48 protein-coding genes and 2 pseudogenes (2 of these 50 cut by a window edge) are annotated in these 57,671 nt (G+C 70.9%); 29 read left to right on the top strand and 21 right to left on the bottom strand.

The window, feature by feature from the left end; translation table 11 throughout:
• Positions 1–303: the end of a cytochrome P450 gene (locus ACWC1K_RS01160; protein WP_450827709.1), read on the top strand. Its footprint begins 903 nt before the window's first position; only the last 303 of its 1,206 coding nucleotides appear in the window; its start codon lies beyond the left edge, outside the window; its stop codon occupies positions 301–303.
• Between the two features lie 88 nt (positions 304–391).
• Positions 392–988 (top strand): Uma2 family endonuclease, encoded by a 597-nt coding sequence (locus ACWC1K_RS01165; RefSeq protein ID WP_450828076.1) that lies wholly within the window; start codon positions 392–394, stop codon positions 986–988.
• Between the two features lie 5 nt (positions 989–993).
• Here ACWC1K_RS01165 and ACWC1K_RS01170 read toward each other — a convergent pair whose 3' ends face one another.
• Positions 994–2,562: an ABC transporter permease gene (locus ACWC1K_RS01170; protein WP_450827711.1), complete on the bottom strand. Its 1,569-nt coding sequence runs from the start codon at positions 2,560–2,562 to the stop codon at positions 994–996.
• Entirely contained in the window at positions 2,559–3,458 is a 900-nt protein-coding gene (locus tag ACWC1K_RS01175) for an ABC transporter ATP-binding protein (protein WP_450827713.1), read from the bottom strand. Before ACWC1K_RS01175 ends, ACWC1K_RS01170 begins: the two co-directional genes overlap by 4 nt.
• A gap of 82 nt (positions 3,459–3,540) precedes the next feature.
• On the opposite strand from ACWC1K_RS01175, the gene ACWC1K_RS01180 reads away from it, so the two are divergent.
• A complete protein-coding gene (locus tag ACWC1K_RS01180) occupies positions 3,541–4,035 on the top strand; it encodes a GbsR/MarR family transcriptional regulator (protein WP_450827715.1) in 495 nt (164 codons plus the stop codon).
• 3 nt (positions 4,036–4,038) lie between these two features.
• Here the strand turns inward: ACWC1K_RS01180 and ACWC1K_RS01185 are convergent, their stop codons facing one another.
• A complete protein-coding gene (locus ACWC1K_RS01185) occupies positions 4,039–5,550 on the bottom strand; it encodes an APC family permease (RefSeq protein ID WP_450827717.1) in 1,512 nt (503 codons plus the stop codon).
• A gap of 191 nt (positions 5,551–5,741) precedes the next feature.
• Here ACWC1K_RS01185 and ACWC1K_RS01190 point away from each other — a divergent pair, with 191 nt between their 5' ends.
• Genes ACWC1K_RS01190 through ACWC1K_RS01200 form a run of 3 tightly spaced genes read left to right on the top strand, consistent with a single transcriptional unit; the run spans position 5,742 to position 8,532 of the window.
• On the top strand, positions 5,742–7,124 hold the full coding sequence (locus ACWC1K_RS01190; protein ID WP_450827719.1) for an ethanolamine ammonia-lyase subunit EutB: 1,383 nt from the start codon (positions 5,742–5,744) through the stop codon (positions 7,122–7,124).
• A complete protein-coding gene (gene eutC, locus ACWC1K_RS01195; protein WP_450827721.1) occupies positions 7,121–7,885 on the top strand; it encodes an ethanolamine ammonia-lyase subunit EutC in 765 nt (254 codons plus the stop codon). The genes ACWC1K_RS01190 and eutC overlap by 4 nt, the downstream gene beginning before the upstream one ends.
• A 35-nt stretch (positions 7,886–7,920) precedes the next feature.
• Complete coding sequence (locus tag ACWC1K_RS01200; protein ID WP_450827723.1) at positions 7,921–8,532, top strand: Uma2 family endonuclease; 612 nt, start codon at positions 7,921–7,923, stop codon at positions 8,530–8,532.
• Here ACWC1K_RS01200 and ACWC1K_RS01205 read toward each other — a convergent pair.
• The gene (locus ACWC1K_RS01205) at positions 8,510–9,340 is read right to left on the bottom strand and encodes a diacylglycerol kinase family protein (RefSeq protein WP_450827725.1); all 831 of its coding nucleotides are present in this window, start codon (positions 9,338–9,340) and stop codon (positions 8,510–8,512) included. The two genes, ACWC1K_RS01200 and ACWC1K_RS01205, sit on opposite strands and share 23 nt — an antisense overlap.
• 195 nt (positions 9,341–9,535) lie before the next feature.
• Here ACWC1K_RS01205 and ACWC1K_RS01210 point away from each other — a divergent pair, with 195 nt between their 5' ends.
• Complete coding sequence (locus tag ACWC1K_RS01210) at positions 9,536–10,819, top strand: adenylosuccinate synthase (protein ID WP_450827727.1); 1,284 nt, start codon at positions 9,536–9,538, stop codon at positions 10,817–10,819.
• A 157-nt stretch (positions 10,820–10,976) separates the two neighbouring features.
• Entirely contained in the window at positions 10,977–12,803 is a 1,827-nt protein-coding gene (locus ACWC1K_RS01215; RefSeq protein WP_450827729.1) for a bifunctional metallophosphatase/5'-nucleotidase, read from the top strand.
• 16 nt (positions 12,804–12,819) lie between these two features.
• On the opposite strand, the gene ACWC1K_RS01220 is transcribed toward ACWC1K_RS01215, so the two are convergent.
• Positions 12,820–13,026 carry a hypothetical protein gene (locus tag ACWC1K_RS01220; RefSeq protein ID WP_450827731.1) on the bottom strand — a complete coding sequence of 69 codons (207 nt, stop codon included), beginning with the start codon at positions 13,024–13,026 and terminating at the stop codon, positions 12,820–12,822.
• A gap of 3 nt (positions 13,027–13,029) precedes the next feature.
• On the bottom strand, positions 13,030–13,464 hold the full coding sequence (locus ACWC1K_RS01225; protein WP_450827733.1) for a hypothetical protein: 435 nt from the start codon (positions 13,462–13,464) through the stop codon (positions 13,030–13,032).
• A gap of 75 nt (positions 13,465–13,539) precedes the next feature.
• Here ACWC1K_RS01225 and ACWC1K_RS01230 point away from each other — a divergent pair, with 75 nt between their 5' ends.
• Positions 13,540–13,830 carry a hypothetical protein gene (locus tag ACWC1K_RS01230; protein WP_450827735.1) on the top strand — a complete coding sequence of 97 codons (291 nt, stop codon included), beginning with the start codon at positions 13,540–13,542 and terminating at the stop codon, positions 13,828–13,830.
• On the opposite strand, the gene ACWC1K_RS01235 is transcribed toward ACWC1K_RS01230, so the two are convergent.
• The 4 genes from ACWC1K_RS01235 to ACWC1K_RS01250 all read right to left on the bottom strand — a co-directional run bounded on the left by ACWC1K_RS01235 (position 13,827) and on the right by ACWC1K_RS01250 (position 19,248).
• Positions 13,827–14,477, bottom strand: a complete 651-nt coding sequence (locus ACWC1K_RS01235) for a hypothetical protein (protein ID WP_351472506.1) — start codon at positions 14,475–14,477, stop codon at positions 13,827–13,829. The genes ACWC1K_RS01230 and ACWC1K_RS01235 overlap by 4 nt on opposite strands.
• 145 nt (positions 14,478–14,622) lie before the next feature.
• On the bottom strand, positions 14,623–17,055 hold the full coding sequence (locus ACWC1K_RS01240) for a dolichyl-phosphate beta-glucosyltransferase (RefSeq protein ID WP_450827737.1): 2,433 nt from the start codon (positions 17,053–17,055) through the stop codon (positions 14,623–14,625).
• Positions 17,052–17,753, bottom strand: coding sequence for a GntR family transcriptional regulator (locus ACWC1K_RS01245; RefSeq protein WP_450827739.1), 702 nt, complete (start codon positions 17,751–17,753; stop codon positions 17,052–17,054). The genes ACWC1K_RS01240 and ACWC1K_RS01245 overlap by 4 nt, the downstream gene beginning before the upstream one ends.
• A gap of 139 nt (positions 17,754–17,892) precedes the next feature.
• Entirely contained in the window at positions 17,893–19,248 is a 1,356-nt protein-coding gene (locus tag ACWC1K_RS01250; RefSeq protein WP_450827741.1) for an aminotransferase class III-fold pyridoxal phosphate-dependent enzyme, read from the bottom strand.
• Positions 19,249–19,456: 208 nt separating this feature from the next.
• On the opposite strand from ACWC1K_RS01250, the gene ACWC1K_RS01255 reads away from it, so the two are divergent.
• Positions 19,457–21,343: a protein kinase domain-containing protein gene (locus ACWC1K_RS01255; protein ID WP_450827743.1), complete on the top strand. Its 1,887-nt coding sequence runs from the start codon at positions 19,457–19,459 to the stop codon at positions 21,341–21,343.
• A gap of 93 nt (positions 21,344–21,436) precedes the next feature.
• On the top strand, positions 21,437–22,840 hold the full coding sequence (locus ACWC1K_RS01260) for a M20/M25/M40 family metallo-hydrolase (protein WP_450827745.1): 1,404 nt from the start codon (positions 21,437–21,439) through the stop codon (positions 22,838–22,840).
• 24 nt (positions 22,841–22,864) lie between these two features.
• On the opposite strand, the gene ACWC1K_RS01265 is transcribed toward ACWC1K_RS01260, so the two are convergent.
• Together ACWC1K_RS01265 and ACWC1K_RS01270 are read right to left on the bottom strand one after the other, a co-directional pair.
• A complete protein-coding gene (locus ACWC1K_RS01265) occupies positions 22,865–25,624 on the bottom strand; it encodes an ABC transporter substrate-binding protein (RefSeq protein ID WP_450827747.1) in 2,760 nt (919 codons plus the stop codon).
• A gap of 235 nt (positions 25,625–25,859) precedes the next feature.
• Positions 25,860–26,612 (bottom strand): SLATT domain-containing protein, encoded by a 753-nt coding sequence (locus tag ACWC1K_RS01270; protein ID WP_450827749.1) that lies wholly within the window; start codon positions 26,610–26,612, stop codon positions 25,860–25,862.
• 292 nt (positions 26,613–26,904) lie between these two features.
• Between ACWC1K_RS01270 and ACWC1K_RS01275 the strand changes: the two genes are divergently transcribed.
• The 6 genes and pseudogenes from ACWC1K_RS01275 to ACWC1K_RS01300 all read left to right on the top strand — a co-directional run.
• Positions 26,905–27,249: a YbaB/EbfC family nucleoid-associated protein gene (locus ACWC1K_RS01275; protein ID WP_450827751.1), complete on the top strand. Its 345-nt coding sequence runs from the start codon at positions 26,905–26,907 to the stop codon at positions 27,247–27,249.
• An 80-nt stretch (positions 27,250–27,329) separates the two neighbouring features.
• Complete coding sequence (gene recR / locus ACWC1K_RS01280; RefSeq protein ID WP_030942251.1) at positions 27,330–27,929, top strand: recombination mediator RecR; 600 nt, start codon at positions 27,330–27,332, stop codon at positions 27,927–27,929.
• The gene (locus tag ACWC1K_RS01285) at positions 27,922–28,584 is read left to right on the top strand and encodes a DUF5063 domain-containing protein (RefSeq protein WP_450827754.1); all 663 of its coding nucleotides are present in this window, start codon (positions 27,922–27,924) and stop codon (positions 28,582–28,584) included. The genes recR and ACWC1K_RS01285 overlap by 8 nt, the downstream gene beginning before the upstream one ends.
• Positions 28,585–28,710: 126 nt before the next feature.
• On the top strand, positions 28,711–28,956 hold the full coding sequence (locus ACWC1K_RS01290) for a hypothetical protein (protein ID WP_450827756.1): 246 nt from the start codon (positions 28,711–28,713) through the stop codon (positions 28,954–28,956).
• Positions 28,953–29,570, top strand: a complete 618-nt coding sequence (locus ACWC1K_RS01295) for an RNA polymerase sigma factor (RefSeq protein WP_450827758.1) — start codon at positions 28,953–28,955, stop codon at positions 29,568–29,570. Before ACWC1K_RS01290 ends, ACWC1K_RS01295 begins: the two co-directional genes overlap by 4 nt.
• Positions 29,571–29,590: 20 nt before the next feature.
• A pseudogene (locus ACWC1K_RS01300) lies at positions 29,591–29,926 on the top strand (DUF742 domain-containing protein); the annotation flags it as partial.
• A gap of 257 nt (positions 29,927–30,183) precedes the next feature.
• Here ACWC1K_RS01300 and ACWC1K_RS01305 read toward each other — a convergent pair.
• From ACWC1K_RS01305 to ACWC1K_RS01315, 3 genes and pseudogenes are all read right to left on the bottom strand, one after another.
• Positions 30,184–30,255 (bottom strand): annotated as a pseudogene (locus ACWC1K_RS01305) (response regulator transcription factor); the annotation flags it as partial.
• A 55-nt stretch (positions 30,256–30,310) separates the two neighbouring features.
• Entirely contained in the window at positions 30,311–31,513 is a 1,203-nt protein-coding gene (locus ACWC1K_RS01310) for a cytochrome P450 (RefSeq protein WP_450827760.1), read from the bottom strand.
• Positions 31,503–32,231, bottom strand: a complete 729-nt coding sequence (locus ACWC1K_RS01315; protein ID WP_450827762.1) for a tRNA-dependent cyclodipeptide synthase — start codon at positions 32,229–32,231, stop codon at positions 31,503–31,505. Before ACWC1K_RS01315 ends, ACWC1K_RS01310 begins: the two co-directional genes overlap by 11 nt.
• Before the next feature lie 250 nt (positions 32,232–32,481).
• Here ACWC1K_RS01315 and ACWC1K_RS01320 point away from each other — a divergent pair, with 250 nt between their 5' ends.
• From ACWC1K_RS01320 to ACWC1K_RS01335, 4 genes are all read left to right on the top strand, one after another.
• Positions 32,482–33,759, top strand: coding sequence for an aspartate kinase (locus tag ACWC1K_RS01320; protein WP_450827764.1), 1,278 nt, complete (start codon positions 32,482–32,484; stop codon positions 33,757–33,759).
• Positions 33,756–34,808, top strand: coding sequence for an aspartate-semialdehyde dehydrogenase (locus ACWC1K_RS01325; RefSeq protein ID WP_450827766.1), 1,053 nt, complete (start codon positions 33,756–33,758; stop codon positions 34,806–34,808). Before ACWC1K_RS01320 ends, ACWC1K_RS01325 begins: the two co-directional genes overlap by 4 nt.
• A 517-nt stretch (positions 34,809–35,325) precedes the next feature.
• Positions 35,326–35,931 (top strand): SigE family RNA polymerase sigma factor, encoded by a 606-nt coding sequence (locus ACWC1K_RS01330; RefSeq protein ID WP_123966511.1) that lies wholly within the window; start codon positions 35,326–35,328, stop codon positions 35,929–35,931.
• Between the two features lie 113 nt (positions 35,932–36,044).
• Positions 36,045–37,091 carry a hypothetical protein gene (locus ACWC1K_RS01335; RefSeq protein ID WP_450827768.1) on the top strand — a complete coding sequence of 349 codons (1,047 nt, stop codon included), beginning with the start codon at positions 36,045–36,047 and terminating at the stop codon, positions 37,089–37,091.
• A gap of 237 nt (positions 37,092–37,328) precedes the next feature.
• Here the strand turns inward: ACWC1K_RS01335 and ACWC1K_RS01340 are convergent, their stop codons facing one another.
• Together ACWC1K_RS01340 and ACWC1K_RS01345 are read right to left on the bottom strand one after the other, a co-directional pair.
• Complete coding sequence (locus ACWC1K_RS01340; protein WP_450827770.1) at positions 37,329–38,108, bottom strand: SURF1 family protein; 780 nt, start codon at positions 38,106–38,108, stop codon at positions 37,329–37,331.
• Between the two features lie 53 nt (positions 38,109–38,161).
• Entirely contained in the window at positions 38,162–39,019 is an 858-nt protein-coding gene (locus ACWC1K_RS01345; protein WP_450827772.1) for a class I SAM-dependent methyltransferase, read from the bottom strand.
• A gap of 114 nt (positions 39,020–39,133) precedes the next feature.
• On the opposite strand from ACWC1K_RS01345, the gene ACWC1K_RS01350 reads away from it, so the two are divergent.
• Positions 39,134–40,948, top strand: coding sequence for a prolyl oligopeptidase family serine peptidase (locus ACWC1K_RS01350; RefSeq protein ID WP_450827774.1), 1,815 nt, complete (start codon positions 39,134–39,136; stop codon positions 40,946–40,948).
• Positions 40,949–41,092: 144 nt separating this feature from the next.
• Here ACWC1K_RS01350 and ACWC1K_RS01355 read toward each other — a convergent pair whose 3' ends face one another.
• Positions 41,093–42,976: an NAD-binding protein gene (locus ACWC1K_RS01355; protein WP_450828078.1), complete on the bottom strand. Its 1,884-nt coding sequence runs from the start codon at positions 42,974–42,976 to the stop codon at positions 41,093–41,095.
• Positions 42,977–43,211: 235 nt separating this feature from the next.
• On the opposite strand from ACWC1K_RS01355, the gene ACWC1K_RS01360 reads away from it, so the two are divergent.
• The 3 genes from ACWC1K_RS01360 to ACWC1K_RS01370 all read left to right on the top strand — a co-directional run bounded on the left by ACWC1K_RS01360 (position 43,212) and on the right by ACWC1K_RS01370 (position 45,584).
• Complete coding sequence (locus tag ACWC1K_RS01360; RefSeq protein ID WP_450828080.1) at positions 43,212–44,261, top strand: permease; 1,050 nt, start codon at positions 43,212–43,214, stop codon at positions 44,259–44,261.
• On the top strand, positions 44,258–45,022 hold the full coding sequence (locus tag ACWC1K_RS01365) for a TIGR03943 family putative permease subunit (protein WP_450827776.1): 765 nt from the start codon (positions 44,258–44,260) through the stop codon (positions 45,020–45,022). The genes ACWC1K_RS01360 and ACWC1K_RS01365 overlap by 4 nt, the downstream gene beginning before the upstream one ends.
• Positions 45,023–45,113: 91 nt before the next feature.
• Positions 45,114–45,584: a hypothetical protein gene (locus ACWC1K_RS01370; protein ID WP_450827778.1), complete on the top strand. Its 471-nt coding sequence runs from the start codon at positions 45,114–45,116 to the stop codon at positions 45,582–45,584.
• 175 nt (positions 45,585–45,759) lie between these two features.
• Here the strand turns inward: ACWC1K_RS01370 and ACWC1K_RS01375 are convergent, their stop codons facing one another.
• Positions 45,760–49,773, bottom strand: coding sequence for an nSTAND1 domain-containing NTPase (locus ACWC1K_RS01375; RefSeq protein WP_450827780.1), 4,014 nt, complete (start codon positions 49,771–49,773; stop codon positions 45,760–45,762).
• A 501-nt stretch (positions 49,774–50,274) separates the two neighbouring features.
• Between ACWC1K_RS01375 and ACWC1K_RS01380 the strand changes: the two genes are divergently transcribed.
• From ACWC1K_RS01380 to ACWC1K_RS01395, 4 genes are all read left to right on the top strand, one after another.
• Entirely contained in the window at positions 50,275–52,275 is a 2,001-nt protein-coding gene (locus ACWC1K_RS01380; RefSeq protein WP_450827782.1) for a YncE family protein, read from the top strand.
• Between the two features lie 46 nt (positions 52,276–52,321).
• Complete coding sequence (locus ACWC1K_RS01385) at positions 52,322–54,169, top strand: FG-GAP-like repeat-containing protein (protein WP_450827784.1); 1,848 nt, start codon at positions 52,322–52,324, stop codon at positions 54,167–54,169.
• 29 nt (positions 54,170–54,198) lie between these two features.
• The gene (locus ACWC1K_RS01390; RefSeq protein ID WP_450827786.1) at positions 54,199–54,741 is read left to right on the top strand and encodes a hypothetical protein; all 543 of its coding nucleotides are present in this window, start codon (positions 54,199–54,201) and stop codon (positions 54,739–54,741) included.
• Positions 54,742–54,930: 189 nt separating this feature from the next.
• Positions 54,931–56,622, top strand: a complete 1,692-nt coding sequence (locus tag ACWC1K_RS01395) for a hypothetical protein (RefSeq protein ID WP_450827788.1) — start codon at positions 54,931–54,933, stop codon at positions 56,620–56,622.
• A 176-nt stretch (positions 56,623–56,798) separates the two neighbouring features.
• Here ACWC1K_RS01395 and ACWC1K_RS01400 read toward each other — a convergent pair whose 3' ends face one another.
• Positions 56,799–57,431 (bottom strand): DUF2461 family protein, encoded by a 633-nt coding sequence (locus ACWC1K_RS01400; protein ID WP_450827790.1) that lies wholly within the window; start codon positions 57,429–57,431, stop codon positions 56,799–56,801.
• Between the two features lie 234 nt (positions 57,432–57,665).
• A protein-coding gene (locus tag ACWC1K_RS01405; protein ID WP_450827792.1) for a hypothetical protein crosses the window boundary here: on the bottom strand, positions 57,666–57,671 show its final stretch. 657 nt of this gene lie beyond the right edge of the window; only the last 6 of its 663 coding nucleotides appear in the window; the start codon falls outside the window, past its right edge — the gene reads right to left on this strand; the stop codon is at positions 57,666–57,668.

The following is a 57,671-nucleotide window of genomic DNA, read 5'->3' on the forward strand; positions in this document are numbered from 1 at the left end:
ATCGACGGGACCGTCATCCCGCGCGGCGCCGAGATCGCCATGCTCTTCGGCTCCGCCAACCACGACCCGGAGGTGTTCCGCGACCCCGAGCGTCTCGACCTCACCCGCCGGGACAACCCGCACATCTCCTTCAGCGCAGGCATCCACTACTGCATCGGCGCCCCGCTGGCCCGGATCGAACTGGCGGCATCGATGACGGCGTTGCTGGAGAAGGCCCCCGGGCTGCGGCTGGCGGCGGAGCCGGAGCGGAAGCCGAACTTTGTGATCCGGGGGTTGGAGGGGCTGAGCGTCGACGTGGGGTGATCACTCGTTTGGATGATCGCTGAGCGAATCCCGATCGATGGTCGTCGCGGGCTCGTCAAGCTGGTGCCTGCCTGCGAAGGGAGGCACCATGACGGTTATGGCAGAGCGTGCCTCAGATCAGATGTCGGTGGACCTGTTCGAGCGGATCGCCCAATTCGCTGCCCGTGAGGACGAGACCGTCAGCTTCGAGTTCATCGGCGGACGGATCGAGGTCAAGAAAGTGGCGGACGCCAGGCATGGCGAGATCGCGATGTGGCTGGTCTTCGAGTGCAAGCGGGCACGGCCCGAACTCACCCTCTATGTGGCGAACCAAGGGCTGAAGGTGGAGGCATGCCGGAAGGGGCGCGCGTTGCCTGACGCCGTGCTTGCACCTGTGGGTTACTTCAACCGCGAAGGCGACTGGACTGATCCCGACGGCGTGCTGATGGCCGTAGAGATCACGTCGTACGACTCGGACACCCGCAAACGCGACCGGGTGGACAAACCCCGGGCGTACGCCGAGGCGGGCATCCCGGTCCATCTGCTGATCGACCGGGACAACCTCTCGGTTCTCGTGCACAGCAATCCGCACCCGTCGTTCGGCTACCAGGACATCCACGTGGCCGGGCTCGGCGACAAGTTTGCTCTCCCCGATCCGGTCGGCATCGAACTCGACACCGAAGAATTGAAGCAGTACGTCGACTGAACCGGTCAGGTCGTCATGTCCCGGCGGCGCAGGCCGGTCAGCCCCACCGCGACCAATGCCGCCGCCAGTGCCAACAGGACCAGCACCGACCCCCACTCCATCCCCCCACCCGGCAGCTTCGGCAGATGCCCGAACGGCGACAGATCCAGCACCACCCGCGGAGCGTCCAGCGCCGGACCCACCCAGCCGATCAGCAGCACCGCCCCCGCGACACCCCACGCCGCCATCGCCGCCCGCGGGAACAAGCCGTAGATCAGGACCGCCACCCCGCCGATCACCCACACCGCGGCCACCTGCACCAGGCACGCCCCGAGGATCGGGCCGACTTCCTTGCCGTAGCCGACGACGAATCCGAGCCCCGCGAGCAGCATGATCAGGACCGATCCGCCGAAGGCCACAGCCAGATGGCCCGCGGCCCAGCGCAGCCGCCCCACCGCGTTCGCCAGTACCGGTTCCGCCCGGCCCGAGGTCTCCTCGCCGTTCAACCGCAGCACGGACGCCACCACGTACAGCGCGGCGATCAGGCCCAGCATGCCGACCATCGAGGACAGGAAGGCGTTCGTCAGCCCGCTGTGGCCGCCCATCCGCTCGAAGATCTCGCGGGCGTTCTTGTTGTCGCCGACCAGGTCGGCCACTCCGTCCGTGAGGCCGCCGTAGACGACACCGGCCAGGAAGAAGCCGATCGACCAGCCCAGTACGCTGCCCCGCTGCAACCGCCAGGCCAGGGAGCCCGCCGTGCCGAGGCGGCCGGCCGCCGGTCCGGGGCGGGTCGGCAGGAAGCTCATGCCGACGTCCCGGCGGCCCGCCAACTCGTAGGCGACGAAAGCCTGCAGTCCCACCGCCGCCGCGAACAGCAGCAGCACCCACCAGCGTTCGCGGGCGTACGGGCGCAGGGTCTCCAGCCAGCCGAGCGGGGACAGCCAGGTCAACACCGACGAACCGTCGTCCCTCGCCGCGTCGCCCGCCGCGCGCAGCACGAAGGCCGCGCCCAGGACGCCCGCCGTCAGCCCGCGGGCCAGCCGTGCGCTCTCCGTCAGCTGGGCGACGATCGCCGCCATCGTGGCGAAGACCATGCCTTCGGCCCCGAGCCCGAGGCCGAAGGCGAGCGCGCCCACAGCCCCCTGGCCCGCGAGCCCGGCAGCAATCAGCAGTGCCAGTACGGCGTTGGCGACCGCCGCCGCGAGCAGTGCCGCGGTCAGGGAGGCCCGGCGGCCCACCATTCCGGACGCCACCAGCTCGTGCCGCCCGCTCTCCTCCTCGTCCCGGGTGTGCCGTACGACGATCACCAGGCTCATGGCCGCGGCGAGCGCACCCGCGTACACACCGACGCGCCAGGCCGTCAGCGCGCCGATCGACGTGTCGAAGACCGGGCCGATCAGCGCGCGGAAGGAGGCGTTGGTCGCCACCTGGTGGATCAGGTCGGCGCGTTCGGCCGGGGTGCCGTAGAGGTTCTTCAGGGTGTTCGGCATGGAGAGGACCATCAGCGTGTTCACGCCGACCCAGACCGGGATCATCAGCCGGTCCCGGCGGAGCGAGAAGCGCAGCAGCACACCCGTGCCCGCGAACGACGTCATCGCGCCGCCACCTCCTCGTCCTGGTAGTGGCGGAGGAACAGCTCCTCCAGCGTGGGCGGGGTCGAGGTCAGCGACCGCACTCCGGACTCGCTCAACTGCCGTAGCACCGCGTCGAGTTTGTCCGTGTCGACCTGCAACCGCACCCGCTTTCCCCGTACGTCGAGGTCGTGCACGCCGGGCAGGTGCGCCAACCCGTTGGGCGGCCCGGCGAGTTCGGCCGTCACGCTGGTCCGGGTGAGGTGGCGCAGGTCGGCCAGGGAGCCGGACTCGACCGTCCGGCCCTTGCGGATGATGCTCACCCGGTCGCAGAGCTCTTCGACCTCGCTGAGGATGTGCGACGACAGCAACACCGTACGACCGCGATCCCGCTCCTCCTCCACGCAGCGCTGGAAGACCTCCTCCATCAGCGGGTCCAGGCCCGACGTCGGCTCGTCCAGGATCAGCAGGTCCACGTCCGAGGCGAACGCGGCCACCAGGGCGACCTTCTGCCGGTTGCCCTTGGAGTACGTGCGGCCCTTCTTGGTGGGGTCCAGCTCGAAGCGCTCGATCAGCTCGGCCCGGCGGGACGGATCCAGCCCGCCGCGCAGCCGGCCGTACAGGTCGATGACCTCGCCGCCCGACAGGTTCCGCCACAGGGTCACGTCCCCGGGGACGTACGCGATCCGGCGGTGCACCTCCACCGCGTCCCGCCACGGGTCACGGCCCAGCAGCTGCGCGGCGCCGGAGTCCGCGCGCAGCAGGCCGAGCAGGACGCGGATGGCGGTGGACTTGCCGGCGCCGTTCGGGCCGAGGAAGCCGTGGACCTCGCCGGACTCCACCTCCAGGTCGAGACCGTCCAGAGCGCGGGTGCGGCCGAAGGACTTGTGGAGGCCGGAGACGCTGATTGCCTTCGTCATGCTCAGAACGTACGCTTCTTTCAGAAATTTGTGAAGTTAAGGAATCATATAAAGCCTATGAAGCCCGGTTAGGGTGGTGACCATGACGGAGTCGAAGGCGGTGGAGCGGGACCCGGAGGCGGTCTCCAAGTTCGTGGAGAGCTTCGCGGCTCAGCTGGTCGAGGCCGGGATGCAGCGGATGCCCGCCCGGGTCTTCGCCGCCCTGCTCTCCTCCGACGAAGGCTCGATGACCTCCGCCGACCTGGGGGAGCAGCTCCGGATCAGCCCCGCCGCCGTCTCCGGGGCGGTGCGCTATCTGACCATGACGCACATGGTCTCTCGGGAGCGTGAGCCGGGCTCCCGCCGCGAGCGCTACCGGGTGCACGGCGACCAGTGGTACGAGGCCCTGACCAATCGCGAGGCCGTCATCAAGCGCTGGGAGGTCGCCCTGCGGGAAGGCGTCAGCAGCCTGGGCGCCGACACTCCCGCAGGACGCCGCATGGCCGAGACGCTCGCCTTCTTCGAGTTCGTCGAGGGCGAGGTCGCGGCCATGATGGAGCGGTGGCGGGTGCACCGCCAACGGATCTTCGGGAGCTAGCGGTTACCGCTCCTTCGTCTCCTCCAGCACCGTCCGCCCCAGCAGCTGGTACCGCTCCGGCGACCGCCGCTTGAGGTACTGGGCGTAGCCGATGCCCGTCGCCGCGACCAGGGCCACCAGCCACGGCGTCGCCTTCAGCAGCAGCGAGCCGGACTCCGAGCCGGCCGCGACGCTCATGTTGGACACCAGGAGCAGGACCACTGCGAGCATCGCGATGCCGCCGACGAGCGGGGCGGTGAAGGTCTTGAACCAGTGCCGGCTCTCGGGGTGGTTCTTGCGGAAGTAGACGAGGACCGCGAAGGAGCAGACCGCCTGCACGATCAGGATCGCCATCGTGCCGAGGATGGCGAGCAGGACGTAGAGGGCGTTCGCCGGATCCTTGCTCGTGGCCCAGAACGCGAGGATCAGTACGGCGCTCACCACCGTCTGCACCAGGCCCGCGATGTGCGGGGAGCCGTGCCGGGGGTGGGTGCGGCCGATGGTGTTCTTCAGGGAGGGGAGGACGCCCTCGCGGCCCAGCGCGTACATGTAGCGGGCGGCGCAGTTGTGGAAGGCCATGCCGCAGGCGAGCGAGCCGGTGATCATCAGCCACTGCATGAGGTCGACCGCCCAGTGGCCGACGTAGTGCTCGGTCGGGTTGAAGAACAGGGCGAGGGGGTTCGCCGACGAGGCGACCTTGACGGCCTCGGTCTCGCCGTTGCCGATGATGGCCATCCAGGAGACGAAGACGTAGAAGACGCCGACGCCCAGGACGCTGATCATCGTGGCCTTGGGGATGATCCGCTTCGGGTCGCGGGACTCCTCGCCGTACATCGCCGTCGACTCGAAGCCGACCCAGGACCAGAAGGCGAAGAAGAGGCCGAGGCCGGCGGACGTGCCCTTGAAGGCGTTGACGGGGTTGACCGGGCCGAAGGTGAAGCCGTGCGGGCCGCCGCCGTGCAGGGCGACCGAGATCGCCATCGCCGCGAGGACGGTCACCTCGGTGCCGAGCAGGACCACCAGGAGCTTCTCGGCGACCGAGACGCCGAACCAGGTGCCCGTCGCGTTGACGGCGAGCATCAGCAGCGCGAAGGCCCACCACGGGATGTCGAGTCCCGTCTGGTCCTTGAGGGTCCCGGTGGCGAAGGTCGAGAAGATGCCGATCAGCGCGGGCTCGAACACGGCGTACGCGAAGGTCGCGAGGAGGCCCGACGCGAGACCCGCGGTGCGTCCCAGGCCGTAGGAGATGAAGCCGTAGAAGGCGCCGGTGGACGTGATGTGCTTCGCCATCGAGGTGAAGCCGATGGAAAAGATTGCCAGGACGACCATTGCGACGAGATAGCTCGCCGGGGCGCCGATGCCATTGCCGGACGACACCATGAAGGGCACGTTGCCCGTCATCGCGGTGATCGGGGCCGCGGTGGCGACGGCCATGAAGACCACCCCCAGCAGGCCCACGGCGTTGGGCTTGAGCCGGTGGACCGTGCCCTCGCCGTCCGTCTTCGTCGCCGGGGCGACGCCCTCATCCACTGCCATCGGGGTTGGCCCCTCTCCTGGTGATCCGCTGTGATGCGCCCTGATCTGTTGGTGCACTGGACCGGAACTCTGTAGCCCGAATGAGTCGGTCAAGGGTGTCGGGGCGTTAAATGTTTGTCAACCAGACCTTTAGAACTCCGACGCAATCTGATGCAATCTGTCGGCAACACGCGGCTCGTACGGTCGCCTCCATGAGCTCGTACTCCTCCACCCTCGGCGGCCACCGGTACCGCTTCGACTCCCTCGCGCGCCTGCTTGCCGCCGCGAGCCCCGAACGCTCCGGCGACCGGCTGGCGGGCCTCGCCGCCGCCAGTTCCCAGGAGCGGGTCGCGGCGCGCTGGGCCCTCGCGGAGGTGCCGCTGGCGACCTTCCTGACCGAGCCGGTGATCCCGTACGAGAGCGACGACGTGACCCGGCTGATCCTCGACACGCATGACGCGGCCGCCTTCGCGCCGGTGGCCGGGCTGACGGTCGGAGAGCTGCGGGAGTGGCTGCTGGCGGCGGACGGCCAGGCCCTGACGGCGCTGGCCCCCGGGCTGACGCCGGAGATGGTCGCGGCGGTGTCCAAGCTGATGGGGAACGCGGATCTGGTGGCCGTGGCCCGGAAGGTACGGGTGGTCACCGCCTTCCGGTCGACCATCGGGCTGCCGGGGCGGCTCGCGACGCGGTTGCAGCCGAACCACCCGACCGACGACCCGGCGGGTGTGGCGGCCGCGCTCCTCGACGGTCTGCTGCTGGGCTCCGGTGACGCGGTGATCGGCATCAACCCGGCGACGGACAGCCCGAAGGCGGTACGGGACCTGCTGGAGCTGCTGGACGGAGTGATCGACCGCTACTCCATCCCCACCCAGTCCTGCGTCCTGTGCCATGTCACGACGAGCGTGGACCTGATGGAGCGGGGCGCACCGGTGGACCTGGTCTTCCAGTCCATCGCGGGCACCCAGGCGGCGAACGCGTCCTTCGGTGTGACGCTGGGCCTGCTCGACGAGGCGTACGAGGCGGCGCGCGGACTGGGCCGGGGGACGGTCGGCGACAACGTCATGTACTTCGAGACCGGCCAGGGCAGCGCCCTGTCGGCGGACGCACACCACGGGGTGGACCAGCAGACGGTGGAGGCACGGGCGTACGCGGTGGCGCGCCGCTACGACCCCCTGCTGGTGAACACCGTGGTCGGCTTCATCGGCCCGGAGTACCTCTACGACGGCCGCCAGATCCTCCGCGCCGCCCTGGAGGACCACTTCTGCGGCAAGCTGCTCGGCCTGCCCATGGGCCTGGACATCTGCTACACGAACCACGCGGACGCCGATGACGACGACGTCGCGACCATGCTGACGATGCTCGGCGTCGCGGGCGCGTCCTTCGTGATCTGCACGCCGGGCGGCGACGACATCATGCTGAACTACCAGTCGGCCTCGTACCACGACGCGTTGTACCTCCGCGAGGTCCTCGGGCTGCGCCCTGCACCGGAGTTCGAGGCCTGGCTGGAGTCGAGCGGGCTGCTGGACGAGCGGGGCGGGATCCGCGAGGTGGCGTCCCATCCGCTGACCGCGATCGGAAGGGAGCTGGCGGCATGACGGAGACTCAAATAGCTGCACCGGCAGGTGACTTGTGGGTTGCCATGCGCCGGCACACCCAGGCCCGGATCGGCCTCGGCCGCGCGGGCTCGGCCCTCCCGACCCGCCACCGCCTGGAACTCCAGACCGCGCACGCGGCCGCCCGCGACGCGGTGCACTCGCCGTTCGAGCCGGACGCGGTCGCGGCCGGGCTGGGCGGGATGCCGACGGTGCGGGTCCGCAGCGCCGCCGGTGACCGGCTCACATACCTCCAGCGCCCCGACCTGGGCCGCCGGCTGCATCCGACGGACCGCGCGCACCTCCCGGCCGGCGACTGGGACGTGGTGTTCGTGGTCGCGGACGGGCTGTCCAGCCGGGCGGTGCACGAGCATGCGGCGGCGGTGGTGCGGGAGACGGTGGCGCGGCTGGCGGGGTGGAGCGTCGCACCCGTGGTGCTGGCGGAACAGGCGCGGGTGGCCCTCGGCGACGACATCGCGTCCACGATGGGCGCGACGATGGTGGTGGTCCTGGTCGGGGAGCGCCCGGGCATGTCGGCGGCGGACTCACTGGGGGCGTACCTGACGTACCGGCCGGTCCCGGGCGTGACGACGGACGCCGACCGCAACTGCCTGAGCAACATCCGGCCGCCGCTGGGGCTGTCGTACGAGGTGGCGGCGGGGAAGTTGGCGGGGTTGATGGGGAGGGGGCGGGAGCTGGGGGTCACCGGGGTGGGGCTGAAGGACGAGAGCGATCACGAAACTGTGCCCGACCGGCTACTCTGAGTGGTGGCTGGTCTGCATCACGGGGAGGGCGCATCATGACGTTGATGACTGAGCGACCGACGATAAGCGGCACCGAGCCCCACAGCTTCGAGGACCTTCTGAGCGCCCTCGACAAGCTGATCGTGCCCGACGGCTACAAGGCCGAGATCATCAGGGGGAGCATCGTCTTGTCGCCGTTCTCGAAGGCGTACTACACCCGCGTCATGCGCCTGGTGTGCCAGCAATTGGAGAGTTACCTTCCCAAGGGCCACACGATGGAGCGGGCGCCTAATCTGTTCGTCTTCCCTGAAGGCGAGCGTGCCTATGGGCCGGACGTCTACGCGGCGGACGATCGGGTTTTTGATGCGGACAGCAACCACCTGGACGGCGCAGCACTCTCGTTTGTCGCCGAGCTGACATCCTCGTCCACGCGGGACAACGATCTGACCGACAAAGTCCTCGTCTATGGGAAGGCGGGCGTGCCTGTCTACCTTCTGCTCGACATGCAGGAGAAGCAGGCCACTGTCTTCTCGACCCCCTCTGCCAAGGGGTACGAGTCACGTTGCACGGTGCCGTTCGGCGAGAAGCTCGCCATCCCTGCACCTTTCGACTGCACCCTCGACACCGGCGGCTTCCTGACCGCCATTACGAAGAACCCGGCACCGTAAGCCTCCAAGCCCCCTCCCAAACCGTCCACGTCCGCCGCCGTACCGGCCCCCACACGCCCGCATCCGCCCGGTAGCGGAAGTCCGCCCCGGACACGCTCACCGTCCGGCCCTGGGCCCGTACCGGCGAGGCCTCCGCGCCCACCGACAGTGGCCGTACCTCCACCTCGGCCAGACCGCTGTCAGCCGGTGTCACCGTCACCGCCTCCACGGGCTGGTCCAGGTCCAGCAGGGTGACGCCGTCGACCTCCACCCGCAGCCGGGCGGCCCGGGGTGCCGGGACCGTCGTCTCGCGGGCGGGGACCAGGGTGCGTACGAAGGACTGGGCCGTGCGCAGCCAGGGGCGGCCCGCCTCCACCGACGGGGTGTGCCCGGTCACCGGAGGGATGTGCAGGGCGCCGAGGACCACGCCGTCGCTGTCGTCCACCAGCAGGTCCAGTCGCCGCTCGGCCCCGTCCAGGACCGCCCGGGCCGCCGCCACCGTCCCGGTGGGCACCCCCAGGGAACGGGCCACCGACAGCAGGCTGCCCACCGGCACCACCGACAGGGCACATCCGGCCAGCTCCCGCCGCCGGTGCAAAACGGACACCGCGCGGACCAGCGCACGGTCGTCGCCCACCACCACCGGCCGACGCGACCCCCGGCGGGCCAGCGCCCTGGCGAACTCCTCCGGACCCTCCGGCAGGCACACCTTGGTGTGCGCACCGGCGCTGAGCACGTCTTTTGCGATGCGTACCGACTCCCCGTCCGTCCGCCGGGCGACCGGATCGATGACCACCAACAGCTGATCGGAAGTCGCGGAAGTCACCACCTCGGTCCTGCCTCGCTTCCTCGGGTAGCATCTTTGTGCAAGAGCCCCTTGCGCTATTGCGCCAGGGGCTTCGTCTATTCCGGGGCATCCGGTCCGACGGTTTGCGGCCAACGACGGTCGCGGTGCACGCGGCGGTGAACCTTACGCGTACGCCCCTGACCTTGGACATGCCCCGCCCGGAAGGGGTGTACGCGCGTGCCCGCACTTGTGCTGCTCGGTGCTCAGTGGGGTGACGAAGGCAAGGGAAAGGCGACGGACCTGCTAGGCGGATCCGTCGACTATGTGGTGCGCTACCAGGGCGGCAACAACGCCGGCCACACGGTAGTCGTGGGCGACCAGAAGTACGCCCTTCACCTGCTCCCTTCCGGGATTCTCTCCCCCGGCTGCACGCCGGTCATCGGCAACGGTGTCGTCGTCGACCCGTCGGTCCTGTTCTCCGAGCTGAACGGGCTGAACGAGCGCGGCGTCGACACGTCCAAGCTCCTGATCAGCGGTAATGCTCACATCATCACGCCGTACAACGTGACGGTGGACAAGGTCACCGAGCGCTTCCTCGGAAAGCGCAAGATCGGGACCACCGGGCGCGGCATCGGCCCGACCTACGCGGACAAGATCAACCGCGTCGGCATCCGTGTACAGGACCTCTACGACGAGTCCATCCTCACCCAGAAGGTGGAGGCGGCCCTCGACGTCAAGAACCAGATCCTCACCAAGCTCTACAACCGCCGCGCGATCGCCATCGACCAGGTGGTCGAGGAGCTGCTGGGCTACGCCGACAAGCTCGCCCCGTACGTCGCCGACACGGTCCTCGTCCTCAACCAGGCGCTGGAGCAGGACAAGGTGGTCCTCTTCGAGGGCGGCCAGGGCACGCTGCTCGACATCGACCACGGCACGTATCCGTTCGTGACCTCCTCGAACCCCACTGCGGGCGGCGCCTGCACCGGTGCGGGCGTGGGCCCCACGAAGATCGGCCGGGTCATCGGCATCCTCAAGGCCTACACGACCCGCGTCGGCTCCGGTCCGTTCCCGACCGAGCTCTTCGACGAGGACGGCGAGGCGCTGCGCCGCATCGGCGGCGAGCGGGGCGTGACCACCGGCCGTGACCGCCGCTGCGGCTGGTTCGATGCCGTCATCGCCCGCTACGCGACCCGGGTGAACGGCCTGACCGACTTCTTCCTCACCAAGCTGGACGTCCTGACCGGCTGGGAGGAGATCCCGGTCTGCGTGGCGTACGAGATCGACGGCAAGCGCGTCGAGGAGCTCCCGTACTCCCAGTCGGACTTCCACCACGCGAAGCCGGTCTACGAGACGCTGCCCGGCTGGTCCGAGGACATCACCAAGGCGAAGTCCTTCTCCGACCTGCCGAAGAACGCGCAGAACTACGTCAAGGCGCTCGAGGAGATGTCGGGCGCACCGATCTCCGCGATCGGCGTGGGCCCCGGCCGGGACGAGACGATCGAGATCAACTCGTTCCTGTAAATCCCCTATGTCCGCAAGCTGTTGGGCCGGTCATGGACTTCCTTGACCGGTCCATGGCTTGTTCCTGGTTCCGGATGTAACTAGTGGGGCGCAACTATCTACGCGGGTAGTCCCGCCGCGCCCTCCTCCAGTTCCTCTCCATGACCAGGAGCCCCGTATGCCCGTCAGCCCGTTGAACCGCCGGGAATTCGTCAAGAAGTCGGCCGTCACCGGGGCGGCCGTCGCCGTGGCCGGGACCGTCGCGGCAGGCCCTGCGCAGGCCGCCGACCGTGCGCCCGAGAAGGCCGGCAAGGCCCCCAGGACGTGGACGTTCTCCATCCTGGGCACCACCGACCTGCACAGCCACGTCTTCGACTGGGACTACTACAAGGACGCCGCCTACAGCGACAAGGCCGGCAACTCCGTCGGGGTCGCGCGGGTCGCCACCCTCATCAAGCAGCAGCGCGAGGCCAAGGGCGAGGAGCACGTCCTGCTCGTCGACGCCGGTGACATCATCCAGGGCACCTCGCTCGCGTACTACTTCGCGCGGGTCGACCCGATCACCGGCAAGGACGGCAAGAAGGGGCCCAAGCACCCCATGGCCGTCGCCATGAACCACATGCGCTACGACGCCGCCGCCCTCGGCAACCACGAGTTCAACTACGGCATAGAGACGCTGCGCAAGTTCGAGAAGCAGTGTCACTTCCCGCTGCTCGGCGCGAACGCCCTCGACGCGAAGACCCTGCGCCCGGCCTTCCAGCCGTACACCGTCAAGCGCATCCGCGTCCCCGGCGCCCCGGACATCAAGGTCGGCATCCTCGGCCTGACCAACCCCGGTATCGCCCTGTGGGACAAGGACAACGTCAGCGGGAAGATGGTCTTCCCGGGGCTGGTCGAGCAGGCGAAGAAGTACGTGCCGCGGCTGCGCGCGCTGGGGTGCGACGTGGTCTTCCTGACCGACCACTCCGGTCTCGACGGCTCCACGTCGTGGGGCGACTCCCTGCCGTACGTCGAGAACGCCTCCAACCTCGTCGCCGAGCAGGTCCCCGGCATCGACGCGATCCTGGTCGGCCACACCCACAAGGAGGTCTCCTCGTACACCGTCAAGAACGCGGAGACCGGCGAGGACGTCCTGCTCTCCGAGCCGTACTGCTGGGGCTACCGTCTCACCGTCTTCGACTTCGAGCTCGAACTGCACTGCGGGCAGTGGAAGGTGACGAAGAAGACGGCTCAGACCCTCGACCCGAAGGGCGTCGAGGAGGACCCGGAGATCACCAAGCTCCTCAAGGCCGACCACGACCTCGTGGTGAAGTACGTCAACACGGCCGTGGGCTCCTGTACCCAGGACCTCTCGGCGGCGGAGTCCTGCTGGAAGGACGTCCCGATCATGGACTTCATCCACGAGGTCCAGATGCAGTCGGTGAAGGCGGGCCTGTCGGCGAGCGATGCCGCGCTGCCCCTGATCTCGGTCGCCGCGCCGTTCAGCCGCACCGCCGACATCCCCGCCGGCAGCGTGACCATCAAGGACGTCGCCGGCCTCTACATCTACGACAACACGCTCTACGGCAAGAAGCTCACGGGCGCCCAGCTCAAGGACTACCTGGAGTTCGCGGCGAAGTACTACCACCAGGTCCCGTCGGGCACGAAGGTCGACACCGCCACGCTGACCAACGCCAACAACTTCTGGGACTACATGTACGACACGGCCGCCGGCGTCTCGTACGACATCGACATCGCGCAGGCGGAGGGTTCGCGGATCAAGAACCTCACGTACAACGGCAAGACGGTCGCGGACGACCAGGTCTTCGTCGTCGCGGTCAACAACTACCGTGCGAACGGCGGTTCCGGCTACCCGCACATCGCCACCGCCGACATCGCCTACAGCTCGACCAACGAGATCCGCCAGCTGATGATCGACTACGTGACGGCCAAGGGCACGCTGAACCCCGCGGACTTCGCGGTCACCAACTGGAAGCTGACGCAGGACGGGACGGCGGTCTTCTAGACGGCGGTCTTCCAGGTCAGCGGCTGAAGGCCGCCACATGGGCGCCGGCCCACTCCGTGAACCTCCGCGGCCGGCGCCCCAGCACCTTCTCCACCGTCGGCAGGACCTCCGCGCCGGTGCGCGCCGTGTCGTCCGGGACCGGATGCAGACGCAGGTCGCGGCCCGGCGTCCTGCCCAGGATGGCCAGTTCGTCCGCCGGAGTGAGGGACTCGGGGCCGCTCAACTCTTAGGCGGCGTCCGCGTGTTCGTCGCCGGTCAGGGCCAGTGCCGCGATGTCCGCCGGGTCCGCCGGGTCGATGCTCGCCGCCGGGCGGTCCGCGAAGGGGACGGCCACCTCGTCGCCCGCGCGGAGCCCGGCCGCCCACCGCAGGGCGTTCGACATGAAGCGGCCGGGGCGGAGCAGGGTCCACGCCCAGTCCCGGGAGGGGTCCGTCACCGCGGCCTCCGCCTCGGCGAGGGCCAGGTCGTGGGTCGGGCCGGGGGCCGTGCCGACGCCCTGCCCCGACATCAGGAAGGCCCCGCTCGCCCCCGCGAACGCCGCGTCCAGGCTCGCCGGGTCGTCCGCGTCGCCGTACACCGTCTCGACGCCGGCCGTCAGCCGTGCCTCGGCCGGGCGGCTGGTCTGCTCCCGGGGGAGTACGGGAGAGCACTTAGGGTGCATAACAGGGCATGACACGCAAGTCGGGCATACGGTGGATCTGTACACGTATGCGTCGACCAGAAGAAGGTGAGAGCTATGCGTGTACTGCTCAGGGCGCACTTCGACACGGAGAAGTCGAACGAGGCCATCCGAAACGGCACGCTCGGCAAGATGATCCAGTCCTCGGTGGAGCAGATCAAGCCCGAAGCGGCCTACTTCACCGCCGACGAGGGCGAACGCACCGCCTTCCTGGTCTTCGACCTGCAGGACGTCTCCCAGATGCCGGTCATCAGCGAGCCGTTCTTCCTCAACCTGGGTGCCAGGGTCGACTACACGCCCTTGATGAACCTCGAGGACGTGGAGAAGGGCCTCTCCCAGGTGCACTAGCTGAAGACGATCATCGACCCCTGCGCCAGGCTCCGCGTCGCCGCCGCGTGCAGGCCCAGCCACACATGGCGTTCGCGGGCGAAGGGGCTGGGGTCGTACGGCGCGGGGACGGCGGGCTCCTCCAGCTCCGTCGGCGCGCGCGGTGGTTCCGGTGCCGCCGGAGGGTTGGCCGGATCTATCCCGATCGACGGGGCGACGTACTCGAGTTCGCGCAGCAGCGCCTGGGCGGAGCCCAGCGGCCCGCCGCCGGCGAGGAGTTCGTCGTTGGACAGGGGCTGGGGGAAGTCCACGGGGACGTAGGCGCCCGCGTGGTCGTAGTGCCAGACGAGGTGCGACTGCTGGGCCGTCGCCTCGAACATCTCCAGCAACTGCTCGTAGTCGCCGCCCAGCTCGTCGACCGGGGTCACCGGCAGCCCGCACACCTGGAGCAGGTAGACACGGCGCAGGAAGTGCAGCGCGTCGTAGTCGAAGCCGGCCACCGGGGCGACCTCGCCGGACAGGCCCGGCATGTACTGGTACACCGGCACCGGAGGCAGCCCGGCGGCGGCGAGCACGTTGTTGTACTGCGCGAGTTCCTCGGCGAACGGATTGTCGGGGGTGTGGCACAACACGTCGACAAGCGGTACCAGCCACAGGTCACAGGCCAAAGAGGGCTCCTCACACGGCAAGTCGGTCAAGGCAGGGTAATCGGTACGGCTGCGGCAGCGCTCCGTGCGTGCGGAACAGGCACCAAGCGGCCCTCGCGAAGCCGCAGACAACCGACGGCCCGTCGCGGCGCACCCGGCGGAACACCTAGTGCAGGTCCCATACCCATACCCCGGCCACCCACTTACCGTCCCGGCCCACAAGTTCGGCAACGGTCCTGCGCAGGGCCTCGTCGTGCGGTCCGGGGGCCACCACCAGGGCTCCTGCCTTCCAGTACGCGAAGTCGCGCCGGGCCTGTGCCCGCCAGGTCGCGTCCAGCTTGGGGACGACGCCCGTGTCGCGGACGTCACTCAGCAGGCCGGAGGTGTACCGGGGGGAGGCGCCGTAGATGCCGACGCGGTCGTCGCCGTAGGGGCCGTTGAAGTAGCCGCCGGGGAGTTCGAAGCCGAGGCCGGCCCGCTGCTGCCAGTGCAGCGCCTCCGCGTCGCCGGCGTCGGGCAGCGGCACCGTGACGAGCGACTCGCCCTCGCGGACGTACGGCTGCCACGCCCCGGAGGTGAAGAAGGCGGGCGTCGCGGGGCGTTCGACGGTCTTCAGCGGGGCCGGTACCAGCGGGAGCAGGGCCAGGCAGGCGCCGAGCAGGCCGAGGTACTGGGTGCCCAGGGTGCGGGTCGCCGTCAGCCGGTCCAGGGCGAGGGCGAGCAGCATGCCGAGCGCGGGGGCGCAGATCATCGCGACCCGGCCCTCGATGACCGACTCGAACAGCGGCAGCCTGGCGAGGAGCGCCCAGGGGCCCGGGTAGACCTTGTCCGTCGTCGGGATGCGGAACTCGGGGCCGAGCGACAGCAGCGCCGCGCCGACCGCGGTGACCGCCAGCGCCTTGACCAGGGCCTGCTCCCACAGCCGTACGACGATCGCGAAGGCGAGCAGGACCAGCGGCCAGCCGTAGAAGGCGTTCTGCTCGGTGGGGTTGGGGGAGAGGGCGTTCGCGCGCCGGGCGTTGCCCGCGACCAGGGAGCGTTCGGCGAAGGACAGCAGCGCGCGGGGGCTGTTGCCCGAGTTGTCGCCGTGCGGCATGTGCGCATAGCTCTGCGGGCCGGCGAACTGCCAGACCAGCGGATACGCGACGAGCGGAAGACAGACCGCGGCCGCGATCCCGAGCCCCTTGAGGAGCGGCCGCCAGGCCTGCTGCGCCACATCCCTGCGGACCACGCCGTAGGCACCGGCGAACAGCACCAGGCCGATCGCCGCGAGCAGGAGCGGCTCCTCGCCGAGGAAGACCTGGTACGCCGCCATCAGGCCCAGGACCACCCCGTCCCGCACCACCCGGGCGCCCGTACACAGCCGGAGCGCCCGGTCGATGATCAGCGGGATCATGAACAGCACGACGAAGTTGGGATGCGCGTTGGCATGGCTGACCATCGGCGGTGCGAACGCCGCCAGTGCCGCGCCGACGAAGGCCGCGGACCGCCGCCGTACGACGCGTCGCACGATCAGGCGGTACCAGGCGGCCGCGGTGGCGGCGAGGCCCAGCGTCATCACGACGCTGAGGGAGACCGCCGGGCCCGCGAGGAGGGTGAGCGGGGCGAACGGGACGGTGAGGCCGAGCATGACCGTGTTGGCCATGAGGTTCACGCCGTCGGGGAAGCCCTGAAGGTCGGAGAAGAGGGGATTGTGCAGGTGGACCAGGTTGTGGGCGGTGACGTCGAAGAACCACTCCCACTGGTTCTGGTCCTGGAGGGAGTCGGGGAGATAGCGGTGGTCCGGGTCGAACAGGCGGCCCGAGTACAGGGCCATCGACATGAGCAGGAAGAGGGCGACGGCGAAGACGTCGGCGGGGCGCAGGGAGCGGGCGCGCAGCCGGGCCAGTTCGGCGAGGACGCGGACGTAGTCGAGGTGGCGCAGTTTCGAGCCGGGCCGGTGGGACCAGCGGATGGGGACCTCGGCGACCTGCCAGTCGGCGCGGTGGAAGTGCCGCAGGACCTCGACGTCGATGCCCCAGCCGTTGATCCGGGAGGCGGCGAAGGCCTCGCGGGCCTTGTCGCCCTCGAAGAGCTTGAAGCCGCACTGGGTGTCGCGGATGCCGGGCACGGTCGTCCGGCGTATGAGTAAGTTCCCGGCGCGGCCCAGCACTTCGCGCACCGGGTGCTGACGGTCCCCGATCGTCGCGCCGGGCACGGAGCGGGAGCCGATCGCCGCCGCGTTCCCCTCGCCGAGTGCCTTGTCGAGCTGCTCCAGCTCCTCGATCGGGGCCGCGAGATCGGCGTCCGTGACCAGCACGCGCCGCCCCCGGGAGGCGGCGACACCCAGGCGCAGGGCATGGCCCTTGCCGCGGTGGTGAGGGCCGGTGACCAGCTGGACGCGAGGGTCCTTCAGGCCCGTGACGAGGTCCCGCGTGCCGTCCGTCGACCCGTCGTCGGCGACGACGACCTCCCACTCGCCCCAGCGGCCCTCGTTGTCGCGCAGATAGCGGGTGACGGCGTCGAGGGTGGGACCGAGGCGCTGCTCCTCGTTGAAGGCGGGGATGACGACGGTGAGGTCCACGGCCCAGGCAGGCGTGCCCCTGGCCGGCTTGCTCACTCGTCCGCCAGCCGCTCGATGAGGGCCAGCGAGTGCTCGTTGTACGAGGCGACGATCGCCCGTGCCGTCCTGGTGTCGCGCTTGGCCAGGGCGTCGACCAGGTCGGTGTGGCCGGACCACAGGGCGCCGCGCAGATCGGACAGCCGGCGCAGGTGCTGCACCGCGCACACCCAGGACTGGACGCGCAGCCGGTGCAGGAAGTCGGCCAGATAGGGGTTGCCGAAGAGGGTGCCGAGCTCGTGCCAGAAGCGCAGGTCGTAGCCGATCAGCACGGTGAGGTCGCCGGCCAGGGAGGCCCGCTGCGCCTCCTCGCCGCGGCGCCGGACCCCGGCGAGGGCGGCGACGGCACGGGGCTCGTCGTGCGGCGGGAAACGGTCCTGGTCCAGGTCCAGGGCGATGAACATGCCGTCGGTGACCAGGCTGCGGGCCTCGATGATGCCGCGGTAGTCGGCGACCGAGTACTCGTGGACGTGGAAGCCGCGGTGCTGGTCGGCGTCGAGGAGGCCCTGCGCGGACAGGTCGACGAGCGCCTCGCGCACGGGCGTCGCGGAGACCCCGTACTGCTCGGCGATCTCCTTCACCGTGAACTCCTGGCCCGGCTGGAGCCGCCCCGCGAGGACCTCGTCGCGAAGCGCGTCGGCGATCTGCTGCCGCAGGGTGCTGCGGGTCACGGAGCCGTTGCCGCTGCTGCCGGGCATGGGTCGGGCGTCTCCTCGTCGCGTCGGGTGGCGTGCACGTATACCTATCTACGAGCACGCCACCTTACGCGTTCGACCTCCGGCTGTTGACCCGCGTAGCAGTGGCCGTTCGGGGCGGTTTCTCAGCGGTCGCCAGCCGCTACTTTGTGTACTCGTCCGCCACGGACAGCGCCGCGTCCAGCGCCGCGAGGCCCTCCTTCAGCTCGGCCTCGCTCACGTTGCACGGCGGCACGACATGGGTGCGGTTCATGTTGATGAAGGGCCAGATGCCGTGCTGCTTCGCGGCGGCGCCGAAGGCGGCCATCGCCGCGTTCGCCTCGCCGGCCGCGTTGTACGGCACCAGCGGCTCCCGGGTCTCCTTGTTCTTCACCAGGTCCAGCGCCCAGAACATGCCGACACCGCGCACCTCGCCGACGGACGGGTGCCGCTCGGCGAGCTCCCGCAGCGACGGACCGAGGACGGTCTCGCCCAGCTGCCCGGCGTTCTCGACGACACCCTCCTGAGCCATGACGTTGATCGTCGCGACGGCGGCGGCGCAGGCCAGCGGGTGCCCCGAGTACGTCAGACCGCCCGGGTAGGCCCGCTTTCCGAAGGTCTCCGCGATCGCGCCGGAGATGGCGACACCGCCGAGCGGCACATATCCGCTGTTCACGCCCTTGGCGAAGGTCATGAGGTCCGGTACGACACCGAACAGGTCGGCCGCGAACCACTCACCGGTCCGCCCGAACCCGGCCATGACCTCGTCCAGGATGAAGACGATCCCGTACTTGTCGCAGATCTCCCGCACCCCGGCGAGGTAGCCGGGCGGCGGCACCATGATCCCGGCGGTGCCCGGAATGGTCTCCAGGATGATCGCGGCGACGGTGGCCGGCCCCTCGAAGGCGATCGTGGTCTCCAGGTGCTCCAGCGCCCGCGCACACTCCTGCTCCTCGGTCTCGGCGTAGAAGCGGGAGCGGTAGAGGTACGGCGCCCAGAAGTGCACGACGCCGGCGGCAGCGCCGTCGGAGGCCCAGCGGCGCGGGTCCCCGGTGAGGTTGATCGCCTGCTGGGTGCCGCCGTGGTAGGAGCGGTAGGCGGACAGGACCTTCGGCCGCCCGGTGTGCAGCCGCGCCATCCGCACGGCGTGCTCGACGGCGTCCGCGCCGCCGTTGGTGAAGAAGATCTTGTCCAGGTCGCCCGGGGTCCGCTCGGCGATCAGCCGGGCCGCCTCGGAGCGGGCCTCGATCGCGAAGGCGGGCGCGAACGTCGTCAGGTGTGCGGCCTGCTCCTGTATCGCGGCGACGACCTTCGGATGCTGGTAGCCGATGTTGGTGTAGACGAGCCCGCTGGTGAAGTCCAGGTAGCGCCTGCCGTCGTAGTCCCAGAAGTACGACCCCTCCGCACCGGCGACGGCGAGCGGGTCGATGAGCTCCTGCGCGGACCAGGAGTGGAACACATGAGCACGGTCCGCGGCCTTCACGGCGGCGCCGGCCTGGGGGTCTGGCTGAGGGGTCATGGCCGCGAGCGTAGGAGCCCGCAATGCCCGCTCGGTATCGGCTTCCTGTCTGGCATGCGGGGGTTTCCGCGACAGGTTGTCGGGCCCGGGCGGCTCGGCGGGGTGCCGGCCGCGGCGTTACGGAACCGTAGACACCGCTCCCGGCGACTACTCGGGCGACCGCACTATTCTCGGTCTGTTGCACATACGGGGGGAAGGCGGCGCAGCCATGGAGAAGCTCGCAGCGGGGGACCCGCAGCGCATCGGGGCGTACCGGCTGCTGGCCCGGCTCGGTGCCGGTGGCATGGGGCATGTGTATCTCGCCCGCTCGGACCGTGGCCGTACCGTCGCGGTGAAGCTGGTGCGGGAGGAGCTGGCCGCGCAGGAGGAGTTCCGGGCGCGGTTCCGGCAGGAGGTGCAGTCCGCGCGGCAGGTCGGCGGGCACTGGACGGCGCCCGTGCTGGACGCCGACACCGAGGCCGCGGTGCCGTGGGTGGCCACCGGGTACGTCGCCGGGCCCAGCCTGCAGCAGGTCGTCGGGCACGACCACGGGGCGCTGCCCGAGCGCTCGGTGCGCATCCTGGCGGCCGGGCTCGCGCACGCGCTGCAGGACATCCACGCCGCCGGGATCATCCACCGGGATCTGAAGCCGTCGAATGTGCTCGTCACCATCGACGGGCCGCGGGTGATCGACTTCGGCATCGCGCGGGCGCTGGAGACGGTGACGGACGGCGGGCTGACGCGGACCGGCGCGCTCGTCGGGTCGCCCGGCTTCATGGCCCCCGAGCAGGTGCGCGGCGACCGGATCACGCCCGCCTGCGACGTCTTCTGCCTGGGCTCCGTGCTGGCCTACGCCGCCACCGGACAGCTCCCCTTCGGCAGCGCCAACAGCGGTGTGCACGCCCTGATGTTCCGCATCGCCCAGGAGGAACCCGACCTGGAGGGGGTGCCCGAGGGCATCGCCGACCTCGTACGGGACTGCCTGAAGAAGGACCCGGGCGCGCGGCCGACGCTGGCCCAGGTGCTGGAGCGCACGGGAGCCGAGGACACCGTGCTCGGCGGCCGCTCGCGCGACCCCTGGCTGCCGAGCGCGCTCGTCGCCCAACTCGGCCGTCACGCCGTGCAGTTGCTGGACTCGGAAGACCCCGAGGAGGGCGCGGCGGCGCCCGCCGGGCCCTCGCTGCAGAAGGCGGCGCCCGAGGCCCCGCCCGAGCACGCCTCCGCCGCCGACGACTCCGCACCGCAGGCGGGCGCGCCCGCCGGGCCGCCCCCGCCCGGGCAGCCGGGCAGCGGCGCCCCGCTGAACCACCTCCCCACCATGGTCGCGGGCCAGGGCGCACCCACGCCCCCGCCCGCCCATGTGCAGACACCCCCGGCCTACGGCTATCCGCAGCAGCACCCCCAGCAGCCGCCCGCCTACGGCTACCCGCCGCAGCAGCCCGGCGCCTACGGCTACCCCCCACAGCCCGGTGGCTACGGAGGCCTCGGATCCACCCCGCCCTACGGCCCGTCCTACACCGGCCCGGTCCCGCCCGCCCCGCAGGAACCGCCCCGCCGGAGCGGCCGTTCCACCGTGGCGCTGATCGCGGTCGCCCTGGTCGTCGCGCTCGGCGCGGGCGGCTCGGTCTACGCCCTCATGAACGGCGGCAGCGACAAGGCCGACGACAAGCCGAGCCCGGCCCCGACCAGCGCGGCGCCCTCGAAGCCCGAGCCGAGCCCGACGAGCCCGACCAGCGCGCAGCCCACCACCTCCGCGCCCTCGGACGGTGCGATCCCGTCCGGTTACCTGGGCACCTGGACGGCCACCATCACCAATGCCGACGGCGAGAACACCCGCGAACTCACCATCCAGCAGGGCAAGGTGGGCGACACGGTCCTCTCCCTCGTCGCCGACGGCCCCACCAGCAGCGGCACCTACCACTGTGTGTTCCAGGCCGATCTGACCGCGGCACCGGGCAGCAGCGGCCCCCTGGAGATCGGCCCGTCCACCGTGACGTCCGGCGACCCCGGCTACTGCAAGCCGGGCGACGCCACCGAGCTCAGCCTGCTGCCGGACGGCAGCCTGCAGCGCGAGAACACCAGCAACGGGGAGAAGCTGAAGTACACCCGGCAGTGAGGCCGTTGCGGGGCCCGGCGGGCACCCTTGTGCCGTAGTGGCGTGTCCATGACGATGGGCGGAGCGTCGGTATCGGCAGCCACGGGAGGACACATGCGTCCCAGCCCCACCAGGAGAACGCTCCTGACCGCGACGGCGGCGGGCGCGGCGGCACTCGGGGCGGCGGCGAGCCCGGCCGAAGCGGCCGCACGGGGCCACCGCCGGCCCGCCACCGCACAGCCGCCGAGCCATGAACTCCGCGCTCTGCTGAGGGAGTTGGATTCCGCCCGCATCGAAGCGACCGTACGCAAGCTGGTCTCCTTCGGCACCCGCCACACCCTCTCCGCCCAGGACGACCCGGACCGCGGCATCGGCGCCGCCCGCGACTGGCTCCTCGCCGAGCTGCGCTCCTGCGCCGCCGCCTCCGGCGGCCGGATGACGGCCGAACTCCAGTCGTACGTCCAGGAACCGGCCTCCCGCATCCCCACCCCCACGAAGATCACGAACGTGCTCGCGACCCTGCGCGGCTCGGTCACCCCGGAGCGCGTGTACGTCGTCTCCGGGCACTACGACTCCCGGGTCACGGACGTCATGAACGCCACCGCCGACGCGCCGGGCGCGGACGACGACGCGTCCGGGGTGGCCGTCGTACTGGAGCTGGCGCGGGTGATGGCGACCCGCCGCCCGGCCTCGACGATCGTCTTCGCGGCCGTGGCGGGCGAGGAGCAGGGGCTGTACGGATCGACGTATCTGGCCCAGCAGCTGAAGGCGGCCGGCACCGATGTCCAGGGGATGTTCACCAACGACATCGTGGGCAGCTCGACGGCCGACGACGGCACCAAGGATCCGTACACCATCCGGCTGTTCGCGGAGGGCGTCCCGACCTCGGAGACCCCGGAACAGGCCGCGATCCGCAGGTCGGTGGGCGGCGAGAACGACTCCCCGTCCCGCCAGCTCGCCCGCTTCGTGCGGGACGTCGCCGACAACGACGCCACCGGCCTGCACGTGCGCGTCGTCTACCGCCGCGACCGCTACCTCCGCGGCGGCGACCACATCCCCTTCCTCGAACGCGCCTACCCGGCCGCCCGCTTCACCGAACCCGCCGAGGACTTCGCCCACCAGCACCAGGACGTCCGCGTCGACGAGAACGGCAAGCAGTACGGCGACCTGCCCGAGTTCTGCGACTTCGACTTCGTCGAGCGGGTCGCGCGGGTCAACGCGGCCGCCCTGTGGACCCTCGCCCAGGCGCCGGGAACACCACGCGGGGCGAAGATCGTGACCTCCGCCCTGACCAACTCCACCCGGCTGGTGTGGACGCGGGGCACCGAACCCGACCTGGCGGGCTACGAGATCGTCTGGCGCGAGACCACGGCACCGGAGTGGACCCATGTGATCCCCGCCGGGGACGTCACCGCGTACGAGGTGGACCTGTCGAAGGACAACGTGTTCTTCGGCGTACGGGCCGTCAACCGAGCGGGCAACCGGAGCCCGGTCGCGTTCCCCGCCCCGCAGTCCTAGCCCGCCCGGCTCACCCCCGTACGGTCACCGGGTGCAGGGCGGCCCCTGGTCCCGGCTCTTCTCGCCCTGCCGGTAGGCGCCGCACGCCTCCGCGACGAGCGGGCCGTCGCCCGACTGGCGCAGCAGCACCAGCGTCTTGTCGCTCGGCGGCATGCCGCCGCCCTGCGGGTAGGACACATAGCCGGTCGCCCCGCCGAAGACGACACCGCTGCGCAGCGCGGTGAGCATGGCGTTCGGAGCGACGTCGCCCTTGTCGGAGCGCGCCATGTCGGCGGCCTTCGACAGCACGTGGAAGGCGTCGTACGCGACGGCCGAGTGCCCGTCGTCGCGCCACGGGTCGTCCTTGGCGGGACCGGGCACGAAGGCGTCGTACTCCGCGGCGAACTGCTTCGTCTTGTCGTCGGCACGGGGGTCGGCCGCGGGCAGCCGGTGCGCGGAGTAGTACAGCCTCAGCCACTTCTTGTCGTTGAACGCGCCGGTCAGCGCCACGTTCGTCAGCTCGTTCCCGCCGAGCACGGTCACGTCGCGATGGGTGCACGTCCCCTGGGTGTCCAGGGCGTCGACGAAGGCGGTGAAGTCGCGGGCGCGCGCCGACCAGTAGACGACCGTCGACTCGTTGGAGCCGAGCGCGCTGCAGACCGTGTCGGCGAGGTCGGTCGGGCGCGTGATCTTCGGCGTACCCGCGGGAGCGCCCGTGAAGTCGCCCTCCTGCGAGAAGTTGACCAGCTCGCTGGAGCCGGAGAAGTCCTTCTGGAACTTCGCCGCGAGGCTGTTGCTGTACAGATCCGCCGAACTCTGGATCACCACGGCGTGCCGTGCCCGCTCGCAGCCGTCGGACCCGGTGCGCGCCACGACCGGGAACCGGTCCGCGAAGTCCGCCTCGATCTGCGCCTCGGCGCTGTTGAGCGGCGTGAAGGGCCAGTAGTTCGGGCTGACCAGCATCTCGTCCGCCGTGGCCGTCGTACCGACCACGGGGAGCTCGACCTCGTCGAGGATCTTCAGGGCGTTCTGCGTCCACGTCTTGCTCTGCGCGTACCCGAGGACCCCGATGACCTTCTCGTAGTCCTTGCCGTCCTTGCCGAACCGGCCCTCCTTGATCTGGTCGACGAGCGTACGGGCCGCCGCCTCGGCGTTGACGAAACCCCTGCCGGTGGAGCGCACGTCGACGCGCAGCGGTACGAGCGAGTCGTCGGAGCCCGCCTGCGCGTTCAGGTCGCGCTGCCACATGGCGATGCCGCGCAGCTCGGGAATGGTCCCGTCGAAGAGCGTCTCCTGGTCGGCGGACGGCACGCCCGAGCCGAAGGCGACCACGGTACGGACCGCGCGTCCCCGGGCGGCGAACCGTTCCGCCACCTTGTTCTGCTGCCGGATCTCGGCGAGCGCCTCGTCGTACCACTGCTTGGGGGCCAGGGCGACGGGCCGCGCGTACTTGCTGCCGCCGGCGGCCAGGTTCCCGCCCACGCAGCTGTCGGAGGACACGTTCCGGCCGAGGTCCGCCGGGCCCAGGCCGATCAGTATGGCGGCCACGGCCACGGTGGTGCCGGTCACGCCCGCCGTCACCGCGTTCCCGCTGAGGCGGAACGAGGTCGGTGAACTCGGGCGTATGTACAGCCCGTCCCGGGTGAAGGGCTCGTCCTGCAGCCGCACCAGGACCGGCGGACCGGCGTTCGCGCGCTCCTGCGGCTGGATCAGCCGCCCCGCCTGCCGCAGGCTGCTCTCCGGTGGCCCGCCCAGGTCGCTCTGGAGCTGCGCCGAGGGCCGGCCGACCGCGATGACCAGGGGGCCGGGAGCCCCCGTGGTGTTGGCCCGCTCCTGGTGGAAGGCGCGCAGGAAGCGCTCCACGGCCCGGGCGCCCGGCTTCCCCGGGCGGGGGAGCGGGACCAGCAGGACGGGGCGGGCGGTTCTTCGGCGCCGCACGGGCAGCACTCTGCCGACGGCCGGTCTCTTCAGGTCCTCCAGCAGGGCGCGCGTCAGCAGGTGTTCCAGGGCGAGCAGGGACTCCTGGTGCCGTTCGTGGTCGAGGTCCAGCCGGAGCCGGGGCATCTGCCGGTCCGCCACCTCGTCCATCACCGCGAACACGGTCTCGGTGCCGCCGGTCATGCCGAGGACGTCACCCAGCCAGCGCTGCCTGCCCTGGCCGAACGGCCGCCAGGAGCGGACCATTCTGCGGGTCTTGCGGCGCTCCCAGCACCAGCGCGGGAAGGTGCGCGTGAGGCCGTGCCACAGCGAGCCGAGCAGCCAGCCGCGGATGCCGCCGACGGGCGGTGCCTCGCTGCCGCCGAGCGCCCACAGGAAGACCTGCAGCCGTCCCTCGCGGCGCTGGCGGCGGTGTGCGCGCAGCTGCTCGTGGGCGTAGTCGCGCAGGACGTTCGCGCCGGGAGCCCTGCCCTCCGCGGAGTGGTCCCGTATGTACGAGACGGAGTCCCACAGCGGCCAGAAGCCGGGAAAGCGGTCCGGCTTCATGTTCTTGGGCAGGCCGAAGACGAGCCCCCGGGCCGCGGCGCCGCTGAGCAGATCGGAGTCCTGGGCCGCCGTCGGGAGGGCGTAGGGCACGAGCTTCTCGTCCCGCCTGCCGCGCAGGGCGCTCTCCAGCTCCCCGAGCACCCGCCGCACCCGGGCGTCGTACTCGGCGTCCTCACCCTGGACGTCCAGGATCACCAACGGCGGTGTGTACGCCAGCGATTCGCGCTCGGCCGGCGCCACCACCTGGCGGAACTCCCGGACGAAGTCGTCGGCCCCCTCGTCGTCGGGGAACCCGCTCGGTGCGTTCTGAGGTACCGCCATCACTGATCTCCCCCCGTCGACGGCACAGGTCAAATCTCATTGCCCGTAGGCGAGTTGGGTAAACTAGCGGGACGAACGGTGTCGGCCGGCAGCTCGGCGGGAAATGCTTCAACTCCCCTCCGTTCGCTGACGATTCCCGACCGTTTCGGCCTCATCCAGGCGTGGTTCCAGGCGGGCCGGGTGCGGTTCGGCAGCGCCCCTCAGGGGCCGTCGGCACCGCCGGCGGAGCGTCCCGTCACCGCGGCTCGGGCGGCCGCTGACGCGGCATGTTCGGCCGTGAGCCAGCCCCCGGAGGCAGCGGGAAGCGGCCCGGCGCACTGCCCGTCTCCTGCCGGCCCGCCCCTGCCGGCGCCGACTGGATCCCCATCGGCGCCGAGCCACCGGTCCGGAACTCCACCATCCAGTCGGCCGTCTCCGTGCGCACCAGCTCCGTCACGTCCTCCGAGAAGCGCCGCAGCACCGCAAGGCAGCGCTCGACGGCCTCGCTCGCCGTGCCCTCCGCGGGGCCCAGCACCTCCCGCACACTCTCCGAGGCCCAGTCGAACTGGAGCACCTGCAGCCTCCGCTGCACGGCCTGCGCGGTCGCCACATCCCTTATCCAGCCCGAGGTCACTCCGAAGAACCGGTCCACGGCCACACACGCCACCGCGAACAGCAGCGCCAGATACCCCCAGGCGGCCATCCCGGCGGCCACGCCGGTCAGATCCAGCAGCGGCAGCGCGGCCCCGGCCACCGCCCCCACCGCGGCCCCCGTGCGCAGCGCCCGCGCACCCCGCCGCTTCCACACCCGGTCCGCGAGATACCAGGCCGCCGTCTGCAGCGCCCCGCGCTCCACCCACAGATACAGCTCGTGCAGCCGCTCGGCCGGCTCGCCCCAGTCCCCGAGCGGGAACGACCGCCCGATCAGATCGCCCGGCCGCAGCCCGGCCGCACCCTCGCCCCACCCGTCCTGAGCCGGCCCCTCGGGCTGCATCTCCGGCTGACCCACACGGCACTCCCTACTGATCACGACGCTGATCACGAGACTGATCACGAGGCTGACCAGGACCGAACACGTTGCGTGACGCCCGATCCCGATGTGCCCGACCCTTCCTACCGCCCAATGGGTGGCTCGGCCCCCGAATTCACCTCTATTCCGCCCGTAAGGGGGTCTTGATCAGGTATAGGACTCGGCAACGCCTCACTCGAAAGAGTGCTGGGGCGATGGCTGCCTGGACCACGTAGGCTCGTGCCAGGCGGGAAAACCTCGCCCATACAGCCGTACGAACCAGGAGCTGATCGTGATTCCCGGTGGTGGCCAGCCCAATATGCAGCAGCTGCTCCAGCAGGCCCAGAAGATGCAGCAGGACCTGCAGCGGGCGCAGGAGGAGCTGGCACAGACGGAGGTCGACGGGCAGGCGGGCGGCGGCCTGGTGCAGGCCACCGTCACCGGCTCCGGCGAGCTGCGGGCGCTGAAGATCGACCCGAAGGCGGTGGATCCCGAGGACACCGAGACCCTCGCGGACCTGATCGTCGCGGCGGTCCAGGCGGCCAACGAGAACGCCCAGAACCTCCAGCAGCAGAAGCTGGGCCCGCTGGCCCAGGGCCTGGGCGGTGGCAGCGGTATCCCGGGCCTGCCGTTCTGAGACCGGGCCTGCCTTTCTAAGAGCGGCGTCCGCAAACTACGGTACGTACTTGTAAGGAACCCCGGGAAGGACGGCAGTCCGTGTACGAAGGCGTGGTGCAGGACCTGATCGACGAGCTGGGGCGGCTGCCCGGCGTCGGTCCCAAGAGCGCCCAGCGGATCGCCTTCCACATCCTGCAGGCGGAACCGACGGACGTACGGCGGCTCGCGCAGGCCCTGATGGAGGTCAAGGCGAAGGTCCGCTTCTGCGCGACCTGCGGCAATGTCGCACAGGAAGAGCTGTGCAACATCTGCCGCGACAGCCGCCGCGACCTCTCCGTCATCTGCGTGGTCGAGGAACCCAAGGACGTGGTGGCCATCGAGCGCACCCGCGAGTTCCGCGGCCGTTATCACGTACTCGGGGGCGCGATCAGCCCCATCGAGGGCGTGGGCCCCGACGACCTCCGTATACGGGAACTTCTCGCGCGGTTGGCCGACGGGACGGTCACGGAACTGATCCTGGCCACGGACCCGAACCTGGAGGGCGAGGCCACGGCGACGTACCTCGCCCGCATGATCAAGCCCATGGGCCTCAAGGTCACCCGCCTGGCCAGCGGCCTCCCGGTGGGCGGAGACCTGGAATACGCGGACGAGGTGACCCTCGGCCGCGCCTTCGAGGGGAGACGACTCCTAGATGTCTGACGCCACGCTGCACGACGCGACGCAGGACCCGGACGACTTCGCGGTCCAGATCGCGGACCAGGTGGAGAGCTTCCTGGTGGCGGTGACGGAGGTGGCGAAGGGCGACGAGCCCGACTCCGCCGTGCCCTTCCTCCTCCTGGAGGTCTCCCAGCTGCTGCTGGCCGGCGGCCGCCTCGGCGCGCACGAGGACATCGTCCCCGACGAGCGCTACGAGCCCGACACGGGCCCGGACGTCGACGTGGACGAACTCCGTGAGAACCTCGCCCGCCTCCTGGACCCGATCGACGTCTACTCCGAGGTCTTCGACCCCTACGAGCCGCGCAAGGCCCCGGTCCCGGCCCGTATCTCCGACGACCTGACCGACGTCATCACCGACCTCCGCCACGGCATGGCCCACTACCGCGCGGGCCGCACCACGGAGGCCCTGTGGTGGTGGCAGTTCTCCTACTTCTCCAACTGGGGCTCGACGGCCTCGGCCACCCTGCGCGCCCTGCAGTCGGTGGTGGCCCACGTCCGCCTGAACCAGCCCCTGGAGGAACTGGACGGCCTGGACACGGACCAGAGCCCGATGGGCGACGAGACCCTGGAGTTCGAGGCCGGCAAGGTGATGCAGGAGGAGATCGGGGGGCCGTTGGGGATGCAGCCCGGCAAGTAGACGGCAAGCGGGCGGGTGAGACCTGGTCTCACATCCCGTGCCGGCGTTACACGCTGACGCCCCGTCGGGACTCTCCACTCATGTGCCGGGGCACAGTGCCCCGGCCGTCGAGGGAGAGGAACCGGCATGGATACGACAGCCGTCGTCCTGGCGATCGGTTCGGTCGTCAGCGGAAAGGTCTGCCTGCTGACAGCCTTGTGGCTGCGTCTGCGCTGGCGCACCAGGCATGAGCAGGTGCAGCGGCAACACCTCACCGAGGTGTCCAGGTCGATTGCCGGGAGCGACCAGGCGGAGGTCGTGGAGCAACGCCCCGACGGCCACAGCCTTCGCATCAGCATCACGCGCAGCCGGGGGGAGAAGAGCGCGACGTGAGTACGATCGATCCGCCCGAGGGGCCCGATCACCTGGTCGGACGGGAACGGGAAGAGGTCTGCCCGGCACCCGAGGATCACCGCAAGGTGGACCGTGCCGCGACCGTCGAGGCCTTCTCCGCGTTCTACCGCGAGTCGATCAAGCCGTTGATCGCGCACCTGATCACCACGGGCGTACCGCCGACGACCGCCGCCGACATAGCCCAGGAGTGCATGACCGAGCTGTTCAGGCGCTGGGACGACGTCGAGCACCCGCGCGCCTACGTCTACGTCTCCGCGGGGCGGATGTGGGGGCGCAAGGTGGCGAGCCTCCAAAGGGAGGCTCCCGTAGGGGAGTTACCGGAGCCCACCTCGCTGGTGCCCAACCCCGACGAGCTCGAGGAGTTCGAGACCAGGCACCGCATAGTCCAGGCCTTGAAGACACTGCCTCCCCGGCAACGCCAGGTCCTGTCCCTCACGTTCCAGTCCTTCACCCCCAAGGAGATCGGCGAGCAGTTGGGGCTGGAGCCCGCGACGGTCCGCGCCCACCTCATGAGAGCCCGGCGAGCCGTTGCCGACTACTTCAAGGACGCCAAGGACGGAGAGGGGGACCAATGCCCGACCAGCGGCACGTGACCGACGACAAGAACACACAGGCACCGCTGGTACGTCCCTACGCCATGACCGGCGGCCGGACCCGTCCGCGCTATCAGTTGGCGATCGAGGCCCTGGTGTCCACGACAGCGAGTCCGGCGCAGCTGACGGGCCTGCTCCCGGAGCACCGGAGGATCTGCGACCTGTGCCGTGAGGTGAAGTCGGTGGCAGAGGTGTCGGCGCTGCTGGCCATCCCGCTCGGCGTCGCCCGTATCCTCGTCGCCGACCTGGCTGAGGCGGGACTCGTCTCCATCCATCAGCCGGGTGGTGACGAAAATGCCGGCGGCATGCCCGATGTCTCGTTGCTGGAAAGGGTGTTGAGCGGACTTCGCGCACTGGATGTGCCGGCTGCGGCACATCGAACGGATACGCTCCCGCCTGCGTCGGCCGCCGCGGAGCGGAACCCTGAGGACGACCACAGGGCACTTGTCGACGACCTCGACGACGTGATCGACACAGAGGCCGGTCTCCAGGAAGTGCTGCTCCAGGCTCGTTACGACGATGCCGTGGAGGATCTCACCGGGGTCCTGGACGTCGACGCCGGACTCCTCGACATCCTGCGCCGCCGGACGGACCTGGACACATGACGCTCTCACCCGTACCGGACGAGCCCGCGGCGGAGGGACTCGGCGACCGGCTCGTCGTCTTCCGGCAGAAGTACGCGCACAGGCGCACCCCCATGCTGGAAAGTCGAGGACGACCGGCCGCCGAGTCCGGGTGGATCACCACATGGCGGGCAGCCGCTCCGGGATCCGCTTCATGAACCCGGTCCGCCACACCAGCTGTTCGATCGGCACCGCGAGACGCAGCCGGGGCATGCGGTCGAGGAGCCGCTCCAGTGCGATCTCGGCGTGCTTGCGGCCGAGGGCGGTGGCGGGGCAGTAGTGACTGCCGCCGCCGAAGGAGAGGTGGGCCGTGGAGTTGGCGCGGGTCAGGTCGACGGTGTGCGGGTCGGGGAAGGCGGACGGGTCGAAGTTCGCGCCCTCGACGAGGACGAGGACCAGCTCGCCCGCCGCCACCCGCACGTCACCGAGGGGTACGTCCTCGGTCGCGAGCCTCGGCAGCCCGTCGCCGATGGACAGGTTGACGCGCAGCAGCTCGTCGACGGCCGCGGGGATCTTCCCGGGGTCCGCGACCAGCTCCTCCTGCAGCTCGGGGCGCTGGATCAGCGACACCAGGGCCATGGTCAGGAAGCCGGACGTCGAGATGACGCCCGCGCCGAACATCGTCACGCCGACCGTCGCGAGCATCTCGTCGGTGAGATGGGCGTAGTCGGGGTCGGCGCGCAGGGCGGCGAGCTCGGCCATCAGACCCGTGGTCGCCGGGTCGTCCAGCCGCTCGGTCATGTACGCGATGTCGCGGTCCCAGTTGAGCCGGGCGCCCGTGATGGGACAGGCCGAGTTCATGAACGCGATGTCCAGGCTCCGCATCAGCCCGGGCGCGTCCTGCCGCGGGATGCCGAGGATGCGGCAGTGCATGCCCGCCGAGTACGGGTCGGCGAAGCCGCCCCGCAGGTCCACGGGAGCGCCCTCGCGCACCAGGCCCTCGACGAGCTCGTCGGCGTAGGACCGCAGCCACTCCACCAGGCCCGGGCTCTTCGGACTGAGGGCCTTGAGCACGGCCTTGCGCAGTCCGGCGCCCGTGATGTTCCCCATGTTGTTGACGACCTCGGGCGGGATCGTCAGCGCGTACTGGCGGGGGACCCCGGGGGCCGAGGTGTCCTTCAGGCTGAACCGCGGGTCCTCCAGGACCTGCTTGCACAGCTCGTACGAGGACACCAGCCAGGCCTGGTCACCCGCGATGGTGCGCACCCGCCGCACGGGTGTCGACTCACGCAACTGAGCCACCTCGGCGGGGAGTTGGTCGCCTCGCCAGGAGAACGGGAAGTCGATGAGTTCCTCGGTGGGCATGGTCTCAGCGGGCATCGGTGGCTCCCTCGGCGGGCGTGACGATGGCGTGGCCCTGGTTGCGGGAGGCACGCAGCCCCGCGCCGGGCGAGTAGAGCAGCTCGGCCATCGGCAGGAGCTGGTGGTAGCAGTTGAGGGAGGAGGGGACGCCCAGGATGGCGGGGGTGTCCAGGAAGAGGGGCGCCTCCGCGGTGACGTACTCCATGCACACGGCCCGCTGCCGCGCGGTCACCTCCTGCGCCTTGGTCGACAGGAAGGAGTCGACGAGTTTCTCGCAGGTCGTACGGAACTCGTCGTCGCCGGACAGCCGGGCGCGCAGATCCTCGTGGATCTCCCGGTACGCCGGGTTGTCGCGCAGCGCGGACATGGCGTGGGCCCTCAGGCGGGTGCCGCCGGGGTCTGCGGCCTCGACGGCGGCGAGGACCTTGGCGCGCACGCCGCGCAGGTTCTTCACCGCCTTGCGGCGCGCGTCGTCGGCCGTATAGCCGGAGGCCTCGTACATCTCGGCCACGTGCAGGTCGGTGTAGACGAAGTCCACGCGCTCGAAGAGGGCGAGGCCCCAGCGGGCCAGGTCGTGGATGCGCTGTGCGGAGAAATAGCTGTTGCCGGGGGAGACGCCGATGACGGCGTGGTCGGCTGCGGTGCGGATGACCTCGCAGTGCGGGGTGAAGGGGCGGACCAGGAAGAGGCCGGCCGGTGTGACGTGCTGGATCTCGGAAACGGTCGCAGTCGTCAAGGAAGGAGAATCCTTCGCGTCGCTAGTCCCGATGGAGCCTTGTGCCCCTGGTGTGGCGACGACGACGCGAAGTTATCGGTCGGCTACTCAGAGCGTCAACGGGTGACCTGGCCCACTTTGCGGACTGTTCATGTCCCAGGTGGGCAGGGGCTGGGCTGGAGCGCCGGGTCTCACCATGTGGTTTCCCCGAGGTCGGATTCGGGCGCTCGGTAAAATGAGCCGACACATACGGGACGAGCGAGGAGCGCACGTGGGCCTTGTCGTGCAGAAGTACGGAGGCTCCTCCGTAGCCGATGCCGAGGGCATCAAGCGCGTCGCCAAGCGAATCGTCGAAGCGAAGAAGAACGGCCACCAGGTGGTCGTCGTCGTTTCCGCGATGGGCGACACGACGGACGAGCTGATCGATCTCGCCGAGCAGGTATCTCCGATGCCGGCCGGGCGTGAGTTCGACATGCTGCTGACCGCCGGAGAGCGGATCTCCATGGCACTGCTGGCCATGGCGATCAAAAACCTGGGTCACGAGGCCCAGTCGTTCACCGGCAGCCAGGCAGGCGTCATCACCGACTCCGTCCACAACAAAGCCCGGATCATCGACGTCACGCCCGGCCGTATCCGCACGGCCCTCGACGAGGGCAACATCGCCATCGTCGCCGGCTTCCAGGGCGTCAGCCAGGACAAGAAGGACATCACCACGCTCGGCCGCGGTGGTTCCGACACGACGGCCGTGGCGCTGGCCGCCGCACTCGACGCCGAGGTGTGCGAGATCTACACCGACGTCGACGGCGTGTTCACCGCCGACCCGCGCGTGGTGAAGAAGGCGAAGAAGATCGACTGGATCGCCTTCGAGGACATGCTGGAGCTCGCCGCCTCCGGCTCCAAGGTGCTGCTCCACCGCTGTGTGGAGTACGCCCGCCGCTACAACATCCCGATCCACGTCCGGTCCAGCTTCAGCGGGCTGCAGGGCACCTGGGTCAGCAGTGAGCCGATCGAGCAAGGGGACAAGAAGGTGGAGCAGGCCATCATCTCCGGTGTCGCGCACGACACCTCGGAGGCCAAGGTCACGGTCGTCGGCGTCCCGGACAAGCCGGGCGAGGCCGCCTCGATCTTCCGCGCCATCGCCGACGCCGAGATCAACATCGACATGGTCGTGCAGAACGTGTCCGCCGCCTCCACCGGGCTGACGGACATCTCCTTCACCCTCCCCAAGACCGAGGGCCGCAAGGCCATCGACGCCCTGGAGCGGGCGAAGACGGCCATCGGGTTCGAGTCGCTGCGCTACGACGACCAGATCGGCAAGATCTCCCTCGTCGGCGCCGGCATGAAGACCAACCCGGGTGTCACGGCGTCCTTCTTCGAGGCGCTGTCCGACGCGGGCGTGAACATCGAGCTGATCTCGACCTCCGAGATCCGTATCTCGGTCGTCACCCGCGCCGACGACGTCCCGGAGGCCGTGCGCGCCGTGCACACCGCCTTCGGCCTGGACTCCGACACCGCCGAGGCGGTCGTCTACGGAGGCACCGGGCGATGACGACCCGACCGACGCTCGCGGTCGTGGGAGCGACCGGGGCCGTCGGCACGGTCATGCTCCAGATCCTGTCCCAGCACGCGGACATCTGGGGCGAGATCCGTCTGATCGCCTCACCGCGCTCGGCCGGCCGCAAGCTGGCCGTGCGCGGTCAGGAGGTCGAGGTGGTCGCCCTGACCGAGGAGGCCTTCGACGGGGTCGACGTCGCCATGTTCGACGTGCCCGACGAGGTGTCCGCGCACTGGGCGCCGATCGCCGCCGCCAAGGGCGCGGTGGTGGTCGACAACTCGGGCGCCTTCCGGATGGACCCGGAGGTGCCGCTGGTGGTCCCGGAGGTCAATCCGCACTGCGCCCGCCGCCGGCCCCGCGGGATCATCGCCAACCCCAACTGCACGACCCTCTCCATGATCGTCGCCCTGGGCGCGCTGCACGCCGAGTTCGGGCTGCGCGAACTGGTGGTCTCCTCGTACCAGGCGGTCAGCGGGGCGGGCCGGGCCGGGGTGGAGACCCTGCGGCAGCAGCTGTCCCTCGTCGCCGGTACGGAGCTGGGGACCAGCCCCGGCGATGTGCGGCGGGCCGTCGGGGACAACACCGGGCCCTTCCCGGAGCCGGTCGCGCTGAACGTCGTACCGTGGGCCGGATCCCTGCGCGAGGACGGCTGGTCCTCGGAGGAGATGAAGGTGCGGGACGAGTCCCGCAAGATCCTCGGCCTGCCCAAGCTGCCCGTCGCCGTGACCTGCGTACGGGTCCCCGTGGTCACCACGCACTCCCTGACCGTCCACGCCCGCTTCCAGGGCGAGGTCACCGTCGACGGCGCCCGGGAGATCCTCGCCACCGCCCCCGGAGTCGTCCTCTTCGACGACCCGGCGGCAGGCGAGTTCCCCACACCCGCCGATGTCGTGGGCACCGACCCGACCTGGGTGGGCCGGGTGCGGCGCGCCCTCGACGACCCCACGGCGCTCGAACTCTTCGTTTGCGGTGACAACCTCCGCAAGGGTGCGGCCCTCAACACCGCACAGATCGCGGAGCTGGTGGCGACCGAGTTCGGGTGACGGGGCGTGACCATGGTTGCGCTCCCATGACGTGCCGTGTTGCTTGCGACACATGTACAGGTAAGGGGTTACTGCCGGAAAAGCCCTGGCCGTGGCCTGTTTGGTTTGTAGGATCTGTGGGCGACATGTGGCCCGGCCAATGGTCCGTACCACTTGCCTCGGGCCACCAAGGCATCCGAAGATTTCCCTCCCCGCTCTCCGCAACCGCGCGAAGGGCGGGGAGCGTCTTTGCGAACGCCCTTCGGGGGCGCGGGGGATGCGCGGTGAGGCGTGGGGACGCCTCGGACATTCGGGATATAGGGGAAGAGCGGGTAGGCATGAGGGCGTTCGACGCACGGTCAGTTGCGCTGCCTGACACCGGACGGCCGGCTGCGGCACATGACGCAAAAGTGACGCCCGGCACGTACAACCCTGACGGGGGGAAACGTGTCCAACTGGCGTGGCAGAGGTTCTCGACTTCCAAGCGGCGACCCGCGGTACGGCCCTACGGCCGCCCCGCCCGTCGCTCCGACCCCGCATGCCCGGCGCGCCCGGCGGCATGCCGGTGATCGCGCCCATGCCCGCAGCGCGGCCCGCCCGCATACCGAATCAGCGTGACGGCGCCGACTACGCCGAGGACACAGCGGCGGCCGGTACGACCGTCGACCACCTCACCGAGACCTACCGCGCGCACTACCGCTCGCTGCTCGGTCTCGCCGCCCTCCTGCTCGACGACACCGCCTCCTGCGAGGACGTCGTCCAGGAGGCCTTCATCCGCGTGCACTCGGCACGCAAACGGGTCCGCGACCCCGAGAAGACCCTCGCCTACCTGCGTCAGACGGTCGTCAACCTCTCCCGCTCCGCCCTGCGCCGCCGCATCCTGGGCCTCAAGCTCCTGTCCAAGCCGATGCCGGACATGGCGAGCGCCGAGGAGGGCGCGTACGACCAGCTGGAGCGCGACTCCCTGATCAAGGCGATGAAGGGCCTGCAGCGCCGCCAGCGCGAGGTCCTGGTGCTGCGCTACTTCGCGGACATGACCGAGGCGCAGGTCGCCGAGACGCTCGGGATATCGCTGGGCTCGGTGAAGGCCTACGGCTCGCGCGGCATCGCGGCCCTGCGCCTCGCGATGGAGGCACCGGCATGAACAAGGACGGCGAGGGACGTGACTCCCATGACCGCCATGAGCCCTACGCATGGCACGAGCCGACGGCAGGGCAAGAGCAAGAGCACAGGAAATCGCACGCTGGGAACGGAACTGTGAACCACGGCCCCGACGACCAGAGCCCCGAGGGCGGGCTCGACTCGGACGAGCTGGCTCTGCGCAGGATGCTGCACCAGGCGGTGCAGACGGTCGAACCGCGCGACGGCACGCTGGACCACCTGCGGCGGGCCGTACCCGCACGGCGCGCCCGCAAGCGGCAGGCGATGGTCGGCATGGCGGCCGCCGCGCTGTTCCTCGGCACCGCCGTCCCGGCCCTGGTGCACGTCTCCCACTCCACCGGCTCCGACGTCAACCCGTCCGTCGCCGGCCAGGCCTCGCAGGCACAGGGCGGGGCGAGCCAGGGAAAAAACGCGGACGGCAGTGAGGGCACTGCCGGCGGCAGCTCGGGCAAGTCCCAGGGCAAGGGCAAGGGCGACTCGAAGGGCGACGGCAAGGGCAGGAGCAGCGGTACGGGCACGGCCGGCGCCGGCACCGACCCCTCGACCTCCAGCGCCGTCGGCGCCCCCGTGTGCACGTCCGACCAGCTCGGCTCGCCCACCGAGTCCGTCGCCGCCCCCGACGCAGGGGGCGTGGTCTACGGCACCTTCCGTGTCGTCAACATCTCCACCTCCGCCTGTACCGTCGGCGGCGTGGGCACGGTCAACGTCCTCGCGCAGGGCGCCGCGGACGGCACCAAGATCTCCGAGGCACGGCATGCGGCCGGGGACGCCGCGCCGGGCCTGCCCGACCCGTCGACCGAGATCACCGGGCTGCAGCTGCAGCCGGGGGCGGCCTACGAGCTGAAGTTCGCCTGGGTCCCCTCGGCGACCTGTCCCACCACGGGCGGCCCCAGCGGAGGCACCACCGACGGCGGCCCCACCGCCAGCCCCAGCCCGACCGAGGACGCCGGCAGCTCGTCCGGCACCACCTCCACCGGCACGGACAGCGGCGTCACCACCCAGATGATGAGAGCGGACGGCACGGCAGACGGCAGCGTGATCGTGTCCCACACGACAGCAGCCGGCTCCCCAACGGTCTCGGCGACGGTGTCCAACGCGTGTGCGGGGACGGTCATCTACACCGGGGTACTGGCCGGGTCGTAGACCCCGCGGCCCTTCAGCCTGCGGGCAGCCGCACGGCCGCAGCCTGCGCAACCTGCGGGGATCGGTACCGCCGTACCCTGCGTAGCCGGCGGCATCCGTGCCGCCGTGCAGCCGTACCCTGCGTAGCCTGCGGGCAGTCGTGCCGCTAGGGCGGCACGGGTGGGCGCAGGCGGCACCCCGCAAGCGCGGGCAAGCGACACCCCCCAAGCCGCAGCGCCGGGTCACGCGGCACCGAGCTCAGACAGCAACGCCCTCTTCCTCGGCCACCAGCCCCATCGCCGCATCCCGGGCAAACTCCGCCTCACGCCGCAGCAGCCGGAACCACATGAACACCACAAACCCCGCGAAGACGAACCACTCCCCGGTGTAGCCGAGGTTCTGGAACGCCTTCAGATCGAGCCCCGAGTCCGCGGGCGCCGTCGCCGGCACAGCAGTCATCCCGGAGTCCGCCTTGTCCAGCGTGACCCACGCGTCATACACGCCGTACGGCACAAGATTCACCAGCGAAGCCGCACTGATCGCCGCGGTCTGCCCGGCCGGCAGCCCCCCCTGCGCACTCACCCCGTTGTCCCCCGGCGTCTCGGACGCCTGCAGCGCACCGGTGACGGTGACCTCCCCGCTCGGCGCGGCGGGCGCCTTCGCCGCGTCGGCGGAACCCGGCAGCCACCCCCGCACCACGGGCAGCGCCTTGCCGCCGTCGGTGCGCAGCAGCGTGAGCACATAGAAACCGCGCCTGCCGTCGAGCTGCCGGTCCGGCACGAGCAGCTGCTTGCCGTACCGCCCGGTCGCGGTGGCCTGCCGCCCGGAGGTCGCCTTGTTCACGGGCAGCAGCTCCCGCAGCGGCCGGGCAGTCTCGTGCCGGTCGGTCGTGACCTGCTCGGTCGCATCCCGATGGGCCTGCACCCGGTCCTCGAACCGGCTCAGCTGCCACGACCCCATGAAGATGCAGAAGGGGATGGCGAGCAGCACGAAGACGTTGATCCCCCACCAACGGGGCGTCAGCAGAAACCGGTACACACCGTCAACGGTACGGGGCGGCCCCGCCGGGCCCGGCCGCGGGGTTCGGACGATCAGGCCTTGGCCGCCCGCAGCGAGTACATCAGCGGAAACCGGGGCCGTCCCGCGGGAAGACGGAAGTAGCCGTCCCGCTCCTCGAAGGCCTCGAACTGCCGGAACACCGAGACGTCGTGCTCGTGCAGGAACTCGATGCGCAGGCCTGCCGCCGCGAGCGCGGAGACGACCTCGCCGAGCGGGTGCGTCCACTGCACGGTCCGGTTGTGGGCCGTGTCTGCGCTCTCCGCCGCGTACGTGCCGGGGAAGTCGTAGACCTGCGCCTCGCGATCGAAGTAGTCCCGCACGACCCGCGAGGCGGTCTCGTCGTCGAGGACGTCGGTCAGCGGATGGAACTCGGCGAGGTAGAGGAATCCGCCGGGCGCCACGAGGCCGGCGGCCGTCTCGGCCCAGCGCCGGATGTCGGGCAGCCAGCACAGCGCGCCGGTGCCGGTGTAGACGATGTCGTACGAGGACTCGGGCATCGCAGCGAGCGCGGAGGCCGCGTCGTACACGTCGGACGCGACGAACTGCGCCCGCTCGGGCCCGAGGCCCAGGTCGGCGGCGAGATCACGGGCGACCGCGACGGCCGGTTCGGAGAAGTCCAGGCCGACGACGCGGGCGGCGCCGTGCCGGGCCCAGGACAGGGTGTCGGTGCCGATGTGGCACTGCAGATGCAGCAGCGACCTGCCGGTCACGTCACCGACCTCGGCCAGTTCGAAGGGGCGCAGGGGGTCCTTGCCGGCCCGGAAGCCGTCGAGGTCGTAGAAGTCGCCGGCCGTGTGCAGCGGGACCCTCTCGTCCCAGTTGGCGCGGTTGGCCTCGCGCCAGTCGGCAGGGGTGGGGGACGGGCTGGGGGAAGGGCCTTGGGTGGACATGAGACGGGGATCCTGACCTGCTAGGACGGGCGTTCGGTAAATGCCCGGTAGAAGTTATCCACAGGCTGGGGGCCTCGCCAGCGAATTGTCTGCGGGGCCAGGCACTATGGGGCCATGACTGAGAGCAACGCCTCCGCCGCGCCGGAGCGGAACGAGGACATGCCGGACTGGGAGAAGCGCTTCCGGGCGCCGCGGGTGTCGCTGCCCGACTGGGCGGAGGACGCACCGGACCGCTCCCTGTTCGTGTCGAACGCGACGGGGACGTACGAGCTGTACGCCTGGGACCGTGCGACCGGCGGACAACGCCAGGTCACGGACCGGCCGAACGGCACGACGGAGGGCCTGCTCACCCCCGACGGCGCCTGGATCTGGTGGTTCGACGACAAGGACGGCGACGAGTTCGGCGTCTGGCGCAGACAGCCCTTCGACGGCGGTGCGGACGAGCTCGCGGCACCCGGTCTGGAGGCCTCCTACCCGGCGGGCCTGGCCCTCGCCCGGGACGGCCGCACGGCGATCGTCGGCCGCTCCACGGACGAGGACGGTACGACGATCCATCTCGCGCGCACCGGCGAGGCCCCGGTGGAGATCTACCGCCACCGCGAGTCGGCCGGCGTCGGCGACCTCTCCCACGACGGTTCGCTGATCGCCATCGAGCACACGGAGCACGGCGACGCCATGCACTCCGCGCTGCGCGTGCTGCGCCCCGACGGCACGACGGTCGCCGAGCTGGACGACACCAAGGGCGGCACGGCCGAGCTGGGCCTCGAGGTCCTGGGCTTCGCCCCCGTCGAGGGCGACACCCGGCTGCTCGTCGGCCACCAGCGCCGCGGCCGCTGGGAGCCCCTGGTCTGGGACGTGGCGACGGGCGAGGAGACCGACCTGGCCCTGGAACTGCCCGGTGACGTGAGCGCCGAGTGGTTTCCGGACGGCACCGGCCTGCTCATCGTGCACAGCTTCGAGGCCCGCAGCGAACTGTTCCGGTACGACCTGGCGAGCCGTGCCCTGACGGAGATCCCCACCCCGCCCGGCACGGTCTCCGGCGCGACGGCCCGCCCCGACGGCAGCGTGGAGTACCTCTGGTCCTCGGCCGCCGAACCGTCCGCGGTCCGCTCGACCACGGGCGCGGTCGTCCTCGACCCACCGGGCATGAAGTCCCCGGGCTCGGTGCCGGTGGAGGACGTATGGGTGGACGGCCCCGGCGGCCGGATCCACGCCCTGGTCCAGAAGCCGCAGGGCGTCCCGGGCCCCCTGCCCACGGTCTTCGACATCCACGGCGGCCCCACCTGGCACGACAGCGACGCCTTCGCGGCGGGCCCGGCGGCCTGGGTCGACCACGGGTACGCGGTGATCCGCGTCAACTACCGCGGCTCCACCGGCTACGGCCGCGCCTGGACCGACGCCCTCAAGCACCGCGTCGGCCTGATCGAACTGGAGGACATCGAGGCGGTCCGCGCCTGGGCGGTCGACTCCGGCCTCGCGGACCCCGACCGCCTCATCCTCACCGGCGGCTCCTGGGGCGGCTACCTCACCCTCCTCGGCCTCGGCGTCCAGCCGGACGCCTGGACGCTCGGCATCGCTGCGGTCCCGGTCGCCGACTACGTCACGGCGTACCACGACGAGATGGAGGCCCTGAAGGCCATGGACCGCACCCTCCTCGGCGGCACCCCCGAGGAGGTCCCCGAACGCTTCGAGGCCTCGTCCCCCCTGACCTACGTCGACCAGGTCAGAGCCCCGGTCTACATCTCGGCCGGCGTCAACGACCCCCGCTGCCCGATCCGCCAGATCGAGAACTACGTCAAGCGCCTGGAGGCCCGCGGCGCCACCCACGAGGTCTACCGCTACGACGCGGGCCACGGTTCGCTGGTGGTGGACGAGAGAATCAAGCAGGTCCGGCTGGAACTGGAGTTCGCGGAGCGGTACTTGGCGTAGCTACGGGGGCCGTGCGGCCGGAGTCTGCGGCGGCCGTGCGGCCGGAGCTTGCGGGCAGTCGTGCCGCTTGGGGCGGCACGGGTGGGCGCAGGCGGCACCCGGCCGACGCCGGCAAGCGCCCCCCGCCCCGGCCCCGGGTGCCGCTCAAGCCCCGGCCCGCTCCCGCGGCCGCCGCCCCAACAGCTCCGCCAACCCCCGCCGGGTGGCCGCCAGCACCACCCGGTCCGACCCCTTCAACACCCGCCCGTCCGGCAGGTCCCACACCAGCCCCGCCCCCGCAACCGCCCGCACATCCTCATACGCCTCCTCGGCGGCCGGCTCCTCCCGCCGCCCGCCTGAGGAGACCCCCGTATCCAACGCCAGCACCCGCCAGGCCCCCGCCCGAAACGCCTCCGCGACCGTCTTCCCCTCCAGTTGCGGATGCCCGGCCACATTCATCGCGGCGAACAGCAACACCCGCCGCTCCACCGGAATCGCCCCCAGAATCTGCCGTCCCATCATCGCTCCGGCAAAGGCGGGCGCCGCCAGATGGGACACACTGCGGCTCCGCGTGGAGGCACGCGGATGAGCGGCCCGCAGCGTGCGGTACACGGCGGTCGCGAAGTCGTCGTCGTACAGCCGCAGCACGACCCGCAGATCGGGCCGCACGGACCGCGCGTACAGCGCGGCCTCGAGGTTCGTCGTGTCCGCGCTGGTCACCGCCAGCAGCGCATGCGCACGGTGGATCTTGGCAGCCTCCAGAACGCCCTCCTGGGTGACGTCCCCGAGCACCACCGGAACCCGCAGCCGCCGCGCCGTGGCCAGTCCCCGGGCATCCGGGTCGGACTCGACGCACACCACGGGGATGTGCAGTTCCCGCAGCCTGGTCAGCACCCGCGTACCGATCTTGCCGAGCCCGAGGAGGACCACATGCCCGCCCAGCCCGCGCGGCGGCTTCCGCAGCGCACCCGCGGTCCGGAAGGTGCCCAGCGCCTCCAGCACCGCCGCCAGCAGTACCGGCAGCAGCAGCAACCCCGTGAGCCCGGAGAGGAGTTGAAGGATCTGCCGCCCGACGGACTTTCCGATGGCGGGATCGTCGATGGCGAAGAGATCGAGCAGCGTCAGATAGAACGCGCTCAGCGGATGCATCCGCGGCGTCACCAGCCACAACGCCACCGCGAGCGCCACCACGCACCCGACCATGCCCGCCAGCGACCACCGCAGCCGCCGCGAGAACAGCGAGGAGAACGCCACGGACCCGCGGGACGGGGGCAGTTGGGGTCCGGCGTAGGACACCTGCTCCAGGACGACGGTGCCGCGGCCGGTCGCGGCGCGGACCGCCGCCGCGTCGGGCAGCAGCTCCGGTCCGTGCTCGCCGCCGCTGTCGGCGCCGTCCGCGGACAGCAGCGCGAGCGTGGCCAGCCCCGGCCGGGCCAACTGCCCCGCGAGCGGCGTCCGTTCCACCGCCCGCAGCAGCAGCCCGTCGGTCTGTACGACCTTGCTGGTGCCGGCGACAGCGGTGGCGGCCAGCGCGGGCGCGGCCGTGTCGGCGTCGGAGAGCACGGTGGTGGAGGTGTCGCTGCCAAAGGAGGCGCCGTCGCCGGTCGCCAACGCGGCCGCCTGGTCGAGGAGTTCCTCGATGTGCTGGCCGAGCCGACGGTTGTAGAGCCGGAGGACGAGCCGCAGCCGGGGGTTGAGCCGGCGGGCGGTGAGGGCGGCACGGATGTTGGTCTCGTCGTCGTCGTACACGAGCGCCAGCGCGGCGGCCCGCTCCACGCCCGCCGCGCCGAGCACCTCCTCGGTCGCCTCGGCGGCCTCCACGACCTGGGCGTTTCCCACGGGTTCGGCGGCGGCGCCGTTCGCCCGGCTGACGGCCGCGTTCACCATCCGGTCGAAGAGTGCCGCTGTCGTCGCCCGCGCGCGCCCGACCACCGGCGGCCGCACGCCGCGGTCGGCGGGCGGCACCACGAGCGTGACCTGTTCGCCGTACACCCCCCGCAGTTCGGCGGCCAGCCGATGCGCCAGTCCGTCGTCGCCGCACACCACCATGTGCGCCGACACGTCACCACTTGCCGCACCCTGATTCGGAACGCTCCCCACGAGTGAGAAGAGTGCCAGGGCGCGAGAAGCGGTTCCAGAAGCAACTGACCGTAGTCACTGAACGGGTGCGCCTTCTCCACCGTATGGATGGGGAGGGAAACCAGCGCCCTTCCCCACCACCGGAGGTACCACGCCCGTGGCCATCACCAAAGCAGCCCCTGCGGGGGCGGACAGCCATGAGCCGGTGGGCGGCCTTCCCGCCACGAGATCACCCGACCCGAAACCGTCGGATCCGAAACCCTCCGACGCGCAATCCTCCGACCCGAAACCCTCCGACGCGAAATCCTCAGAGTCGAAGTCCCCGCTCGTCCTGACCATGCTCCTGCTCCTGCTGGTGCTGCTCCAGGGCCCCATCCGGGGGGCGCTCTCCGCACCCGTCATGCAGAGCTGGATGACGGTGTTCGTGGCCGTGCTCGTGCAGGCGCTGCCCTTCCTCGTCCTCGGGGTGCTGCTGTCGGCGGCGATCGCGGTGTTCGTACCGGCCTCGTTCTTCGCCCGCGCGCTGCCGAAGCGGCCCGTGCTGGCGGTGCCGGTCGCGGGGCTCGCGGGCGCGGTGCTGCCGGGCTGCGAGTGCGCGTCGGTGCCGGTGGCGGGCGCGCTGGTGCGCCGGGGCGTCACCCCCGCCGCGGCGCTCGCCTTCCTTCTCTCCGCCCCGGCGATCAACCCGATCGTGCTGACGGCGACCGCGGTCGCCTTCCCCCGCACCCCGGAAATGGTCCTCGCCCGTTTCGTCGGCAGCCTGCTGGTGGCGTGCGTGATGGGCTGGCTGTGGCAACGCCTGGGCCGCACCGACTGGCTGCGCCCGCCGGAGCGTCCGCACTACGACGGCCAGAGCAAGGGGGCCGCCTTCTGGGGCTCGGTCCGGCACGACGTGATGCACGCGGGCGGCTTCCTGGTCATCGGCGCGATGGCCGCCGCGACGCTCAAGGCCCTGGCCCCGGCGAGCTGGCTGCGCACGGCGGCGGCCAACCCGCTGGTCGCGATCCTGGCCCTGGCGATCCTCGCCGTCCTGCTGTCCATCTGCTCGGAGGCGGACGCGTTCGTCGCGGCGTCACTGACCCAGTTCTCGCTCACGGCCAAGCTGACGTTCCTGGTGGTGGGGCCCATGATCGACCTCAAGCTCTTCGCGATGCAGACGGGCACCTTCGGCCGGGGATTCGCCCTGCGCTTCGCCCCCGCCACCTTCGCCCTCGCGATCGCCGGCGCGGTCCTGACCGGGGCGGTGCTGCTGTGAACCGGCAGGCACAGGCGGCGGTCCTGTTCCTGACGGGTGCGGCCCTGCTGCACGCGGGCTTCACCAACCTGTACCTGCGCTACGTCAAGGCGGGTCTGCAGCCGCTGTTGCTGCTGTCCGGCGGGGTGCTGATCGCGGCGGCGCTGGCGACGGTCTGGTACGAGTGGCGAGGGCGGAGGGAAAACCAGGCGGACGGGCACGGCCACGATCACAGTGGGGGACAGGACCACGACCACGGCGACGGTCACGTCCACCGCGAACCCCGCGTCTCCTGGCTCCTCGTCCTCCCTCTGCTCGCCCTCATCCTGGTCGCCCCGCCGGCCCTCGGCTCCTACAGCGCCATGCGCACCGGTACCGCCCTGCAGCAGCCCTACGGCTACAACCGGCTGCCCGCGACCGGCCCGCTCGACCTCACCGTGGTCGACTACGCGAGCCGCGCGGTCTACGACCACGGGCGTTCCCTCGACGGCCGCCAGATCAAGGTCACCGGGTTCGTCGCGCTGGACCGTACGGGCAGCCCGTACCTGGTCCGGATGGCCCTCAACTGCTGTGCCGCGGACGCCCAGCCGGTGAAGATCGCCCTGACCGGCACGATCCCGCCGGTGCTGCAACCGGACAAGTGGCTTCAGGTGACCGGGACCTACACCGCCAGGCAGACCAAGGACCCTGTCAACAACGGCCCGATACCGTACTTCCGCGTCACGGCGGCGACACCGGTGCCGACGCCCAAGGACCCGTACGACGAGTCCTGGAACAACTGACCCTGGATATCTGACGGCCCGTCAGTTACCGTCCCCCTGCTGTGCAGTCCGAAAGCAGGTGGGGGAACGGGTGAATGAAGGGGTGAGCGCAGTGGAGACCACGACACGTCCAGCCAGTCCGCAGCCGACCGGGGCTCCCCGCTGGGTCGCGCAGTTCTACCGGCCCTCCTCGGCCTCCTGGGAGGTGTGTGCCGAGGCCCCGCACCGTGCTCCCGTGGAGTACGCGCTCGGGGAGATGGCCCAGACCGTGCGGGCGCGCGGCGGCGACTTCGCGGTCGGACTGTGGGGCCCGAAGGACGGGGCGTGGCAGCGCTTCGAGGTGTCGGCCGCGAGCACGAACGCCACGGCGCCCGAGCCGCCGTCGGCCGGCCCGGAGGAGCCGAGGACGCTGACGGAACGGATGAGCGGCCGGCGGCAGCAGGTGCTCATGGCCGGGCTGAGCAAGGCAGGGCTCTACGACCTCGCTCCGGACGACCATGCGGCCGTACAGGCCCTCGTCGAGCGACTCGACGAGACCACGGTGCGCAAGGTCGCCCAGTGGCTGAGCGCCGGCCGGACATGAGAATGCCCGACCGCTGGCGACGGGGGATGCACCAGCGATCGGGCTGTGGCCAAGCGTAACAAGGCCGAAGGCCCTACGGGAGTCGACTGTTCGGCCGCGTCGCGGGGATGTGGCCGGGATCACTGGGTCGGCCCTGTTGACCAGGGGCTGTCACCAGGGCTTCCACCAGGTCGGACTATTGACCGCACGGAGGCTTGTACGAGAGACGTGGCAGATATTCGTGCCATTTCTCCGGTGTCAGAACACGCTGTGTGGTCGAGCAGATGTGCCGGATCGCGTCGTCCGTGTCCAGGTTCCACAGCCGCACGGTGTCGGAGCCGCTCGACACCCCCAGCAGATGGCTCCTGGGGCTGAACGACAGGAAGTTGCCGGTCTTGGCGTTGGGGCTCATGGACTGCCCGATGGGGGCGGCCTCGGACGGGTCGGCCACGTTCCAGAGGCGGACGGTGTTGTCGTTGCCGCCGCTGGCCAGGGTGCGGCCGTCCCGGCTGAGGGTGAGCGACACGACCGCTTCGGTGTGACCGGTCAGGGGGCTGCCCTCCTCGGTCGCCTCGCGGGGGTCGGTGACCTTCCACAGCCGGACCGTGTCGTCGTCGCTGCCGCTGATCAGTGTGGCGCCGTCAGGACTGTAGACGAGGACGTTGACCGGTCCGCCGTGCCCCGTGAGCGGTGTGCCGAGGGGGGAGACATGGCGGGGGTCGGTGACGTTCCAGAAGCGGATGGTGGCGTCCGCGCTGCCGCTGGCGAGGGTATGGCCGTCCGGGCTGAAGACGAGGCTGTTGATGAAGCCCTTGTGACCGGTGAGCGGCGGGCCGAACTTGACGGCACGGGAGGGGTCGGCGACGTTCCACAGCTGGATGGTGCGGTCGTCGTAGGGGCTCGCGAGGATGCGTCCGTCCGGGCTGAAGGCCAGTGCGTCGGTGCCTGTGAAGCGGGTCCTTATGGTGAGGGGCGTCCCGTAGGGGACCGGCCGGGCCGGGTCGGCGACGTTCCACAGGTACAGCTTCTGGGCCCCGTTCATCACGGCGAGCGTGTGGCCGTCGGGGGAGAACGTCAGCTGGCGCTGGTGGCCGTCCGCGGGCATGAACGGTTTGCTCATCGCCACGGGCCGACCGGGAACCCGCACGTCCCACAGCCGGATCCGCCCGTCGCGCGCGGCCATCGCGAGCACCTGCCCGTCCGGGCGGAACGCCCCGAAGGCGCCGACCATGTCCGAGGTCGGCACCGACCACAGACGGACCTTGCTGTCGCCGCTGCCGGTGGCCAGGGTGCGGCCGTCGGGGCTGAAGCCCACGGCGTACATCTCGCCGCTGCTGCCCGCGAGCGGCTCGCCGACCTGGGAGGGGGAGGCCGGGTCGCTGACGTTCCACAGGCTGGCCGTGCTGTCCGCGCTGCCGGCCGCGAGCAAGCCGCCCCTCGGGCTGAAGGCCACGGACCACACGGGACCGGTGTGGCCGGTGAGCGGCGAGCCGAGCTCGGTGGCGTTGCGCGGCTCGGTGACGTCCCAGAGCCGGATGGTGTCGTCCGCGCTGCCGCTGGCGAGGGTGCGGCCGTCGGGGCTGAAGGCCACCGAGTGCACGGTGTCCGTGTGCCCCTTCAGCACCCTGTCGACCCGCTTCGGGCGGTGCGGATCGGACATGTCCCACAACATGATCGTGTCGTCGTCGCCGCCCGCTGCCAGCAGCCGGCCGTCGGGGCTGAAGGCCACGGACCGCACGGCCGCCAAATGCCCGGTCAGCGCACCGAGCGCCGTCGGCCGGCCCGGGTGGGTCATGTCCCACAGCCGTACGGTGTGGTCCTCGCCGGCAGCGGCGAGCGTGCGGCCGTCCGGGCTGAAGGCGAGCAGATAGATCGTGCCGGTGTGGCCGGTCAGGGGGGTGCCGAGCGGCCTGGGGTGCGCGGGATCGCGTACGTCCCACAACCGGACGGTGCCGTCGTCGCCTGCGCTGGCCAGGGTGTGGCCGTCCGGGCTGAAGAGCGCGGTGCTCACCCAGCTGGTGTGGCCGGTGAGCGGCTTGCCCAGCGGTTTCGGGTGCGTGCGGTCGCCGACGTCCCACAACCGGACCGTGCGGTCGTAGCTGGCCGTGGCCAGGAGCTTCCCGTCCGGGCTGAACGAGGTGAGGTACACGGCGCCGGTGTGCCCGAGCAGCGGCGTGGCCAGCGGCGCGTTCACGATCGAGACCAGCCGGTTGTGGGTGCCCGCGTCGTCCGGCCGCAGACCGTGCGCGACCAGGTCCAGCTGGGCGGAGAGCGAGGGGTCGGTGTACTGCACGCGGTCGGCCTCGGCGACCACCTGCTCGAACACCGCGTCATTGCGCTGCTGCCAGGCCATGACCGCCGCGCCGACGGCCAGGACCGACAGGACGACCAGCGCGGACACCGCCCCGCGCCGCATCACCAGGGTGCGCTTGCGCAGCCGTACCGAAGCGGCCAGGAACTCCACCGCGCTGCGGGTCAGGAAAGTGTCGCCGGCGGACTTCGCCCAGCTGCGGGCCTGGGCCAGCCGCGAACCCCGGTACAGCAGCGAGGAGTCGCGCCCCGAGCCCTCCCAGGCCCGGCCGTCCTCCTCCAGCCGCTGGCGCAGCAGATGATCGCCCCGGCCTTCGTCGATCCAGTCGCGCAGCCGCGGCCAGGCGGTCAGCAGCGCCTCGTGGGTGATCTCCACGGTCTCCGCGTCGAGCGTCACCAGCCGGGCGCGGACCAGCGCCTCCAGCGACTCCTCCGTCTTGCCGGGGTCCGTCGACTCCTGCGCCAGCTGCCGCCGGGTCCCCCGACGGCGGGTGGCCTGGGTGTCCTCACCGAGCCGGACCAGCCGCAGCAGCAGCAGCCGCGCGGCCGCGCGCGCCGGCGGGTCCAGGCTCGACCAGGCCCGCTCGGCGGTCGCGGCCACGGCGCCCTGGATCCCGCCCGCGGCCCGGTAACCGGCCAGCGTCAGCCGGCCCGCCTTCCGCCGCTGCCAGGTGGCGAGCAGCGCATGCGAGAGCAGCGGCAGCACCCCGGCGTCGTGCGCCCCGCGCGGCCCGTCGGCGCTCACCTCCCGGACGATGAGCTCCGCGAGCCCCGGTTCGAGTTCGAGGCCCACGGCCTTGGCCGGCCCGGTCACGGCCTCGCGCAGCTCGGCCGTGCTGAGCGGTCCGAGCACCATGTGCCGGTGCTGCAGCGCGTCGGCCAGTTCGGGATAGCGCAGGCACTGCTCGTAGAAGTCGGCGCGGATGCCGAGGACCACGAGCAGGGCGGCCGGGGCGTCCGCTGCGGCGGACGAGCTCGCGGCGTGCAGGATCTGCACGAACGCGTGCCTGACCGCCTCGTCGGCGCAGAGGGTGAACGCCTCCTCGAACTGGTCCACGATGAGGACCGGACGCTCGCCGGAGGGCGCCTCGCGCCGGGCCCACTCGGCGACGGCACCCCGGACGGCGTGCGCGAACGCGGGAGTGCCGGGTTCCGTGGTCGCGGAGCCGTCCGCCTCGGACATGACGGGGACGAGCTCGGGGATGCACCGGGTCAGCTCCCCGACGGGATCCGCTCCCGGCACGAGCTGTACGACCGTCCTCGGCCGGCTGTCGTCGCCGCCCAGCGCGCCGTTCTGCGCGGCGGGCACCAGACCGGCGTTGAGCAGGGACGACTTCCCCGCCCCCGAGGCACCGACGAGCATGACCAGCCCACCGGTCTTCTCCGCCGCGTGCAGCTGCTCGACGAGGGCGCCGGTGCTGCGCTCCCGGCCGAAGAACCACCGGGCGTCCTGCTGCCGGTAGGAGGCCAGCCCACGGTACGGGCACACGCTGGGGGCGACCGGATCCTCGACCGGAGGCCGCTCGTCCGCTTCGGTGGCCGCCGCGGGACGGTCACCGGCCGGGTCGGCCAGGGCACGCTCCCACAGCCGCTGCCACTGCCCCAGGTCGTACAGACCGGCGGAGACCGGCGTGGGCCGTGCCCGCCGCGCCTGCGGGATCAGGACGTGCAGCACCGCGGCGAGCGCGGCGAACTGGGCCGGCACGTTCTTGGCCCGCCGCCAGTCGCTGATCCGCTGGGCGGAGACCCGTACGGGACGCCCCCGCTCGTCCACCCGCTGAAGCTGTACGACCGCCTCGGCCACCCGCGCGAGAGGAGGGTTGCCCGCCTCCTTGTACAGCAGAGCGAGCCGCTCCGCGAAGGCGGTGCGTGCCCCTGAGTCGGAACCCAAGGCCTCCACCCCTTACTCCCCCCGCGCTTGGACATCCGGACCGGAAAACTCACTCTATATGGCTGACCTGCGGCGAAAGCCTCCGGACCGGCACCGGAATCTCCTCACGGGAAGCCACAGCTGGCAGGATCACGACGCAAGGGCGAACCAGTCGGGCACCGTCCGCGCAGGCCATCAGCTCAGCGCTCAGGAAGGCAGCGCGCGGCGCCGAACCTTCTCGGCCAGGCTTCCGCGCAAGCCACGGGACGGCGGCGCCGGACCCTTCGCCTGAGCCTCCGAGATCCGCGCCGTTCGACACCGGTCCCCACGAGGGGAGGGACCGGAGCCGAACGGCGCGGAGTGCTTTTGATCACTGTGTGACCAAGTCGCTGCGAGGTTGATCACCATCGCGGTCTTTTTTGGTCACCGTTGACCCTCCCTTGCATCAGCCGTCACCGGCGTGACTTACGCTCCGCTCACTTCCCCAGTTCCACAGGGGCTCTTTTTCGTTCCGGGGGGTTCGAAACCACCGTGCGCACCCGCACCCGCGCTCTCACGGCCGCGACCGCACTCGCGGTCCTCTTCGGCTCGACCGCGCTCGCTCTCACCTCGGCCGCGCCCGCGCTGGCCGACTCCAGCACCCTCCTGCCGGTCACCTCGACCGGTGACGTCGTGGTGGACGGCGTCCACCAGCGGGTCTTCATCAGCGACCCGAAGAGCGGCAAGGTCGTCGCGACCGACTACAGCGGCACCGTCGTCGGCACGATCGAATCGCTGCCCGGCGTCCGCGGCCTGGAGCTCTCGGCCGACTCCGCGACCCTGTACGCGGCGGTCGAGGACGCCGACGCGATCGTCGCCATCGACACCGCGACCGCCACCGAGGCCCACCGCTACCCGACGGGCGCCGGCACCCAGCCCGAATACCCGGCGCTCGCCGGCGGCAGGCTCTGGTTCGGCTACCGCAACGGCGGCAGCGCAAACATCGGCTCGCTCGACCTCAGCGGCACCGACCCGGTCGTCACGCTCCACCAGGACACCGACAAGACCTGGAACGACGCCCCGATCCTCGGCTCCTCGCCGGGCGCCCCGAACACCGTCGTCGCCGGCACCTCCGGGCAGAGCCCGAACGAGCTCGCCGTGTTCGACGTCTCGTCGGGCTCGGCGACCCGCACCGCCTACGCGTGGGACCCGGGCAGCAGCAGCGACCTCAGCGACCTCGCCGTCACCCCCGACGGCAAGGACGTCGTCACGGCCAGCGGCGCCCCGTACAAGCAGCAGGTCTTCAAGCTCTCCGACCTCTCCGACGACGGCAGCTACACCAGCAACGCCTACCCGAACGCGGTCGACATCGCCCCGAACGGCGCGGTCGCCGGAGGCACCTTCTCCTGGTACGACCCCGACGTCCACATCTTCGAGCCGGGCATCTCCGCCCCTGTCCGGCAGTACGACTTCCCCAACACCGGCAACAGCAGCGGCGCCGACACCCTCGCGGACTCGGGCCTGGCCTGGGCGCCGGACGCGAGCAAGTTGTTCGCGGTGTCGTACAACGACTCGGACGTGTACGCGCTGCGCGTCCTCGACAACCCGGCCAAGGCGGACACCACCCTCACGGCGAGCGCCCCGGCCACCGCGCCGCGCGCCCAGGCCCTGTCCGTCACGGGCAAGCTGACCTCGGACGCGTCCTTCCCGCCCGGCACGACGGTCTCCGTCCGCCGCACGGACGACGAGTCCCCGTCCGGCAAGCCGCTCGGCACGGCGACGGTCGGCGCCGACGGCTCGTACTCCTTCGCCGACACCCCGCCGGCCGGCGGCCAGGTCACGTACACGGTCGGCTACGCGGGCGACGACTACCACGCGAGCGCCACGGCCACCAGCAAGGTGAACGTCACGAAGACGGCGACCGCCCTGACCCTGGACAACAACGGCAAGGTGTACTCGTACAACACCCAGGTGAAGTTCACGGCGCACCTGGGGACGACGTACAAGAACCGGACCGTCGAGATCTACGCCGACCCGTACGGCGGCGACAAGCCCAGCAAGCTGGTCAAGTCCGGCGCGGTCGACTCCTCCGGAAACCTGTCCGTGAGCCTCTACCTGACCCGCGACACCAAGCTGACGGCCACGTTCACGGGCGACACCCGCTACGCGCCCGCGACGGTCACGAGCACGGTGGGCGCACGCGTCCGGGTCTCGACCGCGCTCAGCGGCTACTACACGTCCCGGACGGCGTGGAACCAGACGTACCGCTACTTCCACAAGTCCAAGGACCCCGTCTTCGACACGACGATGACGCCGTACCCGAACCGCAAGTACCGGGTCGAGGTGCAGGGTTACCACGACGGCGCCTGGCGCGGCACGGACAGCGAGTACCTCGTACTCGGCTCGGGCGGCCAGGACACCCTCGAACTCACCGGCACCCCACCGACGGGCGTCCGCTTCCGCATCCGGTCGTCCTACATCGACACGACGTCGGGCGACAACGTGAACTCGACGACCTACGGGACGTGGAAGTACTTCATCTTCACGAGCTGAGACCGGGCGCTTCTCGCCACACCTGTGCCCACGGACAAAGGAAATCGTGCGAATACCCACCCTTAGCGGCACGTTCGCAACCCGTGCCGCGACCGCGGCCTCCGTTCTCCTCCTCGCAGCGGCGTCTCCCGCCTCCGCGCACCCCGGCGCCGTCACCGGGACGGTGCCGGCCGTGGCGGCCGCGCACGACGCGGGCCGGGCAGGAGCATGGACGAGTGCCGAGGCCGAGAAGTTCTGGACCCCCGAGCGGATGGCCAGGGCCACCCCGGACAGCCCCCGCGGCGAGGCCCCGGCCGGCGGGAAGGCCGAAACCGCCGCCGTCACGGGTGCGGCCGCGCCGAAGAACGGCGCCTACTTCGCCGGTGTCCCCACGGTGGGAACGTTCTTCCACTATGTGAGGGACCCGGCCACCGATCAGCTGACCGGACGTTTCTGCTCCGCGAGCGTCGTCGACAGCCCCCAGGGCAACGTCATCCTGACCGCCGCGCACTGCTCCGGCGGCACCAAGGGCATGTTCGTGCCCCGCTACGACGGCAGCGCGAACCACCCCGCCCCCTACGGCCGGTTCGCGGTGCAGCGGTGGATCCGCGACACCCGCTGGTACCAGGCCGCGGGCCACCCCACCCGGGACGCCTACTCCGACTTCGACTACGCCTTCGCCCGGGTCGCCGCCAACGGACGGGGACAGAGCGTGCAGAGCGCCGTGGGTGCGGCGCTGCGACTCGGCCAGGTGAACGGCCAGTACAAGCAGAACGTCACCGTCATCGGCTACCCGGGCAGCCACAACCCGAAGAACCGGCCCTTCATCTGCGCCGGCGTCAACACCCGCCGGCTGCCCGGCTACCACCAGATGCGCATGGACTGCGGCGGCTTCTACGGGGGCACCTCCGGAAGCCCCTGGATCACCGGTCTGAACAGGACGACCGGCAGCGGGACCGTCATCGGCAACCTCGGCGGCTACTACGGCGGCGGCCTGGAGAACAACAGCGACCGCATCTCGTTCTCCACGACCTTCGACCAGCGGGCCCTCGAGATCTACGACGCCGCGCAGAACAACGCCACTCCGACCCAGTACCCGCGCGGCTACAGCATGTATCCCACCGGCGGGGGAGTGTGGCAGCAGGCCAGGAAGACCGCCTCCGGCGACTACACGGGCGACGGCAGGACCGACATGATCGTCGTCTGGTCGGACGGCGAGGTCACCCTCTACACCGGGGACGGCAACGGCGGTTTCTCGGGCGAACACCGGATCGCCAAGTCCTCGACCTGGACCCACGCCAGGACCATCGCCGGCGGGGACTTCGACGGCAACGACGCCTCCGACCTCGTGGTGGTCTGGACGGACGGCGAAGTCACCCTCTACACCGGGGACGGCAACGGCGGCTTCGCCGGGGAGACCCAGCTGGCCAAGCCCGGCAGCACCTGGAAGAACGCCGTCCAGATCACCGCCGGACGCTACAGCGCCAACGCCTCCCCCGACGACGTCATGGTCCGCTGGTCCGACGGCGGAACCACCCTCTACACCGACGTCGACGGCCACGGATTCCTCCACGCACACCGGCTGCGGCCCCCGAACGACACCTGGCGCCACGCCACCCTCCTCGCCGCCGGAAACTTCACCGGAGGCGCCAACTGGGACGTCGTCGTGCGCTCGTCCGACGGCGGACTGAGCCTCTACCGCGACTCCTCCGCCTCCGGAGTGGGAACGGAAACCAAGCTGAAGTCGTCCAACACACTGTGGACGCACGCGGCCGTCATGACCGCCGGCGCCTACACACCCGGCGGCCCCGACGACCTCCTCGTGCGCTGGTCCGACGGCGAGACCACCCTCTACACCGACACCACGACGACCCTCGGCCGCGAACACATGCTCGTCCCGCCCAAGGCCGGCTGATCACCTTTCAGGAAGGCGAGGTACCACGGATGTACCCGCGCGCAGTCGGCGTCCTCTGCACCGCGGCCGCCCTCGGTCTCGCGGTCGCCCCCGGCGCCCACGCGGCCGGGGACCCGGGCCTCTCCGTCAGCCTCGCCCCCACGGACGGCGACAGCACCCCTGAGGGGCCGCTGAGGCCGGGTGCGCCCGTCGAGGTCACCTCGGGAGTCGACCTGACGTCCCTGGCCGCCGACGGGAACGGCAGCTTCAAGGTGACCTCCCCGGCATTCCGGCACCCGGTCGAGGTGACCCTGCAGAAGAACAGCTTCGGCCAGGGCGAAGGAACCCTCCGCTGCGGCCTCGCGCCGGACAGCTATCCCGTCGACATCGCCGCACCCCGCAAGGGACTCACCGCCGAGCAGAGGCATACGACCGTCACCGTCGCGGGGGGCGGGCCGTACTGCCCCCAGGCTTCGGGGGCATCCGCGATGAACACCACCACGGTGGCGGCCACCGGCGCCGGCGTCGCCGTACTGGCACTGGCGGGCCTCGCGGTCGCCAGGCGCCGGCGCGGCAGGACACTCCCTGGCTGAACCTCGCATCTCCGGTTCTTGTACGGCACCGGGTTCGGCACCGGGTTCGTCCTGACTGAGGGGCGTATGACGTCCTCACCGATCAGCTGGTGCCCCGGTCTCTCGGCATCCGGGGAACGTATGTACGGTATGGCTCCCTCAGTGATCCGGGGCGGCTGACGTCGCCCCTTCCCCTACGGAGTCGCCACGGTGCGGTCATCCCTGCGTGCGGCCACAGCCTTGGGCGTGGTCCTCCTCTTCTCCGCCTCCGCGGCCGGGCCCGCCCTGGCAGACGACGGCCCCTCCGGCACCGGTGTGGTCGGTGACCTGAGCGTCGCCGAACAGGCGGACTCGGTCACCGGTGCTCAGGAGGCCCAGGACGCCTCGGGCGCCTACCGGGGTGACGTCCTCGTCCGTTTCACTCCCGTGGCCGACGCGGGCTTCCACTTCGAGGCCGGTACGGGAAAGGCGGCGTACACCACGCGCGCCGGATCCGACAACTACAGCTCGGTGACGGTCAGTTCCGTCGACACGGGCTACTTCAAGCTGGACACACGGAATCTTCCGGACGGCCTCAACACCCTGAACGTCACGGTCACCGAAACCCCGGACGACACCGCCTCCGGCGCCACGGCCCGGACCATCGGCGGCACCGTCAGCCTTGCCGTCGCCAATCCGTCGGCGGTGTTCACCTCCCCGCAGCCGCACGCGCTCGTGTGGGGGGCCACCACGTACACCGTGGACGCCCAGCCGGCCACCGGCGGCCCCGCGATCGACCACGTCGACTTCTACGAGACGGCCCCGTTCTCCAAGAACAACAAGCCCCGCGCGACCGACGACACCGCGCCGTACACCTACACCAGTACCTACTCGGCCATGGCGTACCACCCGGTCGTCCAGGCCGTCGCCGTAGACAAGGACGGCTACCGTTCGGCCCCGGTGTCGCTGCGGCTCACGGCCACGCCCGGCCCGACCGTGGCGGCCACCACGGGCACGCCCGAACTCGCCTACGGCGGCGCGGACTCCATGGACATCGAGTGGACGGCCGCCGTGCCGTACGGCTGGAACAGGACGGTCTCCGACCCCAGGTACTACGAGGTGTGGCTGACCAAGGAGGAGGTCGCGGTCGACGGTACGACCGTGCGCTCCTACGCCGACGGTGACACCCCGTTCTCCCCGCTCCAGGTGCGGAGCGAGGGCCACTATGCCGACACCAGCTGGGGCGACGGCCTCGACACCTCCGCCTGGCCGGTCGGCACGCACACCGTCACGGTGACGGTCACGGACAGCACGGGCGCCGTCGGCACCTCCTCCGTGCAGGCGGTCGTGACGGCGGACAAGCTGACGGCCACGGCGCCGGGCGCCGTCGTGCTCGGCCAGAGCGTGAAGGTGAGCGGCCTGCTCACCGCGGGCACGGGGAACCCGCTGACCTCCCGTACGGTCTCGCTTCAGGCCCGGCCGGCAGGCAGCACCACCTGGAAGACGGTGGCCACCGGCACGACGGACGGCAACGGCCTCATCGCGCTGACCACCAGGCCCGCCCGCAACGAGAGCCTGCGCCTGGTCGCCGCGGCCGGCACCAAGCCTGTTTCGGCCGCCCTCAAGGTGTCCGTGTCGCCGAAGGTGACGCTGAAGGCATCCGCCACCAGCGTCAGGCGCGGCGCCACGGTCACCTTCAGCGGCACCGTCTCCTCCAGGGAGAGCGGTGCCACGGTGAAGCTGCAGGTGTACCGCAGCGGCGCCTGGACGACCCTCGCGGCCAAGCCTCAGACCGCCACGGGGCAGGTCACCTTCACCCTCGGCGAGAAGACGAAGGGCACCTTCACCTACCGGCTGCTCACGGTCGCGACGGCCGGCTTCGACGCCGCACACAGCCCCTCGGTGAAGATCGCAGTGAGCTGACCTCTCCGGAATCTTCGGCCCGGGGCCGGTCTTGGACCGTGCCGGCCCCTTGGCCGAGCTCCCGGACGTTATCGGGAGACGGACGACCGGTCGGCGCTGAAGGTGCGCATCTGCTGAGCGCGGGGGCCGGCGGCACGGGTGTGCTTCCTCCCGGGCCGCGCGGCGCCCTCGTGATGTCAGGCGGTGCGCTTCACGTGGCGGACCAGCCACATCAGCAGGGGGTCAAGGTCGGCGGCGGCCGAGAGGACCCGGTCGACCGCCTCGGGGGTGTGCAGCCATTCCTCGCAGCCGAGGGGACGGGCGGCGATCAGTGAACGGTGGCGCAGCAGGTCGGCATGGGCGTGGTCCGGCGGATAGCCGCGCGGCGGGCGTTTCATCACGTCCCCGGAGATGTCGTAGCCCTTCTTCCGCACGTCCTCGACGATGACGGACAGTTCGTGGCCGCTCCCCTCGGAGGCCACGGCTTTGCGGAACATGTCTACCTGCCCGGGATCGGGGTACCACCAGGCGCCCTGGATCCGCAGGCCGTCCAGGTCGAACCGGAGACCGATCTCGATCTTGCGGCCGAGCCGGATCACGGCGCCCTGGTGCTGCCACCACCAGGAGTTGGTGCGGTAGTGCCAGACGGAGAAGTCCTCGTACCGGGGGTCGGCGTCCGCGACCTCGTTGAGCAGGGCGATCATTGGCTGCCGGACCAGCCGTTCGCGGTCCGCGCGGTAGCGCTCGCGGGTCGCGTGGGTCGGTTCGCCCTGGAGCTGCCACAACACGTCCATGGCCTGCTCCGGCCAGCCGGTGAACTGTCCGCGCATGCGTGCAGGTTAGCTCGCCCGTGATCCGCGCGCCGGGAGTGAGGGAGGCGTAACCCAGACAAGGTGGGAGATGCTGTGGCGGGGCTCGCCGGCCAGTTCGATGTGCCGTGCGCGGTGGGCGAGTCCGTCGACGAACGCGGAGAGTGCAGTGGATATGAAGCGGGCGGTGAGATGCGCAGCCGAACTTGAGATCCGCTCGCGTTCCCCAGTGCGGTGCGGCGCCGCATTGCCGCTCTACCG

It is taken from the genome of Streptomyces sp. NPDC001492, assembly GCF_053597275.1.

Coding starts and splice junctions, on each gene's coding strand:
- ACWC1K_RS01330 (WP_123966511.1), top strand. CDS start 35,326: ATGCCCGGCGCGCCCGGCGGCATGCCGGTGATCGCGCCCATGCCCGCA.
- ACWC1K_RS01225 (WP_450827733.1), bottom strand. CDS start 13,464: ATGCACCCTAAGTGCTCTCCCGTACTCCCCCGGGAGCAGACCAGCCGC.
- ACWC1K_RS01245 (WP_450827739.1), bottom strand. CDS start 17,753: ATGCCCGGCAGCAGCGGCAACGGCTCCGTGACCCGCAGCACCCTGCGG.
- ACWC1K_RS01400 (WP_450827790.1), bottom strand. CDS start 57,431: ATGCGCGGACAGTTCACCGGCTGGCCGGAGCAGGCCATGGACGTGTTG.
- ACWC1K_RS01310 (WP_450827760.1), bottom strand. CDS start 31,513: ATGCCCGCTGAGACCATGCCCACCGAGGAACTCATCGACTTCCCGTTC.
- ACWC1K_RS01175 (WP_450827713.1), bottom strand. CDS start 3,458: ATGACGAAGGCAATCAGCGTCTCCGGCCTCCACAAGTCCTTCGGCCGC.
- ACWC1K_RS01255 (WP_450827743.1), top strand. CDS start 19,457: ATGGAGAAGCTCGCAGCGGGGGACCCGCAGCGCATCGGGGCGTACCGG.
- ACWC1K_RS01180 (WP_450827715.1), top strand. CDS start 3,541: ATGACGGAGTCGAAGGCGGTGGAGCGGGACCCGGAGGCGGTCTCCAAG.
- ACWC1K_RS01250 (WP_450827741.1), bottom strand. CDS start 19,248: ATGACCCCTCAGCCAGACCCCCAGGCCGGCGCCGCCGTGAAGGCCGCG.
- ACWC1K_RS01170 (WP_450827711.1), bottom strand. CDS start 2,562: ATGACGTCGTTCGCGGGCACGGGTGTGCTGCTGCGCTTCTCGCTCCGC.
- ACWC1K_RS01165 (WP_450828076.1), top strand. CDS start 392: ATGACGGTTATGGCAGAGCGTGCCTCAGATCAGATGTCGGTGGACCTG.
- ACWC1K_RS01260 (WP_450827745.1), top strand. CDS start 21,437: ATGCGTCCCAGCCCCACCAGGAGAACGCTCCTGACCGCGACGGCGGCG.
- ACWC1K_RS01290 (WP_450827756.1), top strand. CDS start 28,711: ATGGATACGACAGCCGTCGTCCTGGCGATCGGTTCGGTCGTCAGCGGA.
- ACWC1K_RS01325 (WP_450827766.1), top strand. CDS start 33,756: ATGACGACCCGACCGACGCTCGCGGTCGTGGGAGCGACCGGGGCCGTC.
- ACWC1K_RS01265 (WP_450827747.1), bottom strand. CDS start 25,624: ATGGCGGTACCTCAGAACGCACCGAGCGGGTTCCCCGACGACGAGGGG.
- ACWC1K_RS01230 (WP_450827735.1), top strand. CDS start 13,540: ATGCGTGTACTGCTCAGGGCGCACTTCGACACGGAGAAGTCGAACGAG.
- ACWC1K_RS01215 (WP_450827729.1), top strand. CDS start 10,977: ATGCCCGTCAGCCCGTTGAACCGCCGGGAATTCGTCAAGAAGTCGGCC.
- ACWC1K_RS01390 (WP_450827786.1), top strand. CDS start 54,199: ATGTACCCGCGCGCAGTCGGCGTCCTCTGCACCGCGGCCGCCCTCGGT.
- eutC (WP_450827721.1), top strand. CDS start 7,121: ATGACGGAGACTCAAATAGCTGCACCGGCAGGTGACTTGTGGGTTGCC.
- ACWC1K_RS01185 (WP_450827717.1), bottom strand. CDS start 5,550: ATGGCAGTGGATGAGGGCGTCGCCCCGGCGACGAAGACGGACGGCGAG.
- ACWC1K_RS01350 (WP_450827774.1), top strand. CDS start 39,134: ATGACTGAGAGCAACGCCTCCGCCGCGCCGGAGCGGAACGAGGACATG.
- ACWC1K_RS01190 (WP_450827719.1), top strand. CDS start 5,742: ATGAGCTCGTACTCCTCCACCCTCGGCGGCCACCGGTACCGCTTCGAC.
- ACWC1K_RS01345 (WP_450827772.1), bottom strand. CDS start 39,019: ATGTCCACCCAAGGCCCTTCCCCCAGCCCGTCCCCCACCCCTGCCGAC.
- ACWC1K_RS01285 (WP_450827754.1), top strand. CDS start 27,922: ATGTCTGACGCCACGCTGCACGACGCGACGCAGGACCCGGACGACTTC.
- ACWC1K_RS01200 (WP_450827723.1), top strand. CDS start 7,921: ATGACGTTGATGACTGAGCGACCGACGATAAGCGGCACCGAGCCCCAC.
- ACWC1K_RS01355 (WP_450828078.1), bottom strand. CDS start 42,976: ATGGTGGTGTGCGGCGACGACGGACTGGCGCATCGGCTGGCCGCCGAA.